This is a genomic window from Halomonas bluephagenesis, from assembly GCF_054790765.1.
Genome location: NZ_CP133631.1, coordinates 173015 through 230685 on the forward strand (window position 1 = coordinate 173015; position 57671 = coordinate 230685).

At 51.4% G+C, this 57671-nt stretch carries 53 protein-coding genes (2 of these 53 running past the window's edge); 17 read left to right on the forward strand and 36 right to left on the reverse strand.

Annotated elements, in window-relative coordinates; genetic code table 11:
• Positions 1-919 carry the 5' portion of an SLC13 family permease gene (locus REH51_RS00845; protein ID WP_498936636.1) on the reverse strand. Its footprint begins 932 nt before the window's first position, so 919 of the gene's 1851 nt are visible here — the first part of the coding sequence; its start codon is at positions 917-919; the stop codon falls past the left edge of the window.
• 232 nt (positions 920-1151) lie between these two features.
• A complete protein-coding gene (locus tag REH51_RS00850; protein WP_009724630.1) occupies positions 1152-2135 on the reverse strand; it encodes an NADPH:quinone reductase in 984 nt (327 codons plus the stop codon).
• A gap of 180 nt (positions 2136-2315) precedes the next feature.
• On the opposite strand from REH51_RS00850, the gene REH51_RS00855 reads away from it, so the two are divergent.
• A complete protein-coding gene (locus REH51_RS00855) occupies positions 2316-3083 on the forward strand; it encodes a glycerophosphodiester phosphodiesterase family protein (protein WP_009724629.1) in 768 nt (255 codons plus the stop codon).
• Between the two features lie 36 nt (positions 3084-3119).
• Positions 3120-4010, forward strand: coding sequence for a deoxyribonuclease IV (gene nfo / locus REH51_RS00860; RefSeq protein ID WP_009724628.1), 891 nt, complete (start codon positions 3120-3122; stop codon positions 4008-4010).
• Here nfo and REH51_RS00865 read toward each other — a convergent pair.
• On the reverse strand, positions 3980-4567 hold the full coding sequence (locus REH51_RS00865) for a helix-turn-helix domain-containing protein (RefSeq protein ID WP_009724627.1): 588 nt from the start codon (positions 4565-4567) through the stop codon (positions 3980-3982). The two genes, nfo and REH51_RS00865, sit on opposite strands and share 31 nt — an antisense overlap.
• A gap of 151 nt (positions 4568-4718) precedes the next feature.
• On the opposite strand from REH51_RS00865, the gene REH51_RS00870 reads away from it, so the two are divergent.
• Entirely contained in the window at positions 4719-5927 is a 1209-nt protein-coding gene (locus REH51_RS00870; protein WP_009724626.1) for a benzoate/H(+) symporter BenE family transporter, read from the forward strand.
• Between the two features lie 133 nt (positions 5928-6060).
• Here REH51_RS00870 and REH51_RS00875 read toward each other — a convergent pair whose 3' ends face one another.
• Complete coding sequence (locus REH51_RS00875) at positions 6061-6495, reverse strand: hypothetical protein (protein WP_009724625.1); 435 nt, start codon at positions 6493-6495, stop codon at positions 6061-6063.
• A 243-nt stretch (positions 6496-6738) separates the two neighbouring features.
• Between REH51_RS00875 and REH51_RS00880 the strand changes: the two genes are divergently transcribed.
• Together REH51_RS00880 and REH51_RS00885 are read left to right on the forward strand one after the other, a co-directional pair.
• Complete coding sequence (locus tag REH51_RS00880; protein ID WP_498936638.1) at positions 6739-8472, forward strand: proline--tRNA ligase; 1734 nt, start codon at positions 6739-6741, stop codon at positions 8470-8472.
• Between the two features lie 11 nt (positions 8473-8483).
• Entirely contained in the window at positions 8484-9062 is a 579-nt protein-coding gene (locus REH51_RS00885) for a transglycosylase SLT domain-containing protein (RefSeq protein WP_498936640.1), read from the forward strand.
• Here REH51_RS00885 and REH51_RS00890 read toward each other — a convergent pair.
• Together REH51_RS00890 and REH51_RS00895 are read right to left on the reverse strand one after the other, a co-directional pair.
• The gene (locus REH51_RS00890) at positions 9059-10282 is read right to left on the reverse strand and encodes a PqqD family protein (RefSeq protein ID WP_498936642.1); all 1224 of its coding nucleotides are present in this window, start codon (positions 10280-10282) and stop codon (positions 9059-9061) included. The two genes, REH51_RS00885 and REH51_RS00890, sit on opposite strands and share 4 nt — an antisense overlap.
• Before the next feature lie 8 nt (positions 10283-10290).
• On the reverse strand, positions 10291-10617 hold the full coding sequence (locus tag REH51_RS00895) for a hypothetical protein (RefSeq protein ID WP_009724621.1): 327 nt from the start codon (positions 10615-10617) through the stop codon (positions 10291-10293).
• A gap of 214 nt (positions 10618-10831) precedes the next feature.
• Between REH51_RS00895 and REH51_RS00900 the strand changes: the two genes are divergently transcribed.
• From REH51_RS00900 to REH51_RS00915, 4 genes are read left to right on the forward strand one after another with little or no spacing between them, the layout of a single operon-like run.
• Positions 10832-11509, forward strand: coding sequence for a cupredoxin domain-containing protein (locus REH51_RS00900; protein WP_009724620.1), 678 nt, complete (start codon positions 10832-10834; stop codon positions 11507-11509).
• A 42-nt stretch (positions 11510-11551) separates the two neighbouring features.
• Positions 11552-13894, forward strand: a complete 2343-nt coding sequence (locus tag REH51_RS00905; protein ID WP_009724619.1) for a bifunctional diguanylate cyclase/phosphodiesterase — start codon at positions 11552-11554, stop codon at positions 13892-13894.
• A gap of 20 nt (positions 13895-13914) precedes the next feature.
• On the forward strand, positions 13915-14772 hold the full coding sequence (locus REH51_RS00910) for a DUF3034 family protein (RefSeq protein WP_009724618.1): 858 nt from the start codon (positions 13915-13917) through the stop codon (positions 14770-14772).
• Positions 14773-14827: 55 nt separating this feature from the next.
• Entirely contained in the window at positions 14828-15280 is a 453-nt protein-coding gene (locus REH51_RS00915) for a group I truncated hemoglobin (protein ID WP_009724617.1), read from the forward strand.
• On the opposite strand, the gene REH51_RS00920 is transcribed toward REH51_RS00915, so the two are convergent.
• The 4 genes from REH51_RS00920 to REH51_RS00935 form a co-directional block, all read right to left on the reverse strand.
• On the reverse strand, positions 15264-16343 hold the full coding sequence (locus REH51_RS00920; protein ID WP_009724616.1) for a GGDEF domain-containing protein: 1080 nt from the start codon (positions 16341-16343) through the stop codon (positions 15264-15266). The genes REH51_RS00915 and REH51_RS00920 overlap by 17 nt on opposite strands.
• Positions 16344-16417: 74 nt before the next feature.
• Entirely contained in the window at positions 16418-16930 is a 513-nt protein-coding gene (locus REH51_RS00925; protein ID WP_009724615.1) for a hypothetical protein, read from the reverse strand.
• Positions 16931-17113: 183 nt separating this feature from the next.
• Positions 17114-17239, reverse strand: a complete 126-nt coding sequence (ccoM, locus tag REH51_RS00930) for a cytochrome c oxidase subunit CcoM (protein ID WP_009724614.1) — start codon at positions 17237-17239, stop codon at positions 17114-17116.
• Positions 17240-17499: 260 nt separating this feature from the next.
• On the reverse strand, positions 17500-18018 hold the full coding sequence (locus REH51_RS00935) for an FKBP-type peptidyl-prolyl cis-trans isomerase (protein WP_009724613.1): 519 nt from the start codon (positions 18016-18018) through the stop codon (positions 17500-17502).
• A 118-nt stretch (positions 18019-18136) separates the two neighbouring features.
• Between REH51_RS00935 and REH51_RS00940 the strand changes: the two genes are divergently transcribed.
• Positions 18137-19507: an AmpG family muropeptide MFS transporter gene (locus REH51_RS00940; RefSeq protein WP_234667761.1), complete on the forward strand. Its 1371-nt coding sequence runs from the start codon at positions 18137-18139 to the stop codon at positions 19505-19507.
• Between the two features lie 2 nt (positions 19508-19509).
• On the opposite strand, the gene REH51_RS00945 is transcribed toward REH51_RS00940, so the two are convergent.
• Positions 19510-21330 (reverse strand): SEC-C domain-containing protein, encoded by a 1821-nt coding sequence (locus REH51_RS00945; protein WP_009724611.1) that lies wholly within the window; start codon positions 21328-21330, stop codon positions 19510-19512.
• Positions 21331-21412: 82 nt separating this feature from the next.
• Positions 21413-22660 (reverse strand): ABC1 kinase family protein, encoded by a 1248-nt coding sequence (locus REH51_RS00950; protein ID WP_009724610.1) that lies wholly within the window; start codon positions 22658-22660, stop codon positions 21413-21415.
• A 195-nt stretch (positions 22661-22855) separates the two neighbouring features.
• On the opposite strand from REH51_RS00950, the gene REH51_RS00955 reads away from it, so the two are divergent.
• Positions 22856-24772, forward strand: coding sequence for a DNA topoisomerase III (locus tag REH51_RS00955; RefSeq protein WP_009724609.1), 1917 nt, complete (start codon positions 22856-22858; stop codon positions 24770-24772).
• Positions 24773-24873: 101 nt separating this feature from the next.
• Here REH51_RS00955 and REH51_RS00960 read toward each other — a convergent pair whose 3' ends face one another.
• From REH51_RS00960 to REH51_RS00975, 4 genes are all read right to left on the reverse strand, one after another.
• A complete protein-coding gene (locus tag REH51_RS00960; protein WP_498936644.1) occupies positions 24874-25593 on the reverse strand; it encodes a ZIP family metal transporter in 720 nt (239 codons plus the stop codon).
• A 58-nt stretch (positions 25594-25651) separates the two neighbouring features.
• Positions 25652-27604 (reverse strand): M48 family metallopeptidase, encoded by a 1953-nt coding sequence (locus REH51_RS00965; protein WP_009724607.1) that lies wholly within the window; start codon positions 27602-27604, stop codon positions 25652-25654.
• A 25-nt stretch (positions 27605-27629) separates the two neighbouring features.
• Positions 27630-28223: a LemA family protein gene (locus REH51_RS00970; protein ID WP_009724606.1), complete on the reverse strand. Its 594-nt coding sequence runs from the start codon at positions 28221-28223 to the stop codon at positions 27630-27632.
• A gap of 67 nt (positions 28224-28290) precedes the next feature.
• Positions 28291-28701, reverse strand: a complete 411-nt coding sequence (locus REH51_RS00975; RefSeq protein WP_009724605.1) for a DUF2784 domain-containing protein — start codon at positions 28699-28701, stop codon at positions 28291-28293.
• Between the two features lie 183 nt (positions 28702-28884).
• On the opposite strand from REH51_RS00975, the gene REH51_RS00980 reads away from it, so the two are divergent.
• On the forward strand, positions 28885-29484 hold the full coding sequence (locus REH51_RS00980) for a cysteine hydrolase family protein (RefSeq protein WP_009724604.1): 600 nt from the start codon (positions 28885-28887) through the stop codon (positions 29482-29484).
• A gap of 61 nt (positions 29485-29545) precedes the next feature.
• On the opposite strand, the gene REH51_RS00985 is transcribed toward REH51_RS00980, so the two are convergent.
• The 9 genes from REH51_RS00985 to REH51_RS01025 all read right to left on the reverse strand — a co-directional run bounded on the left by REH51_RS00985 (position 29546) and on the right by REH51_RS01025 (position 36132).
• Positions 29546-30238, reverse strand: a complete 693-nt coding sequence (locus REH51_RS00985) for a hypothetical protein (RefSeq protein ID WP_498936646.1) — start codon at positions 30236-30238, stop codon at positions 29546-29548.
• A gap of 205 nt (positions 30239-30443) precedes the next feature.
• On the reverse strand, positions 30444-31067 hold the full coding sequence (locus REH51_RS00990; RefSeq protein WP_039869788.1) for an O-methyltransferase: 624 nt from the start codon (positions 31065-31067) through the stop codon (positions 30444-30446).
• Positions 31068-31174: 107 nt separating this feature from the next.
• The gene (locus tag REH51_RS00995) at positions 31175-31414 is read right to left on the reverse strand and encodes a hypothetical protein (protein ID WP_009724600.1); all 240 of its coding nucleotides are present in this window, start codon (positions 31412-31414) and stop codon (positions 31175-31177) included.
• A gap of 72 nt (positions 31415-31486) precedes the next feature.
• Complete coding sequence (locus tag REH51_RS01000) at positions 31487-32800, reverse strand: S8 family serine peptidase (RefSeq protein WP_009724599.1); 1314 nt, start codon at positions 32798-32800, stop codon at positions 31487-31489.
• Positions 32801-33150: 350 nt separating this feature from the next.
• The gene (locus REH51_RS01005; RefSeq protein WP_009724598.1) at positions 33151-33696 is read right to left on the reverse strand and encodes a DUF6624 domain-containing protein; all 546 of its coding nucleotides are present in this window, start codon (positions 33694-33696) and stop codon (positions 33151-33153) included.
• 14 nt (positions 33697-33710) lie between these two features.
• The gene (locus tag REH51_RS01010; protein ID WP_498936648.1) at positions 33711-34064 is read right to left on the reverse strand and encodes an NUDIX hydrolase; all 354 of its coding nucleotides are present in this window, start codon (positions 34062-34064) and stop codon (positions 33711-33713) included.
• A gap of 79 nt (positions 34065-34143) precedes the next feature.
• Positions 34144-34734: an O-methyltransferase gene (locus tag REH51_RS01015; RefSeq protein WP_009724596.1), complete on the reverse strand. Its 591-nt coding sequence runs from the start codon at positions 34732-34734 to the stop codon at positions 34144-34146.
• A gap of 264 nt (positions 34735-34998) precedes the next feature.
• A complete protein-coding gene (locus REH51_RS01020) occupies positions 34999-35580 on the reverse strand; it encodes a hypothetical protein (RefSeq protein WP_009724595.1) in 582 nt (193 codons plus the stop codon).
• Positions 35581-35601: 21 nt separating this feature from the next.
• Positions 35602-36132, reverse strand: a complete 531-nt coding sequence (locus REH51_RS01025) for a hypothetical protein (protein ID WP_143759790.1) — start codon at positions 36130-36132, stop codon at positions 35602-35604.
• Positions 36133-37072: 940 nt separating this feature from the next.
• On the opposite strand from REH51_RS01025, the gene REH51_RS01030 reads away from it, so the two are divergent.
• Positions 37073-37597, forward strand: a complete 525-nt coding sequence (locus tag REH51_RS01030; RefSeq protein WP_234667760.1) for a tyrosine-type recombinase/integrase — start codon at positions 37073-37075, stop codon at positions 37595-37597.
• 141 nt (positions 37598-37738) lie between these two features.
• On the opposite strand, the gene REH51_RS01035 is transcribed toward REH51_RS01030, so the two are convergent.
• The 3 genes from REH51_RS01035 to proA all read right to left on the reverse strand — a co-directional run bounded on the left by REH51_RS01035 (position 37739) and on the right by proA (position 44412).
• Positions 37739-38137, reverse strand: coding sequence for a hypothetical protein (locus REH51_RS01035; RefSeq protein WP_009724591.1), 399 nt, complete (start codon positions 38135-38137; stop codon positions 37739-37741).
• A gap of 324 nt (positions 38138-38461) precedes the next feature.
• Positions 38462-39097, reverse strand: coding sequence for a LysE family translocator (locus REH51_RS01040; RefSeq protein WP_009724590.1), 636 nt, complete (start codon positions 39095-39097; stop codon positions 38462-38464).
• A 95-nt stretch (positions 39098-39192) separates the two neighbouring features.
• On the reverse strand, positions 39193-44412 hold the full coding sequence (proA, locus tag REH51_RS01045; protein ID WP_009724589.1) for an anti-phage protein ProA: 5220 nt from the start codon (positions 44410-44412) through the stop codon (positions 39193-39195).
• A 347-nt stretch (positions 44413-44759) separates the two neighbouring features.
• On the opposite strand from proA, the gene glaH reads away from it, so the two are divergent.
• Together glaH and lhgO are read left to right on the forward strand one after the other, a co-directional pair.
• Positions 44760-45722 (forward strand): glutarate dioxygenase GlaH, encoded by a 963-nt coding sequence (gene glaH, locus REH51_RS01050; RefSeq protein WP_009724588.1) that lies wholly within the window; start codon positions 44760-44762, stop codon positions 45720-45722.
• A gap of 64 nt (positions 45723-45786) precedes the next feature.
• Positions 45787-47001 carry an L-2-hydroxyglutarate dehydrogenase gene (gene lhgO, locus REH51_RS01055; protein WP_009724587.1) on the forward strand — a complete coding sequence of 405 codons (1215 nt, stop codon included), beginning with the start codon at positions 45787-45789 and terminating at the stop codon, positions 46999-47001.
• Positions 47002-47112: 111 nt separating this feature from the next.
• Here lhgO and REH51_RS01060 read toward each other — a convergent pair whose 3' ends face one another.
• From REH51_RS01060 to REH51_RS01070, 3 genes are all read right to left on the reverse strand, one after another.
• Entirely contained in the window at positions 47113-48033 is a 921-nt protein-coding gene (locus REH51_RS01060) for an extracellular catalytic domain type 1 short-chain-length polyhydroxyalkanoate depolymerase (protein WP_009724586.1), read from the reverse strand.
• 83 nt (positions 48034-48116) lie between these two features.
• Positions 48117-48359 carry a hypothetical protein gene (locus REH51_RS01065; protein ID WP_009724585.1) on the reverse strand — a complete coding sequence of 81 codons (243 nt, stop codon included), beginning with the start codon at positions 48357-48359 and terminating at the stop codon, positions 48117-48119.
• A 1282-nt stretch (positions 48360-49641) separates the two neighbouring features.
• Positions 49642-50700, reverse strand: a complete 1059-nt coding sequence (locus REH51_RS01070) for an SDR family oxidoreductase (protein ID WP_009724584.1) — start codon at positions 50698-50700, stop codon at positions 49642-49644.
• Positions 50701-50841: 141 nt separating this feature from the next.
• Here REH51_RS01070 and REH51_RS01075 point away from each other — a divergent pair, with 141 nt between their 5' ends.
• Positions 50842-51756, forward strand: coding sequence for a LysR family transcriptional regulator (locus tag REH51_RS01075; protein WP_009724583.1), 915 nt, complete (start codon positions 50842-50844; stop codon positions 51754-51756).
• On the opposite strand, the gene REH51_RS01080 is transcribed toward REH51_RS01075, so the two are convergent.
• Entirely contained in the window at positions 51753-52631 is an 879-nt protein-coding gene (locus tag REH51_RS01080; RefSeq protein WP_498936650.1) for an MBL fold metallo-hydrolase, read from the reverse strand. The genes REH51_RS01075 and REH51_RS01080 overlap by 4 nt on opposite strands.
• A 146-nt stretch (positions 52632-52777) precedes the next feature.
• Between REH51_RS01080 and REH51_RS01085 the strand changes: the two genes are divergently transcribed.
• Positions 52778-53731, forward strand: a complete 954-nt coding sequence (locus REH51_RS01085) for a GlxA family transcriptional regulator (protein WP_009724581.1) — start codon at positions 52778-52780, stop codon at positions 53729-53731.
• 275 nt (positions 53732-54006) lie between these two features.
• Here the strand turns inward: REH51_RS01085 and REH51_RS01090 are convergent, their stop codons facing one another.
• The 4 genes from REH51_RS01090 to REH51_RS01105 all read right to left on the reverse strand — a co-directional run.
• Positions 54007-54645, reverse strand: coding sequence for a HEPN domain-containing protein (locus REH51_RS01090; protein WP_009724580.1), 639 nt, complete (start codon positions 54643-54645; stop codon positions 54007-54009).
• A 93-nt stretch (positions 54646-54738) separates the two neighbouring features.
• Positions 54739-56373 (reverse strand): TIGR04141 family sporadically distributed protein, encoded by a 1635-nt coding sequence (locus tag REH51_RS01095; RefSeq protein ID WP_498936652.1) that lies wholly within the window; start codon positions 56371-56373, stop codon positions 54739-54741.
• 152 nt (positions 56374-56525) lie between these two features.
• Entirely contained in the window at positions 56526-57257 is a 732-nt protein-coding gene (locus tag REH51_RS01100) for a hypothetical protein (RefSeq protein WP_498936653.1), read from the reverse strand.
• A 174-nt stretch (positions 57258-57431) separates the two neighbouring features.
• On the reverse strand, positions 57432-57671 hold the end of the coding sequence (locus REH51_RS01105; RefSeq protein ID WP_234667734.1) for an IS30 family transposase. The gene runs 777 nt beyond the window's last position; the window shows 240 of its 1017 coding nt (coding positions 778-1017); its start codon lies beyond the right edge, outside the window — the gene reads right to left on this strand; its stop codon occupies positions 57432-57434.

Below are 57671 nucleotides of genomic sequence, written 5' to 3' on the forward strand. Positions count from 1 at the left end.
CATCTTCTTCTGGTTCCGCAATGGCGCTCAGCCCTACTTTATCTTCCAGCAGTTTGAGCTCATCAGGCCCTGCTTCCAGCAGCAAAATATCTCCTTCCTGCAGCACCCCATGAAATGAGTACCCTGCTCGGCGATTATCTTCCCGTACCACGGCAAGTACTGGGATGGTCTCTTCTAGCTCATCATGAAGCTGCTGGAGCGTCAGACCATTCGCCTTAGACTCTTCTGACACCTTCAGCTCAACCAAGTAATTAGCGGTATCAAACATTTCATCGGTCGATGCCTGTCCACTGCGCTTAGGCGTTAAACGCCAGCCCACTAGTACAATAAACACCAAACCAACTAGCGCAACAGCAACCCCCACCGGGGTAAAGCTGAACATGCCGAAGTTTTCACCGGTGATATTGCCTCGATAGGTGGAAATAATAATGTTGGGCGGTGTGCCAATCAGCGTGGTTAAGCCGCCCAACAATGAACCGAAAGCAAGTGGCATTAACAGAAGCGATGGCGACGTATTATGTTCACGGGCAAGGCGCATTGCCACTGGCAACAGCAGTGCAAGCGCACCAACATTATTCATCACCCCGGAAAGCACCACGACCGTGCCGACCAACACGAGTAACTGTAGTAGCAACCGTTCGCCCACTTTCAGTACTTGATTAGCGATGATATCGACAACACCAGAGCGCTCAACCCCTCGGCTAATGACCAATACAGCGGCCACCGTAATCACCGCAGGATGCCCGAAGCCTTTAAAAGCGTCATCTGTGGGCACAAGCCCAAGCATTACCGAGCCAAGCAACGCCGCAAGCGCGACTAAGTCATAGCGAAATCGACCCCACATAAAAGCGGCAAGCGTTAACCCCAAAACGATAAAAACCAGCGTGCTGGGCGCAAGCCCGATGCTATCCATTGTCATGCGATGTCCATCTCCTTGTGTTGGGTACGCTCGGCTGATGCGCCAAATAACTAGCAACACATTAGATGATGACTATACGGCCGTATAGTCCTTGGAGAGCAGAACAACAAAACAACTGAAGGACAATAAAAAAGCCTGGCGAGGCCAGGCATTCATACAGAAACAGTTGATTAAAGACCTACTTTATATTCGTGCCAGCAATCGCTCAGCCACTACGTTAAGCGGGTTGCTTTCAGCAGTTAGGCAGAAGAATGGTCGAGCCTGTTGTTTTGCGGCTTTGCAGGGCGTCTTGGGCCTTTCCTGCGTCCTGGAGCGGGTAGCGATTTGCTACGTCGATACGAAGTTTGCCACTTTCGATCATGCCAAAAAAGTCGTCGCACATCATTTCAAAACGTTCACGGGTGTCAGCATAGCCGTTCAAACTTGGGCGGGTTACAAAAAGCGCGCCTTTTTGATTCAGAATACCGATATTCACCCCGTCTACTGGGCCAGACGCATTACCAAAGCTGACCATCAGCGAACGAGGCTTCAAGCAATCTAGCGACATTTCCCAGGTATCTTTTCCTACTGAGTCGTAAACCACGTCGCACATTTCGCCGTTGGTTAGTTCGCGCACCCGCTCTACCACATTCTCTTCGCTGTAGTTGATTGTTGCCCATGCGCCATTGGCCATCGCCAAGTCTGCTTTCTCTTTTGAGCTAACCGTACCAATAAGCTTAACGCCTAGCGCTTTGGCCCACTGGCACGCAATCGAGCCAACGCCTCCAGCAGCGGCATGAAAAAGAATGGTCTCACCGCCCTTTAACTCATAAGTTTGACGCAGCAAATATTGCACGGTTAAGCCTTTCAGCATACTGGCCGCAGCGGTTTCAAAATCAATGAAGTCCTGCAGCTTAATAACCTTGGCCGCAGGCAATGTATGTAGCTCTGCATAGGCACCCAATGGCCCTTGTGCATACGCTACCCGGTCACCCTCTTTTAGATGGCTAACACCTTCACCCACGGCATCGACAACCCCGGCACCTTCAGTGCCTAAGCCAGAAGGCATGGACGGCGCAGGATAAAGCCCCGTCCGAAAATAGATATCAATAAAATTCAGGCCTACTGCTTTATTAGCAATTCGCACTTCACCTGCGCCGGGAGCTTTAGGTTCGGTATCGACCCACTCCAATACATCTGAATCACCCGTCTTCGAAAACTGAATGCGTTTAGACATCTGGGTAAACTCCCATTGTTAATTATTGGACACATATTAACTGGCTATCCAACCGCGTTGTGCGTCTTAAATCAAGCGATTAGCCAGTCATGCAGGACATATTGCTGTCATGCGCCCATGCTAGACTATCTTAAAAATGTTGATAACAATGTTTATCGGTTACTCTCAAACGGACAGACTATGACGCACCCAGCAATCTGTTTGCCTACACTTATAGCCCATCGCGGATACTCGGCCGCCGCACCTGAAAACACCTTAACGGCAGTGCGTGCTGCTCATCAAGCAGGGACAACCTGGGTGGAGTTGGACGTTCAGCTACTGGGCGATGGCACGCCTGTTATTTGGCACGATAGCGATATCAGCCGCTGCTCCGATCGCCGTGGCGAGCTTGCTAACCTGACGTGGCAGCATGCGCAACAGCTTGACGTCGGTAGCTGGTTTGGCGATACGTTTGCAGGTGAAAAGATGGCCAGTCTAGAGGCCATGCTGACGCTGTTGAACGAACTCAACATGGGGGTAAATTTAGAGATCAAGGTAAACAAAGGCCGTGACCCCATTGCCTTAGTTGATACCGTATTACCCATCGTATTAACTACACTGCCCGCCGAACGGGTGATTGTGTCCTCGTTTGATGCCCGGGCATTAGCTAGATGCCGCCGCATCGCACCAAAAGAAACGCTCGCACTGGGCGTACTGTTTGGCAGTACACCGCCTACCTGGCGTGACCAATGTGAAGCCATCGACGCATTTAGTATTCACCCTCATTGGCCGCGCTTAAAACACACACAGGCCGCTGCCATGCGCAGAGATGGCTATGAAATTTTATGCTATACCGCCAACGACCCCAGTGCTTTTGAAAGCCGCTGGGGATGGGGGATAGCCAGCGCGATTACTGATGAGCCCGAAGCATTTCAACGCTATTTGAATAATCGACGTCGACACGGTTAAATTCGCCAATATCCAATACTCTACCTAAGGAAAACTATGCACTATCTTGGTGCCCATGTAAGCGCAGCGGGTGGCGCAGATCAAGCAGTGTTCCGTGCGGTAGAAATCGGCGCAAACGGCTTTGCTCTGTTCACCAAAAACCAGCGGCAGTGGAAAGGCAAACCACTGACCGACGAGGCTATTGCAGCGTTTAAACAGGCCTGCCAAACCCATGGGTTTGGCCCTGAACAAATTTTACCCCACGACAGCTACCTGATTAATTTAGGCCACCCAGAGGCCGCTGGGCTTGAAAAGTCCCGTGCTGCGTTTGTAGATGAAATTCAGCGCTGTGAACAGCTCGGCCTAACGCTATTGAACTTCCACCCAGGCAGCCATCTGAACAAAATCAGCGAAGCCGACTGCCTGAAACGCATCGCAGATTCCATCAACGAAGCATTGTTACAGTCACAGGACGTCACGGCAGTGATTGAAAACACCGCAGGACAAGGGACCAACCTTGGCTGGCGCTTCGAGCATTTAGCGGAAATTATTTCCCACGTTGATGATAAAACCCGTGTCGGTGTTTGTATTGACACCTGCCACGCCTTTGCCGCTGGGTATGACTTACGTACCGCCGAGGCCACCAAGGCAACATTGGATGAGCTAGGCAAGGTGGTTGGCTTTAAATACTTGCGCGGTATGCATTTAAACGATGCCAAGAGCACCTTCGCAAGCCGTGTAGACCGCCACCACAGCTTAGGTAAAGGCAATATCGGATTGGATGCATTCACAACGATCATGCAAGACGAACGCATTCATGACATACCGATGATTTTGGAAACCGTCGAACCCAGCATTTGGGCTGACGAACTCAACTGGCTACGTGCTCAAGTACCTGGTACTCAAGTGCCCGGTGCTCAAGCGCCTGAAGCAGCGCCAGGCAAATAGTGAATCACATCATGAAAGCGTAGCCGCGTCGTAGCGCTGTTTCGCATGGCGTGTGGGCGATCGGCAAAAAAGCGCAGTCCCTCGCCTACCCGCAGCGTTTGCCAGCGCTCGTCTATGCGCAGCTCCATTTCGCCCTCGACAACAACGATGTGTTCTACCACACCGCTGGCGTGGGGAGACGACTCGCTGATCGCCCCTGGCGCGAGCTCAATCATAAACATTTCAAAGCCTAGCAGCGGGTCATAAGGGAAGAGCAGGCGTGCTTGCATCCCAGCGCTATCATCGCCCCAAACAGACTCCCAGCCATCTCGGTGAAGTTCGCCTAACGCAGGTTTATCACCATCAAACAGGGTTGAAAACGACACCCGAAAACCACTCGCGATCTTCCAAAGCGTTGAGATGGTAGGACTAGACTCACCACGCTCTATTTGTCCCAGCATGGCTTTACTCACACCTGTTTCAGCCGCAGCTCGGTCTAGGCTCCAACCGCGGTCTTTACGCAGCTTTTTGACGGTTTCCGCAATGTGTTCGGCAATGGTATGAGGGTCACTCACCATGCGGCTCTCCATAAAATTTAGTGATGTAGTTTACCTATCCGGTCAGCGATGAACACCGATGACGTCAATCTTGTGCGTTATAGCGCACAATGATAGCCTTACAGCATTGTGCGCTATAGCGCACACCACCTAGCGTAAACGAGGTAACCCCATGGAGGCGCCGCCTACTCTGCAGCCGACAGAAAAACATAAAACCCCTTTCTGGCGAGATATTAGCCTCTCGACCGTAACAGCAGGCTTCGTCGCGGTCACCATCGGCTACACGAGTTCAGCGGCGATTATTTTCCAAGCAGCAGCCGCTGCGGGCGCCAGTACTGCACAAATCAGTTCTTGGCTGTGGGCGCTAGGCATTGGCATGGGCATTACCTCGATAGGGCTATCGCTGCGCTATCGCATGCCCCTATTGACAGCGTGGTCAACACCAGGCGCAGCGTTTTTGGCGACTAACCTTCCCGGTATTCCAATTGAAGAAGCCATTGGCGCTTTCCTGTTCTCCGCGCTGCTCATTACGCTATGCGGTGTAACAGGACTGTTCGAACGCCTGATGCGCCACATCCCCAGTGCAATTGCGTCTGCACTGCTGGCGGGTATTCTGTTGCGCTTTGGCCTAGCGCTGTTTAACGTCATGGAAAGCCAATGGCTACTACCACTGGCCATGTTAGCCGCCTGGGTAGCAGGCCGACGCCTATGGCCAACGCTCGCGGTACCTGGTGTACTACTAGCCGGCATTGCTATTGCCCTTTGGCAGGGTCAACTTAACGTACAAAGTATTCCGCTAGCACCTACCGTCCCCGTTTTTACTACACCCGCCTTTTCGATGACAACGCTGATCAGCATTGGCATCCCTCTGTTTGTCATTACCATGGCCACTCAAAATTTACCTGGCGTGGCAGTGCTTCGGGCAGCAGGTTACCAGCCAAACAGTTCGCCGCTCATCAGTTGGACAGGGGGTGCAACGCTTTTGCTCGCCCCGTTTGGTGGTTATGCATTCAATATGGCGGCCATTAGCGCAGCGGTATGCATAGGTCCTGATGCCCATGCGAATCCCCTCAAGCGCTATACAGCAGGCGTTGCGGCGGGAGTGTTCTATATCGCGATGGGTATTTTTGGGGGCACGGTTACCGGTGTTTTCAATGCGCTTCCCAGCGTCCTGGTCATGTCGCTGGCAGGTATAGCGTTACTTGGCACATTAAGTGGTGGGTTAGCTAATGCATTTGAAAACAGTGGGCAACGAGACGCCGCCATTATCACCTTTTTACTCACCGGCTCTGGCATTACTTTACTGGGAATTGGTGGCGCGTTCTGGGGGCTTGTGGCGGGCTTGGTGGTTCTAAAGCTGACAAAGGCTCCACATCGTTAGAGGCATGTTATCAATGTGATAAAAGCGATACGATAAAAAAACGCCCCAAGAGAGTTTGTCTACTGGGGGCGTTTTATCAGCACAGGCGTATCTGCTTGGCTATATAAACTTGTGCTAATTTTATCATTGCACGCTACATCGTGGCGAGGCGTTCTTCATCCAGTACACCTGACATACGAACCATGGCCAACGCCTCGTCTAGGCTGGCCACTTCTTCCATCATCAGTAACTCGTTTTCCAAACTAACCGGCTTTCCCGCTTTATCTGACAGTAGCTTCTCTAGCGAAGCTACGTCCATAGCGTCGTCTAAGTGGTGAATATCTACCGATGCACTGCTCGCACTTGGTAAGTAGATAGTGCCATTAGAGAAATCCACGGCATAAGCAATAACGCCTGGCACAATAAAAAACAGTAGCCCTACACCGTTGGCGATAGCCACTACTGGGTCAACATTACCGCTTAATTGTCCTTTACGCTCAGGATGAAAAAGCGTTCCACAACCACTTAACGTTACAATGGAGACACCAACAATGGCCCCCGTTAACCAACGGCGTACTGCTTGCTGCATGAAGGTTCCCTCAAAGTCCTAACGTACCGATAGCCGGAGATGATTCTGTTGTTTGACCGTTGCTATCGAGCCACAAAACTTGGCGAGTTTAACACATTTGCTTACCAACACACGCCAAGCTGTTAACGTAGGATTTTGCCGCCTAACTCGCTTAGCCGTACAATGCCGCATTCAACGCTAGTTTAAGCGCTACGTTACTAAACGATTAAGCATCACCCCTACCAACAAGGAATGCTCACGCCCATGCGCGCCAGCCAATTATTGATTGCGACATTAAAAGAAACTCCGGCCGACGCTGAAGTCATCAGCCACCAGTTAATGCTGCGCGCCGGTATGATCCGTCGTCTTACCTCTGGCCTCTATACGTGGCTGCCTCTTGGCCTACGCACGCTGCGTAAGGTTGAAGCCATTGTCCGCGAAGAGATGAACCGTGCCGGCGCTCAGGAAGTATTAATGCCCGCCGTGCAGCCTGCTGACCTGTGGCAAGAGTCTGGCCGCTGGGAGCAGTACGGTCCGGAACTACTGCGCCTGAAAGATCGCCACGAACGTGACTACTGCGTAGGCCCGACCCATGAAGAAGTCATTACCGATTTGGTGCGAAAAGAGATTGCCAGCTACAAGCAGCTGCCGATTAATTTCTACCAAATTCAAACTAAGTTTCGTGACGAGATTCGCCCTCGCTTTGGGGTGATGCGTTCTCGCGAATTCATTATGAAAGATGCTTACTCCTTCCACCTGGATGAAGCCTCTCTCAAAGAGACCTACCAGACGATGTACGATGCATACTCACGCATCTTCACCCGCCTAGGTCTCGACTTCCGCCCTGTAATTGCTGATAACGGCTCAATTGGCGGCACTGGCTCCCATGAATTCCACGTGTTAGCCGACTCAGGTGAAGACGACATCGTGTTCTCCAACGCCTCTGATTACGCCGCTAATATGGAAAAAGCCGAGGCCCTTCCCGCGCCACTAGACAGTAACGCCGAACGCGCAGCTCCCAGCGAAGAGATGAATTTGGTTGATACGCCGAACGCTAAGACAATTGCCGCCCTGGTAGAGCAGCATGGCCTGCCCATTGAGAAAACCATCAAGACGCTGATGGTGCATGCCGCTGAAGGTGGCTTGATTGCTCTGCTAATCCGTGGTGACCATGAGCTTAATGAAGTCAAAGCTGAAAACCTGCCCCAGGTAGCCGCCCCACTAACCATGGCAAACGAAGAAGAAATCCGTGCGGTGGTTGGCGCTGGCCCTGGCTCACTTGGACCGGTTGGGCTAAAAATGCCGATCATTATTGATCGCAGTGTGGCGCTAATGAGTGACTTTGGTGCTGGCGCAAACGTCGATGGCAAGCACTATTTCGGCATCAACTGGGAGCGTGACGTGGCTTTGCCCCAAGTTGCCGATCTACGTAACGTTGTAGAAGGTGACCCTTCGCCGGACGGTAAAGGCACGCTTTCTATCAAGCGCGGCATTGAAGTGGGCCACGTCTTCCAGCTTGGACAAAAGTACTCCGAAGCAATGAACGCGACAGTATTGGGTGACAACGGCAAAACCAGCCATCCATGGATGGGCTGCTATGGTATCGGCGTTCCCCGCGTAGTGGCTGCCGCTATTGAGCAAAACCACGATGACTCAGGCATTATCTGGCCAAACGCTATCGCCCCCTTCCAAGTGGCGCTGGTGCCCATGAATGCCCACAAATCCCAACGTGTGCGCGAAGAGTCCGAACGTCTCTATCAATCGCTAACAGCAGCGGGATTAGATGTACTGCTTGACGATCGCGACACTCGCCCCGGCGTCAAGTTTGCTGATCTGGAACTCATGGGTGTGCCCCACCGCTTAGTGATTGGTGATCGCGGTTTGGATAACGGCGAACTGGAATACAAAGGCCGCCGAGATAGCGAAGCGACCATGATTGCTGCCGATCAAATTGTCGATTTCCTTTGCGATCAAGCGGGTCTGAATAACAACAAGTAAGGCAAGCTCTCATGTTGCTGGGCGCAATAGCGTGGCATTTGCGTTGGGTTAACAAGTGGGTTTTGGCAGGCAGCATTGTGATCGCTGCCTTGCCTTTAGCCAGCGCAGTGGCTTCACCACTGCGCCTAACTTTTGACGCTGCTCATCAACAAACGTCCTATTCTCAGCGGCAATTGCAACAGTGGCGTAGCCGTATGGATGCACCTCTTTCACGGTTTATCCGCGAGCCCACTGAGCGCTATGAGTTATTGACGCGGCTGTATCAGGAAGCCCGCTTAGCCGGTTTACCCCCTGAACTTGTGCTATCACTGATCCAAGTAGAGAGCGCGTTTAAATCTGATGCGGTCTCGTCAGCTGGCGCCGTAGGACTCATGCAAATTATGCCTTTTTGGATCGAAGAGCTTGGCCTGCCAATGGACAACCTTAGCGATCCAAATCGTAATTTGCGTTACGGCTGCACAATTTTAGCTCACTACCTTGCCGTCGAGCGCGGTGATTTCACTCGCGCATTGGCTCGTTATAATGGAAGCCTAGGGCAAACGTGGTATCCAGAACGGGTGCTAAAAGCATGGCGAGATGATTGGCGCTAATCGGTGACAGGCTGAACTACCCCCAAGCTGACTAATTGACCCAATAAATGGGAGATATCCCGCTCTACACTTTTCCTGCTAGCACCAATAAAAAATGTCACTAAGGTATCAATAATCTCATCTTTACTTAATGGCTCATGCTGCAGCAGCGCCCACACTGCTCTACTCGTCACATTCAAACGATGAATTTCACCGCCCTCTTTAGCAATGACGAACAGCTCTTCACCCAATGGAAACTCATGAGCCACCTGGCTGATTTGCCACCTGCGCGTGTCGTTTGGTGCCAGCACATGGCTCTGTTTGAACGCCTGCGGCTTGGTTTGACGACAACACGGCTCTGTCGCCATGGCGCTATTAAGAAACCCATCGCTATTTATCTGGGTTGTCAGCCACGTTGTCGCTGCGTAAGCATCTCGGTAACGCATTAAAAAACACGGCAGACCTTTTAAGATTGGCAAAAAGCGCTCAATCAACGTCTGATCTGACTCATGCTCCGCGAAGTTTTGCTGCAGCAACTGCCAGAGCCCATCTCCCGGCTGCAGACGAACAAGCTGCGGCTCACTAATCGTTTCATCGCGTTCAATAAGGAGTATGGCACCTAGCGGACAACGCACCCCATGAGATGCCAGCTGCTGCTCGTTTAGCGCTAAGTAGCCATAGCGATCATCATGAGGCCCTAGATGGTTAGCAACAAACTGATGAAACTCAGACGCTAGATTCTGCGGCAACGGCAAACGCAACCTAGGTGCAATGCCCAACGCAATACCTTCACCACAGCTATTGAGTGCCAGCACATCATCGCCAAACACACGATAACCAGCTGCGGCAAACGCCGCGGTGAGGGTGCTTTTACCCGCCCGGTGACTATCCGGAAATATCACTAACTGTTGATTAACCTCTACTGCCCCACAGTGAAGCCCGATATGCTCAGGGTGGTGACGCAGATAGGCACCTGCTAGATCAGCGATCACACTGCAAGCGGTTCCTGCGGGTGTATCTAATAACATACCACCCGGTAGTGCAGGCGCTTCCTGCCAATAATCATCAGGGTGCTGCCGAACACAAATAGCAGGTGCATACTGCTGAGGCTCACAGGGGGTTAGCCGCCAGCCAGGCATTGCCTGATGAATCACTGGCAGCAGATGCTCTGCATCAATTAAGCGCACGCAAGGGCCAAGATTTTCCAGCGCATAATCGACAGTAATCGATGGCGTAGCCACGGCACCCCCTACCAGCGAGGTAATAAACGACTTATGCGAATCTCAATTACACCATCTCGCTCCCAACGAGAGCGCTGTGGGCGAGAGTAGTAAGGGCGCGAATAGCGTGGGCGTGAATGCCTAGATTTTGAATAGCTCGGTCTTGAATAGCTCGGCCGTGAGTAGCTGGGTCGCGAGTAACTAGAGCGAGAATGGTGATGTTCACGCGCTTCAGCTTGCCCCATGGATATCAGCGTAGGAGCAACATATAACGCGGCGGCACCAAGCCCTAAGCTTGCTAGCACTTGGCGGCGTGAACGCCGTTTATTCAGCAGGGAATCGGCTTCATTGTTCATCACAGGACTCCTGATTAATCTCTAGGAAGGTTATCAAACGCTGTTTCAAAAACAATCCTAGCCCCGAAGCACACGTGAAACCACCGACTAAGCGTCACTTTCCCATTGTTTACTTTTTTTAACCAATGTGAGTTTATCGTTGGTATGTTGATATGATTTTTCGGTATAAAAGAATCATTATTTTCATACTTTTCTCTTACCTAGGTACCGCCTCATGCTCACAACAATTAATGGCTGCCAAAGAATCCCTACCACTTGGGCACTGGGCAGCCTGATAATGCTACTCAGCCTGTACGCTGAGGCTGCAGATATCCGTGTGACCGATGCAGCGGCCAATCCGTTAGAAAACGCAGTCGTTGAGGTTTATTTTGAGTCGTCCACAGCACCGACAGCACAAACAAAACACATTGTTCAGCGCAATGCTGCCTTTCACCCTCAAGTTCTTACTATTCCTACCGATAGTTATGTAGCGTTTCCCAATGAAGACACCACGCGCCACCACGTCTTCTCTTTTTCACCGGCGAAGATCTTTAACTTGGAGCTGTATTTAAGCGAAACACCACCGCCTATTCATTTTGATCAGGCTGGCGTAGTGGTACTGGGCTGCAATATTCATGACAGCATGCAAGCATTTATCGTGGTTAGCGATGCGCCCTACGCTGCACTTACCGACAGCAACGGTACATTAACGCTGCCAGAGCTGCCTGAAGGTGTCCATAGAATGCGAGTGTGGCATAGCCGCATGGACGATAGCCAAGAGGTATGGTGGGAAGGTGATATCAGCGATGCGGATAACCTAACCGTTAGCTTAGAACTGAATGCAATTCCACCACAGCCGAGCACAATCTCACCGCTGCAACAGCGTTTCCGTGATGCCACGCACAAGGATTGATGTCTGGCGCGATGGTAAGCGCCTTCACACTCAGAGGTCACTATGCGCTTTCGCACGCGCTTAATGCTAGTGCTACTGGCGGTCGTCATCATTTCACAGATTGCGACAGGTGCAGCGTTCCTACACGCGACACAAAATGATGCGCTGATGAAAGGCAACCAACGCTTAGAGGTCGGTGCTCGCGTGTTACATCAATTGCTAGATATTCGCGGTGAACAACTGCGCAGTAATGTAGCAATTTTGGCGGACGACTTTGGTTTCAAAAGTGCCGTAGCAACGAAAGATACCGCCACCCTTTACTCGGTGCTCGCTAATCATGGTGACCGCGCCCAGGCAGATATGGTGATGCTCAGTGATTTAGCAGGCAATGTACTTGCCAGCAGCCACCATGAACAAGGCAGCACAATGCCTTTTCCAGAACTATTTGGGCGCGCCCAGCAAAATGGTCATGGTGTCGGTGTAGTCATCGGCAATGGTGAACCCTACGAATTCGTACTGATGCCCGTTCGTGCCCCCAACTTAATTGGCTGGGTCGGTATGGGCTTTTTAATTGATGAGGAAGTCGTCCAGGAAATTAATGCGCTTACCGGCCTGGATATCAGTATCGTCACCTACGATGCCAGCGGCGATGTCGGTTATCTGGCAAGTTCCCACCAGGAACAGTTGGCTAAGCGCCTCATGAGCGGCCATGGCGATAAGCTAATGGGCGGGGCTTATACCACCCATAGTCAAATGTCTGACAATAATAACTACCTGTCCTACGCGTCTGAGCTATTAGAAAGCCCGGAGTATCAATCATATGCCTTGCTTCAGCTGTCTCGGAACGAGCTACTGGGGGCTTATCAACACCTTAAGTGGCAGCTGATTGGAATTGTCACACTAATGCTGCTACTCACGTTGGCAGTGGCCATGTGGAGCGCCCGAAGTATCAGCAAACCGCTAATCGCTCTGGCGTTGGCAGCCAAACGTATCGGTCAAGGAGAGCATGTTGGCCGTATCCCTGGGGCGGCGGCAGTCGCCGAAACGGATCTGCTCGCAACGACATTGCTTTCCATGCAGGAAGATATTGCTAAGCGTGAAGCCACGCTTCATCACCAATCGCGGCATGACATGCTTACCGATTTACCCAATCGTGTTAGCGCATTAGAAGACATATTTAAGCGAATTCAAAAAGGCCAACCATTTTCGTTGCTACGTTTCGCTATCAATGATTTTCGAGACATTAACGACACCTTCGGCTATGCCCTTGGCGACCATCTGCTTGTCACGTTAGCTCAGCGGATGCAACAGCTGCCCGCCCCAGTAAGTAAAGCCTATCGCTTAGATGGCGATGAACTCATGCTGCTTATTGAAAGACCCTACTGCGATACCTCTACCCGCACTGAACTGATGAGCAGACTCAACCAACCTATCAATCTCGATAAATCACCTATTGTGCCGTCGATTTCCGCTGGTGAAGTTAACTATCCCGCCCATGGCATCACCCCGCAACTGCTGCTTCGGCGCTCGGATATCGCACTCGACAAAGCCCGCCGACATCGCCACAGCCATGAAAGCTACGTCGAAGGTCAAGAAGAGCAGCACCTACGCCAATTAATGCTGATTCGCGACCTTCAAGAAGCAGTGAAAAACAGTGAGCTATGGATGGCTTACCAGCCTAAAGTGGACACCCACAGTGGGCAGGTATGTCAATTCGAAGCACTGATGCGCTGGCGACACCCTACGCTAGGATTTGTCCCCCCTGACGAATTTATCGGCCTCGCTGAGCGCTCAGGCAACATAGGCTTACTATCGAACTGGATGCTGGCACATGTATGTGAACAGCTTCACCGCTGGAAGTGCGCTGACAACCACCTATCGGTAGCGGTTAATCTGTCAGCGAGTGACTTAATCGACTCAACGCTGCCTAAGCGCATCAGCGGATTGTTACACCGCTTCAATTTAACCCCAGACCAGCTTGCCTTAGAAGTCACCGAAAGTGCCGTTATGCAAGACGTAGATGCCGCCACTGAAACCCTACTAGCGCTTAGCCAGCAGGGCTTGAAGATCGCTATTGACGATTACGGCACTGGCTACTCATCCCTGGCACAGATTAAACGACTCCCCGTTGATGAATTAAAGATCGACAAATCCTTTGTTCTTAAACTCGATACCCAAGAAGAAGACCTCACAATTGTGCGCTCTACTATCGAGATGGCGCATAACCTAGGCCTAAAAACTGTTGCCGAAGGCGTCGAAAACAGCGCCACCGCAGAATTACTGTGCAAACTTCAGTGTGACTATCTACAAGGCTACTGGATAGCCAAACCAATGCCGGCCGATGACGTCCTTAATTGGCTAGCGGACACTCCTTCCTTAGTGCTGCCATCCCTGGCAACACGCTAATCTACGCACAGAGTATCGCTATGTTTCGTTATTACTCATCCTCTCGATGCCTGGTACTGGTAGCAGCGGCAACAAGCGCCCTACTGGCGGCAATCCCCAGCAGCGCGGGAAGTCGCATTTTGGGTACCGGTGCCGTCAGTGCGATAGAAGGTGCTGCTGGTGGCGGGCTTTCACCATGGGCGGTGTTGACCAGCACCGCCAGCGATAACGAACTGGGAGCGACGGTTTCCACAACACGGGCGTGGGTCGATGACTATCGATTAAGCGTCACCAGCGCTAGCGTTAATGTCCAGGACAGGCTAGAGCTTTCAATTGCACGCCAAACCTTTGAACTCACCACGCTAGGAGGTGAACTGGAGCAAGATATCTACGCTGCCAAAATACGTTTATTTGGCGATGTGCTTTACCACCCCTGGGGCATCTGGAGTGCGGGAGTGATGCACAAAAGATTGATCGACGGCACAGTACCCACCGCACTAGGTGCTGACAACACCCGTGGCACTGATGCCTATTTAAGTGCTAGCAAACTGCTCTTTAATGCCTTTTTAGGTCGTAATGTGCTGCTCAATGGGACGCTACGCAATACGTCAGCTAACCAAGGAGGCTTACTGGGCTTTGGCGGTGATCAAGGCGGAAGCGCGTGGATGGCAGAAGGCAGCCTAGGCGTTTTTATCACACCTAACTGGGTTGTCGGCACCGAGTATCGTCAAAAACCTGACAACCTCAGCGTGGCCCAAGAAGAGGACTGGCAAAGCTTGTACAGCGCTTACTTCTTTAATAAGCATGTATCGTTAACAGGCGCATGGTTAGACTTGGGTGACATTGCAGGCCTTCCTTCCCAGCAGGGCGGTTATTTATCCTTGCAAGCCGCTTATTAAACTGACATTGATTAAACTTTAATTAAAAAGTCTTTTATTAACAACAGGAATCGACATGGGGTTATTAGGCACTGCTGCTCAGCGCATAGTATTTATCTTTTTAATGTCAAGCATGCTATCTCTGCTGGGCTGCGCTCAGCATAACAATACCGCTACGCTTTATGAGCGAATTGGCGGCCAATCGGCGATAAACACCATTGTTGAAAACCTACTTTATCGTATTGCCGAGGATGAAGATGTGGTTGGCTACTTCGCCAATACCAACATTGATTTGTTTGCTGAATCATTCGCCACTCAGCTTTGCGATATCAGCGACGGCCCCTGCCGCTACGATGGCCCGCCTATGGATCGCGCCCACCAAACGATGGGAATTACCGACGCTCACTTTAACCGCGTTGTAGAGTATTTAGATGACGCCATGCGGCGTGAAGGCGTTCCACTGTCAGCACGCAATGACCTGCTAGGTCGTTTGGCACCACTTTATGAAGATGTTATGCGGCTTCGCTGATATGCCAGTCATCACGTCCTGCGCTCTTTACCTGATAAAGCGCCTTATCAGCGGCTTCGTAAGCACTTGGAAAGGTTGTCTCCCCTGCTATAAATCGCACCCCCCCAATACTCAACGTTACTCTTTCATTGTCCGGATGCGAGGGATGTTTGAAATCAGCCTGCTCTAGAGCAGACGTCAATTGATCACAGTAATCAACCAATAACGCGTCATCATCGCAAGGCAGTACTGCAGCAAACTCATCACCACCTAACCGGTATAGTTTTGCACCTTCACCAAGCACATGTTTAAGAAGGCTTGCCAGGCGACGTAACAGCTGATCACCCTCGGGGTGACCCAACGAATCGTTGTACTGCTTGAAGAAGTCGATATCAACCAAGATCAAGGCAAGCGACGCCCCTTCTTTGGCGGCGACATCTTGATGAAGCGCACTGCGGTTACCTATGCCCGTCAACGGATCGCGCATCGCTTGCTGCATCCAGACCATTGTCTGCTCCGTGGCGCGCTCTGTGCGCCGCAGCTGTCGCTCATGCATTCCCCAAAACAGTAGCCCTAGTGCAAAAATCACCATACTGGAATAGGTCAGCACCTGATTATGTCGGCGTGTACTTTCAGAAAACTCATTAATTGCCATGCCACGCAGGTCGAGCTGGTTCATTTCAATGCTCGTTAAACAATCAATTGGCCCCAATAGTTCAGCCGCAGCATCAAATGGTGTCACGGCATACTCTTTCAGGCGTTCTGCGAGCAAGTTTAAGGTTTGTAAGCTAGCCTGCGTACAACTGTACTTTTGGCGGTATACCTCGACATCAATTAGCCCATAAGCAATATCGAGATTGAGCCTAACGGCTTGTCGTTGCTCGTCTTCAAAGGGCTGTTCGCTTAACAAATGTTGCTGAGCGAGCTGTAAATAGCCCCGCGACCTGGTCGCCAATTGCTGCCCTGTCAAATTGCCTGTTTGGCTGAAATACGCCTGTATTTCTGGATATACCCAGCGTGCTTCGTAAACAATCACCACCATCAACGCCATAAAGCTCATTAAGCTCAATGACAACCAGGTCACATAGCGTCTCTTCCTAGTCATAGGATCGGGAGGTAGCGATGGTATAGGAGGTGGAGAAGGTGGTGGTTCGATAATCACCACCGGGCCTCGATGCTGCGAATCATCCATATCCAGTCGTTGAATTCACGCAGGTTTTCGATATCACGCTGCTCATCATAAGCCTGTTCCACTAGTCGTAATGGGCCACGCGAACGCAGTGTAAGTGGCACTCCATCCTCTTCCGTGACCATTAACCACTTGGGGTCATTCCAGCCACTTAACGTCACTTCGTAATCATCCCATGCCGTAAAATGCAATGCGGGGGGTACTTCACCAAATTGATTAATCAGGAAACGACGAAATTCAAGCCCATGCATGTCTACTTCGCGCCCTTGAAAAGGGTCAAACACAGACAGTGTAATCGTAGATTGTTGGCGTAACTCGTTAATAGAGAGTGTTGTGGTTTTTTCGCCATTAATCACACTTAATGCCTGAGCATAGACCGGCATTGATAGCCAACTAAGTAATAGTAGGACGCAGGCGACACCAGCTTTAAGATAATGAGAAGCGCAGCAGCGTATGGCAACGATTGAAATAACAGCATTCATGGCAAACGGTTTCCTAGCGGTGTAATGCCTTATTGTGCTGCTAGGTACTTTACCAGACGGTTAACGTGAATACTCGGAAACAGTTTTTAACGAACAAAAAAAGCCGGCCCAAATGGGCCGGCAACAGGAAGCTCACTATTTAAAGCAAGCCCCCTCCCCTGACGACTATCACAACAAGCGGCGTTAATGCTTTTTACGTTCATCCTTACGAAGGTGGTCACGTACGACAAAGCCTACCCAACCAATCATAAAAACGATCATTAACGCGACAGTAACTAGACCGAAAATAACAGTATCATCCCAGTACATGGTGATCCCCTCCCGCCGTGATGTATGACACCATCCTAGTGCGTTAACACCAGCAGGAAGCTGACCTGGGTCAAGCTTTTCAGAGGGGTTATTTGCGGCCTGTCAGGAACTTGATATGGGTCAGTTTTTAACGCTTAAAGTACGCTGAAGACTTAAAATACGCGGTCAATTTTGAGCACGCTGACGATTTAAAGCCCCTGCCAATTTAAGGTCCTTGTAAATTTAAAGCATCTGAAACTCTTAACCCCTAGAAATTACAACTAAAGCACTTTTCGATCTTCTACTTTGCTGTGTTCAGTTCCTGGTGGCAGGGGGTGGCCTTTGGCCAGCTCCGCACGGGTCGCATCACGCACATCCAATACATTTACCTGGTAACGAAGCGTATGGCCAGCCAACGGATGATTAGTATCAACCGTCACCATGTCGCCATCGATACTCAGTACCGTAACGATTTGCGGGCCTGCTTCACCTTCTGTTTGGAAACGGCTACCCGGTTCGAGCACCGCGCTGCCAAACGACGCACGGCTCACCTCCTGCACCAAGTCTTCATTACGGATGCCGTAGGCATCAGCAGGCGCAAGCGTGACGCGCAGTTCAGCTCCGGCGGCTTTATCTTCCAAGGCTCTCTCTAAACCGGGCAAAATATTATCGTGTCCATGGAGGTACTCTAAGGGCTTATCACGCGCGTTGGAGTCATCTAGCACGCGGGTACTGCCATCGCTAAGCACATCGCTTAACACGTAGTGTAAAGTGACTACTTGATGGGCTGTAATCGACATTGAAAACTCCTCTCCGGTAAGCTACTGGCTTTGTCATGGATATCAGGCCTAGTCTATCACTGACCGGTTTTTAGCGGGCCTCGATGCAGACGTTTTCTTTCCTGGAGTGTTAATCAACATGCCCACCCCTATTCCCCAGCGCAGCTGGCTGGATGCGCTCGGTATTTACTGTCGCGCGCCTGTCATCACCATGCTGTTTCTAGGTTTTTCTGCAGGCCTGCCTTTTTTACTGGTGTTCTCAACCCTTTCTGCATGGCTACGCAGTGACGGTGTAGAAGTTGCCGCGATTGGCTTCTTCGCCTGGATTGGCATGCTCTACTCAATCAAGTTTTTTTGGGCGCCTATCGTTGACCGACTTGCACTACCGATCTTGACCCGCACGTTTGGCCAACGACGTGGCTGGATGCTGCTTGCCCAGGGGATGATTGCAGCAGGGCTAATTGGCTTGGCGGGAGTAAGCCCGGTAGGCAACTTAGGCTGGGTAGCGACCTTTGCGCTGCTGGTAGCCTTTGGCTCGGCCACCCAGGATATCGCCATTGACGCGTACCGCATCGAATCTGCAGATGACGACGTACAAGCAGCGATGGCCTCTACTTACATTATCGGTTACCGCGGGGGGCTGTTAGCGGCAGGCGCAGGTGCGCTCTATGTGGCATCCGCAATTTCCTGGAACGCAGCGTATCTCTGCATGGCTGCGCTTGTGGGTATTGGCGTACTTACCGTACTCATTCGACCTGAACCAAAGCGCGCATCGTTGACTGTTCAGCTCATTCACGAACCCAAGGTACGTGCCTTCATTCGTGCCAGCCGTGGCCAACCGAAAGTTTTGCGGCGTCTAGGTGCTTGGGTGATTGGTGCCATTGTGTGTCCTTTTACCGACTTCTTCCGCCGCTATGGGGTGAAGGCGTTGGGCATTTTAATCTTTATCGCGGTGTTCCGAATTAGTGATCTTGCCATGGCTTCTATGGCAAATCCGCTATATATCGATTTAGGCTTTTCGCTGGCCACTATCGCCAACGTCACCAATATTTTTGGTATTGCCATGAGTATTACGGGGGGAATTCTTGGCGGCTTGCTGGTCGCTCGCTACGGCATTGGGCCACTGCTAATCATTGGCGCAGGCTTTGTCATGGTGACCAACCTGCTGTTTGCCGCGTTAGCATTGATAGGTAATCAGCTTCCTATGCTGGTAGTGACCATTATTGGCGACAACCTTGCCAACGGCTTAGCCAGCGCTGTCTTTATTGCGTTTCTTTCCAGCTTAACCTCGCGGGCTTATACCGCCACCCAATACGCACTGTTTTCGTCGTTAATGACGCTACCAGGAAAATTTTTGAGCGGTTTTGGCGGGCTGGTCGTCACGGCTCAGGGATACGCCACCTTCTTCGTAGTGGCTACCCTGCTCGGCTTACCCGCCATTCTGCTAGCCATCTGGATCAGCCGAGATAAGCAACTGGTGCCTACCCCAGTGATCGCAGAAGCAAAATAAAACTAGCGATGATCCGCCAACCACGCCAGCGCGCCTGGCGTGGTGCGCCACTGGTCACGCATCAACGTACGATACTGCCACGCTTCCGCACGGGAACCGGGATCTACCTGACCATCCGCATGGGGCATAGAAGGCCGTGGATTCTCTGCACACAAAAGCTCAAGCGCATAGCGATTATGGGCGATCACATCCGCCAACGCTGCTTCGGCGGCATCGTGGTTTTCCAACCGATATAGCGCCAGCGTACGGCCCATCAATAACCCCAGCTCTAAAGAACCATCGTCCTTTTGTGGCTCATCAGTGAGCGCTAACGCTTCTTCATTGCGGTCATCCCGCAGCAATTGGTCAAGCACTAGCTCTCTCAACCCAAGGCTATCTTCCTGATCTATAGCTAGCAGCTCTTCAGCCAACTCGCGTGAGTGCTGGCGCGCTCCGCGCTCCATGCCCACCACCAGTGCAAGGCCAGTACGCAGCAGCATGGCGTTATCGGCATCATCCCAACACAGGCTGCCGTCACCGGCTGCACGGGCTTGTTCTAACCAGCGAGAAAGGCGCAGTGCCAGGGGTTCCAGCAGGCTCGGCGCCATCCACGGCAGGCTACCAAAGCGGCTGGTCAGCGCTAACGTTAAATCTTGCACTACCTGGGGCGCATCTAACCATTCTGGGTGGGCACATAGCTCAGACATCCACTCTATCGCGTTGCCCCAGGGGTCATCGCGAAAGCCCAAGGCGACCTCTTCATCGACCATGACTTGAAACTGTTCGTGCCAAGCCGCAAACAGGGTTTCTTCACGAGCGGTGGTGGTGTAGTGCAATCTACCGGAATCGGCATCTTGCTCAATGGTAAGCTTGGGTGCGATAGGGAGTGACGCCAACAGCGCCTGTAGCGATACTAGCGGCGTCGCCATATCTTCTTCGGCGCTCAACAGCTGGTCGGCCAAGGTGGCACCAGGATTTTCAGCTAGAGCAGCCAGGAATTCGAGCTGCTCTTCATCCAAGTCGCCCTGGCGAACCAAGCGACGGTACCAGAAGTTAGCTCGCTCTTTGGCCTCTTCCTCATGACCTTCATGCAGCAGCAACATGGCTTCAATGTAGGCTAGCGTCGGTGAGTCCGGTAGTGCCTGCTGGGCTTTCACGAACGCAGCGCGAGCGCTGTCTAAGTCATCGTTATCCAGGTGCATGAGGCACAACCGCTCAAGCGCCACGCCGCGCAAAAACAGTGGACCGCGTTCCATAACGTCATCAAGCAGGTCAGCACGTTTGCGGGTAAACCCGCGCTCTTGATAGATATCTAACAGAATTTCGAAAGCAGGCTCGGCCTGCTCCGGCAGTCGCGACCAATCACTACCGTCGAACAGTGACTCAAGAATCTGCATTGAACGACCGGTTTGACCGCTTTCAGCAGCAATTAGCCCGGCTTCTAATAACGCCTGGGCAGGTGCTTGCTGACTTTCCAGCGCCGCTTTCAGCGTAGCGCCTTTCCACTCACGCAGGGAAAGCATCCACATCATCTGCTCAGGAATATCCGTGGGGAAGTCAACGCGGTAGCAGCACTGTTTGAATTTACGCCCTGAATCACACCAGCAAGGCTCGTTACGCCCTGGGGTGGCCAATGGTTCGTTCGCAAAATTAAGCCGCTCTAGCGGCGTTTGCGACCATAAAATAGGCGCAAGCGCCTGGGCAGTTGCCACATCGCCATTAAACGAATCTGCGCCTTCGGCACGTACCCAGGTCATAAAATCGGGGTAGTGTTCCTGTTTCCTAATTGCCGAGAGTGCCCCAGAGGCAAATCCCAGCAGTTGATCGACCCATACCGCCAGCATTGCCGTCTCCACTGTCTTCAAAACGCGATTGAAAAGCGCAATAGTCTAGCATGACAGGCGGCGCTCCCGCAGCGGCAATTAGTTATGGTCTACGCGCCCAGGCTAGCAGCGGCTCGGTGCGCGTATGCATATCCAGACGCGCTTTCAGACGTACTAAGTTCCAATAGTGTCCATTCAGTGCCCGGGAGAGCAGCAACGTATCCGCAGGCGGCTGCAGCCGATCCATGGCAGCCCACACTTTTGGCGTTAGCTCGCGCAGGCGGCGGTGTACCCGCACATCGCTGAAGTCCTGCTCACCAGGGGAGAATAGGGGTGACACGCACTCAGCGGACTCTCGATAAAGAGCCAGCGGCGCGCCCTGCCCCTGGCGGCCGCCCATTTTCATTAACGCATCATCCATTGCCATCGGATCTTGCGCCAGGGTGGCATCTAATAACTGCATCATGGCTTTTAGACGCGCTTCAGGCACAGGTATGACCGCACCAAAATCGTAGATGACCAAGCGCCCTTCAGCATCCGCCGCAAAGTTACCGGCATGGGGATCGGCATGCAGCTCTCGATAGGTGAACAGCTCCTCGGTTATCCAATCAGCCAACGCCACGGCCACTTTCTGACGAGTGCCATCATCGGTGTTTTCTAAATCCCGCAGCGGTGTGCCACCCACGTAACGCATCGCCAACACATGCTGCCCGGATAACTCAAACAGTGGTTCGGGTATGACTAACTGAGGGTTATCCTGATACCGCTCGCGATAGCGAGCCAGCGCTCGTGCTTCAGCGTGATAATCCAATTCTTCACGAAGCCCTGCCGCTAACTCTTCAAACAACGCATCCAAACGCGCTTGGGGCACTTTGAACCAGCGGCCCAACCCCATGATTCGTTTTACCTGCTTTAGGTCGCTTTCCAACACATCCGCAAGCCCAGGGTACTGCACTTTCAGCACCACGGTTTCACCCTCATGGGTGACGGCTTTATGCACCTGCCCCATGGAAGCACTGGCAAACGGGCGCTCTTCTATATGGCTAAAATACTGGTTAATGTCGCCGTATTGCAGTACCAACGCGTCACGGATACGCGGCCACGGCATAGGTTCTGCCTGGCGCTGCAGGCGAGCAAGCTCATTAGCTAGGTCTGGGGGCAACAGGTCATCCCACTGAGACATAACCTGCGCCAGTTTCATGGCCGGCCCCTTTAACTCCGAAAGCCCTTCAAACAGCGCTTCACCAAGCGCCCGCCAATCAGCTTGACCACCTAGACGAGTTTTCAGCAACGCCCCGCCAGTGCGGGCACCCAGACCCAATAAACGTCGTGTTCTGCCGCGCTCGCGCATGGAAATCGCCTCATTAATTGCTTTTTGACAGCTTACTCAATTTGCTAATTTTATACAAAAACTATACACAGAAATAAATTCATCCATCTACAAAACAACCCACTAGCCATCTATCACACGGGCTAGACGCTAACCTGTTGCGGGTTCTGCTAAGATGGCAACTTGTTGTTTCCAGACGTCAGGGTCAGACACTGTATGCGCTTGATTATCGCCGAGAAACCCAGCCTTGCACGGGCCATAGCCGACGCGTTGCCCGGCAGTGCAAAACGCCAGGATGGCGCTATGATCTGCGGCGACACCACCGTCACTTGGTGCCTAGGCCATTTGCTAGAACAGGCCCCGCCCGAGGCTTACGACCCTGCTGATAAACTGTGGCGACTAGACCGGCTGCCCATTGTGCCGCAGCAGTGGAAACTAATGCCGCGCCCTAAGGCGCGAGGGCAACTGGCAGTGATTCGCAAGCTGATTAAGCAGGCTACCAGCGTTGTGCACGCTGGCGATCCAGACCGCGAAGGCCAACTACTGGTGCAGGAAGTAATTGAGTACATGAAGTATCGCGGCCCTGTTCAGAGGCTGCTGATCAGTGACCTTAACAAACCCGCCGTGAGCCGTGCACTTGCCAAGCTTCGCTCCAATATGGAATACCAGCCGCTGTTTCAAGCGGCACAGGCGCGCTCGCGTGCTGACTGGCTTTACGGCATTAACTTAACCCGCGCCTGGACGCTAACCGGCCGCCAAGCAGGGCATGACGGCGTGCTTTCCGTTGGCCGTGTGCAAACCCCTGTACTGGGGCTGATCGTGCGCCGCGACAATGCCATTCGTGATTTCAAGCCTCACCCGTTCTACCCGCTATGGGTGGATTTACAGGTGGCACAAGGTCAGCTGCGCGCCTGGTGGGCACCCAAAGAGCACCAGCCCTTAGATGAGCAAGGGCGGCTGATCGATCGCACCCCCGCCGATGCCTTAGCAGCACAGCTTCCTGGCGCACGGGGCACCCTAACCACCCTCGATCAACAGGAAAAGCGACAAGCGCCGCCACTACCCTATTCGCTCTCCGCGTTACAAGTAGATGCCGCGCGCCGCCATGGGCTTTCCGCACAGATGGTGCTGGATATTTGCCAGCGGCTTTATGAACAGCACAAGTTAATCACCTACCCTCGCTCCGACTGCCGCTACCTGCCCGAAGAGCATCTAGCGCTGGCCCAGCGTAGCTTGAGCAGCGCCTGCCAAAACGATGACACGCTGCGTCAGTGGCTGGGTGGTGCTGACTTTACCCTGCGCTCAAAAGCCTGGAACGACAAACAGGTAGGCGCGCACCATGCCCTAGCGCCCACCGGCAAGCCCGCAGACTTTAGCCAACTTGCCGCCACTGAAGGCCATGTATTTCGGTTAATTGTGCGCAATGTGATGGCGCAGTTTTATCGGCCGCTGCGCACCTTTGAGGTGAAAGCAGAGTTCACCCTGCTAGATGAAGCTTTCCGTGCCCGCGGCCAGAGCATTCTTGATCACGGTTGGAAGCCACTCTTCACCACTCGCGACGAAACTCCCCCGCTACCGCCGCTCACTCAGGGGGAAGCCTGCCAAGCGCTTGGCGCAGGCGTTGAGGAGAAAGAAACTCGCCCGCCAGAGCCGTTCACTGATGCCAGTTTAATTAAAGCGATGATGAACATTGGCCGCTACGTGGATGACCCTAACGTGCGCCGTACGCTACGTGACACCGACGGCCTTGGCACCGAAGCAACCCGTGCAGGTATTATTGAAACGCTGGTGCAGCGTGGCTACTTGGTACGTCAGCAAAAAGCCCTGCGTGCCACTAAACTCGGCTGTGCGCTGATTGCCGCCTTGCCAAGCGCCGTAAGCACGCCAGAACGCACTGCGCTTTGGGAACAGCGGCTTAGGGCGATCTCAGAACAGCAGGATGACCCCGGCGCATTTCAGCAAGCACTCTTGGATGATCTACGTGGCCTGCTCACCCACAGCGATGCGGCCAAGCTCAGGCAGAGCCTGCAGACCGCCCAAGGTGAGGCCGGTGGGCAGGTAAAACGTACTGGTAAGTCGAGAAAAAGCTATGCGAAGAGGAAAAGTACCGGAGCCAGGAAAAAGCCGGGCTGAAGGGAAGTCTATGAGTGCGCTGTTCTTACTCAGCGCTGACAAATAAGTTGCTGGAGACGGTTGAGCTCCTCCTAATTGATCACGGTTTATAGCTGACTTTATTAGCCACCTGCAATCATCATATTGCCGACCAAACCAAGCAAGAAGCCAGTAACTGCACCTACTGCGGGCATACTATGATGTGCAAGCTTAGATTCTGGTGCAATATCCTGGAAAACTAAGTAAAGAATTCCCGCACTGGCGAACAGCATTAAAGCGCCCATCAACTCATCATACTGAGACAGCAAGTAATACCCTGTGGCAGCCGATGCAGGCCCCACTAACGCTAAACCACTAAAAGCTAGCACGATTTTATTTGATGAGAGTTGAGAGTTACTGCTTAACTCCTCAAAAGCATTAAACCCTTCAGGTAGGTTTTGTAGAATCATTAGCAGCGCCAGCAATAAGCCAGCGCTTCCTCCAGCGGCGAAGGCTGCGCCTAAAGCAATGGCTTCTGGAACAAAATCAGAAAGCATCGCAACCAGTTGACCAACAGAGCTGTTCAGCCTACTTAAGAAAGTATCCAAAAGATAAAAGCACACCCCTCCAGCGGCAAAGCACACCGCGGCCAATAAAGGAGACAGCTTGCTCGCCCCCTCAGGAACTAGCACCAAAGCGACTGCCGATATAAGCGCACCCCCGCCAAAAGCAACGATGAAATGCCGCCACGAAGTACCCAAGAAGTAAGGATGCACAAGATCAAGTCTAGCGAGCAACGCCCCCGGGGGCATCGCCGCCCCAGCCAGCAATGATAATAATAAGATATACGTAATTTCAGTCATCGATATTGGTTATCACTTTTCTTATAGACCTTAACCTTCAAGCACTACTCTCACTACTTTACAGCTCATCCGACAACAGTGGCGGCATCGGGCAATCGAGAATATCTGCCATTACCCGGAACAACTCAGCTTCGGCTGGTCGAATATGTCCGCTATGCTCAATGCAACGCGCCATGGCTTGCAGAAGAACGGGCTTATGCAGCGGCTTCAAGCGCCGTAAACGTTCCACGGCCAAGCTTAATGCCTGCATATCACTTACTTCGTCAATGGCAGACAATGCGAACGGCAGCTCACTTTCCGCTGCGTTAAGCGCTGCACTAATCTCGTCAGAATTATCTTGCCCCGCCGCCGCTAACACATTGAGTAGACGCTGGCATTCTGGCTGCAAATCGCTGAGTTTAAGATGAGAGAGCCCGCTGTTCTTTTCGCCCAGATTGTTCAGCAGCAGTTGATACAGCGTCCATTCAAACAAGCTGACGTGGCCATCCGCGTTGATCAACCGCTCCATACAGAGACGAAAGTGCTGAGCTTGTTTTACGGAAAGCGACTTTAATGCTGGTAGTGCCAATTCAACCAATGGTAGACGTAACTCGATATTCAGCCTCAATACCTCGGGGCCAATATCCATCAGCGCTCGATAAACATCTGGCAAGGCAATTTGTTGCAATGCCTCTAACTGCTGCTCACGAACTGAGTGTTCATCGCTTAGCAGCAGCGCATAGATTAATGCACGGGCGGTATAGGGTTCATGGGCAGCGGTTCTAATCCGTTCTGGCAATGCCTCTATTGTTGCTCTGGCCTGTGCAAAATGACGCTGACTGGGCTGACCAATAGCGTTAATGGCCGTTTGAGCAGAAGCTGCGGTTAATACAGCAGTCAACGTCCCTCTGCTTAGCTTCGCATCAGAACGGTCGTCACTGCCACCTTCACTATCTACTGAACCATGGGCGTCATGATCATTGTGCTGCGGGGGCCAGCGAACCTCAAAGCGGCCATCCCAGTCTGGCATTACCCGCTGAATACGATTTTTAAGTGGCGGGTGGGTTGCCATCATACGAGTAAACCCCAGCTTTATGCCCTGGCCGAAAAACAGATGGCTGAATTCCGCTGCCTGCGGCGCTTTCAAGTAAGAGCCCTGGGTATGCGAGCCAATCTTGACCAGCGCATTACCTATGCCATGAGGGTTACGGGTGAATTGTACCGCTGAAGCATCCGCCAAATATTCGCGCTGACGACTGACCGCTGACTTAATGAGATTGCCAAAGAAAGTGCCCGCATAGCCGACCACCATTAGCGCCGCCCCCAAGCCCAAAATAACCGCAGCTGAGTTATCGCGCTTATTGCCGCCCACCCGTCGAAAACGCATACTGCGTAGCAACATACCGCCTAATAGACCAATCAACAGAATGCCGTGCAGCACACTGACTAGGCGTATGTTCAGCCGCATATCGCCGTGCAGAATATGACTAAACTCATGGGCCACAACTCCTTGAAGCTCTTCCCGTGTCAAATTACGGATGGTGCCACGGGTAATGCCAATCACCGCATTATTCGGTTGATGGCCAGCCGCGAAGGCATTAATACTCTCCTCTTCAACGACATAAACGGAAGGCACCGACGTGCCCGATGCAATCGCCATCTCTTCAACCACATTGAGAATGCGCCGCTCATCAGCATCGTGGGTATTTAGATTAATCTCACGTCCACCAAGCGCTTCAGCGACTGCTCGACCACCACCACTTAACTGACGTTGTTTGAATAAACCGCCTAGCACCACAACAGCCAGCACCGCAATAGCAACGCCAGCGATAAGCTCAACCGATAATGCAGACCACATCCCTTGAGTTGAAAGACTGGTTTGTGCGCCCGATTGCCCCCCGTTCATCAAATGAAGCGCAATAGAGATCGCCAGCGAAGTCACAACAATCAGCGCTAACACTGCCAGCACTAACAAGACAACCAGATGCCAGGTTTTGCGCCGGGCATGTTCCTGAGCAGTAAAAAAATCCATGTACTTCTCGCTCCTGCGCAATAACTTAGAACGATACCTTCGGTGCCACCTGGATCTGAGCGCTGTCTTCAAACTCTAGCAGCGAAGCATCTTGACCATGCCCAAACATGCCAGCCACCGCCACTGGGGGGAAGCTCTGCCGATAAGTGTTGTAGTGCATCACCGCATCGTTAAATGACTGACGCGCAAAAGCCACCTTGTTTTCCGTGCTGGTGAGCTCTTCTGACAGCTGCATCATATTTTGCGAGGCTTTCAGGTCTGGGTAAGCTTCCATGACCACATTGAGCCGTCCCATCGCCTGAGTTAGCGCACCTTCAGCACCACCAAGGTCAGCAATTGCTTTGGCGCTACCAGGGTTTGCTGCTGCCGCCTTTAGCCCCGCAGCGGCTGTATTGCGGGCCTCGATAACGGATTGCAGCGTTTCCCGTTCATGGCTGAGGTAGCCCTTGGCAGTCTCTACCAAGTTAGGAATTAGGTCGTGTCGCCGCTTTAGTTGTACTTCAATTTGAGCAAAGGCGTTCTCAAAGCGATTTTTCAACGAAACAAGCCGGTTATAGATACCGACGACGTAAAAAACGATAACGGCGACGATTACCAAAACAATAATTAGTGTAAGCATTTTGATCCATCCTTAGAGTTAGCTTTAGTTAGTGGAAAAATAATAGCATTTGAGCTTCATAGGCGTATTAACGGAAGCGCGCATTTGGCCGCACGACAAACCAACTGGCCAGCACCAAGCTACCAAACAGGGTGTAAGCTACGATAAACACCCACTCTGGCAAAGTGAAATAGAGCAGGCTCTGCAGCCAGTATTGAATAAAAGAGCCCGCATAAGTACCCGCCCCAGCCTTGGCCCGTAGCGCCATTTCCCACGTGGTTAGTGGACAAACGATACCAAGCCACGCCTGCACGACCACATAGCCAATGGCACACAAATGAATGACACGGAATGTCCGATGGCGTACCCACTTCCATTGCAGAAAATACCCTACATAGATAGCCACCAAGCTAAAGACGACAAACGCCACAAACAGCACATGGAGAACCAGTACCGAATCCGCCAGAAGCAATAGTAACGTTTGTTGAGTCATAGTCATCTACGTCATCCTCAAAAAGTGATCAACCTCCCTATCGACAAATGGCTAATTAAATTAGCCGATATTGAATAACGAACCCATGTACGCTGTGACCTGTATCATCGACTGTGGCCATAAGCCTGTCGTTATTACCCTGACGCCGCTCTCTTTTAAACAACAATCAATAGCATCAAGGAGTTATTAATGACCACACTTGTCACATTACGTGAACTTTCAGGGCTTGAACTCACCCCTAGCAAGCTTTCTGAGTCTGCATTAATCCTTATCGACTGCCAAAACACCTACCGGGAAGGCGTCATGCAGTTAGAAGGCGTAGAAGAAGCCCTGCTAGAAGCCAAAAAGCTCCTCGAAAAAGCGCGCGGAGCAGGCATTCCGATCATTCATATTCAGCATGATAGTGGTGAAGGATCGCCTTACGATATCAAAGCACCCATAGGGCAGATCGCGGATATAGTAAAGCCGATAGACGGCGAGCCAGTTATCATTAAATCGTTTCCCAACTCCTTCGTTCAGACCGATCTTGAAGCACAGTTGAAAAAGGCCGGCTGCAACAAACTGGTGCTGGCTGGTTTCATGACCCATATGTGTGTCAACTCCACTGCCCACGGTGCATTCAACCTTGGGTTTGAAGTGACAGTAGTTGCCAGTGCGACCGCTACCCGCTCGCTTCAGGCTGACCAAGGCAAGACGTTGTCAGCTAAAGCGGTTCATGAGGGGGCGTTAGCGTCAACGCGAGATCTGTATGCCGCAGTGGTAGATACCGTCGACGATCTCCCCGTTTAATAAGTGGGGAGATCGTTTCACTGATGCGCGGCGAGGAAGAGTTGTTATAGCGTCTAAATTGTTAGGGCGTTTGCGCTTCGTCGCGCATCACTCTGAGCGAAGTGATTTCAATGGTAAGCGCATCACGCGTTTTTTCTAAGTCACTTACCTGCTCACCGACCGCGGCAAGCTGGGTATTGGCCTCTTCAAGTTCAGTGTTGAGCGCCTCAAGGTCTTCTTCAGCCTGCCTCGGAGCCTCTTCTGCATCTTCTTGCGACTGTTGAGCGGCATCGCGGGCTGCTTCAGCCTCTTTTTTATCCGCATCTACCTCGGCGTATGTTTCATTCAATTCTTCTAAGCGGCCCTGCTTTTCGTCTACTTGCTCATCTAGGGTGGCAACCTCTTCTTCGCGAGATTCACGCTCACCCCGTAAAGCGCTCAAATCTTCTTCAGCATTGGCGATGTCTGCTCGCGTTGAAGCACGTTCGGCCTCAGCCTCGGCCTGCTCAGCCTCAAGGGCGTTCATTCTCTGCTGTAAGGTTGCTAGGTCAAGCTCCGCGGCTTCAACATCAGACATCTGCGCCTGAATCTGCTGATGCTCTCGCTCAGTTTCGGCCAAGCGCGCTTCGAGCGCTTCCTTACTGTCTTGTCGCGACCCTGCGATAGTGTGCGCGACGATAGCCCAGACCACCGCAATAATGGCGATGACTAAGATCACCTTTACCCGGTTGTCGCTCAACAGTTCAATCGTTGATGGTTTAGTAGTCCCTGTCATTGGTGCATTCCTCTCGCTTAAGGGCTATCGCTACTATGATGGCTAACATATGAACGCTAGCGGTTCTTTAACTGATCCATTGTTAATATGAAGGAAAGTTCATGGTTCGGCTAGGAGCGACCATTCAACACATACCAATTTAGCGCTTGAATTAACTGCCCCAATTATCTCAATACGCCCACCGGGCACTTCCCACTCATTGCGGTCATTGAGCGCCAGCACCACCTCGACAGGCGGAAAAACCAAAACAGCGCGTTGCCAGAAACTCCCCCTTACCAACAGGGACGGTACAAGTGGTGAAATCTGGGTCTGCCGACACCAGCGCCATAAAACTAGCCATTTCATCGGCATGAGAAGTGGCGTTATCCACCACAAGAAGCCCACCTTCTCTCAAGACCCGCTTAATATTCGACCACCACTGCACATACTCAGAACGGTTAGAATCGAGAAAGAGCAGATCGAATGAAGAATCGTCCACGCTTTCCAGCAACTTGCCAGCATTACATTGCAGCGGGGTAATATAGTCAGAAAGCCCCGAGCGCTCAAAATTCGTGGCTGCCAGATCGAACTTGTATTCGGAAAGCTCTACTGTCGTGACGTGCCCGGAAATCTTCTGAGCTGCCTGGGCAAACCACAACGTGGAATAGCCATTAGAGGTACCAATTTCCAGTACTCGTTTTGCGTTCGTGGCTTGGGTGAGTACTGAAAGAAACTCCCCCGTATCACGGGTAATATTGAGCATACGATGCGGGCGATCAGAAACGGCGGCATCGTTTTGTTGGCCAAACTGCTCTAACTCAGTTAGTAACTCGCTTAATGATTCGCTCACACGCCCCCCTTGGCGCTCCAAACAACTTTCACATAGCCACCCGTTACAATCCTGTGCCACCCCTTTTTTGATCACCTGCCCATGCCCGAACATCGTAGTGAATTGGCTTACCAAGTCTCTTCGGAGCCTGGCGGCCCCACTTCGACCTGTATATCCGGCGCAATATCCACCACGCCTTCAATGCCCTTCAGCCGATCAGCTGTGGCAGTATCTGCTGATCCTGTAATGCAGCCAATTTCCTCAAGCACATCCCTAATGGTTAAGCCTTCTTCACTCAAGCGCGTGGCTATTTCCTTAATCGATTGATCGCTTGAAATCGTCACTATCCAGAGCTCTATTTTCTCCATCGATTTTACCTTCGAAATCTGTTCCCTGAGCAGGACCGCGTGGGTTATCTGCCCAGCGAGAATCTGCCGACATTAGGGCGCCTGAACCAACCCCGCCCCTACGCGGGCGTCGGGAAATGGCAGTTTCCGTGCTGAAGACAGCAGTCGCCGCCAGAGATTCATTCCGCGCAGCGAGGAGTCGGACTGAGCCCAAAGCGCCGCGCAGCCAGCAACGTGTGGTGTTGCCATACTGGTTCCGCTAATCGTTTTAAAGTTAACCGGCCGAGGCCATGACGAGAACACATCCCGCCCCGGTGCCGCAATGTCGACCTTACCAAAATTTGAAAAACTGGATGGCCTTAAGTTTGGGTCAAGCGATGCGACAGACATAATGGTTGGCGAATTGGCAGGCGCCCCCGTTTTCATCGAAGCATTACCAGCGGCGGCGATAATAAGACATTCATTGCGAAGTGCCGCCGCGCCGGCATGGGTGTAGGCTGCCTGCGCTGGGCTCTGACTACCAAGGGACATCGAGATAACCTCGCATCGATTGGCAATCGCCCAATTCATTCCTGCTAGCACCCCTGCGCCAGTGCTGCTGCCTGAGTTGGTCAGCACCTTGCCAACGAAAACCCGCGCATCGAAAGCGACACCATAACCTGGAGTGCTTCCTGAGGAGGCCCTGGGCCCACAAGCGGTGCCAATACAATGGGTTCCGTGCCCATTGATATCTTGAACCGGCTGCCCTACGAATGAGCGGCTGTCGAAGGGTCTGTCGGCAAAGTCTGGGTGCCCACAATCCATTCCCGTATCTAGCACGGCGACCTTAATACCGGCGCCACTCCAACTATTTTGTGGAACCCTGCATTTAGCTAATCCCCAGGTCGCCCCGATGACTTCATCGTCAAGATTTTCTTCGGTTTCCCCCGCACCACGATCAACGCCAAGATCCTGAGCAATGGTGCTCGCTGCCCGCAAAAAGCCGCGCAGATACTCCGAGTTTTCCGAGAAGGCAAAATATTCAGGCTCGATAATTTCTATCGGGCCTTCCGTTAAAACAGCATCATTCACGCTCATCCCATGCTGTTGTAGGGCATCGCCACCCACGAGCGCGACGCCGATCTCAGGAAACACCATTACTTCAGCGTCACCGGCATCTTCCAAGCTAACTGCTTGATCTGCAAAGTCACGGGCGTCGGCGACTCGAAATTTTCGGTCTTTGAGTGTTTTGATGCCCTCCTCTAACATCCCGTCTCGGTAACTGATGAGAAAACGACCTGTTTCAAGGCAGTGGTTACCCCGTTCCAGTGCCGCTAATAGCAGCTGTTCGGCTCCGCACGACACAGAGTTGAGCGACTCACTCCCCGTAGACTTACCGCCGCCATTACCCTTAGGTTTTGTCGCCATCGTAGGTTCCTTTTCGCTTGGCTCTATGAAGATGTTGGTCGAATTCGGCGGCAAGGCGTTGTAAGAAAACTGCCTGCGCCAGACGACCAATCCGAGCCGGTGGGTCGGCCTCGAAAGATGGTAACGCGTAAAATGTCGGTTCCATCTAAATTAGAAACTTAACGATTTCAGCTTAACCCACATAACGAACTTCGCCAGTTGGATGATACCGTCGACGACCTCACCGTTTAATAAGTGAAGAGCTCGTTTAGCTCGATGTGCGGCGGGGTGTGCTTTATTAAGGCGTTTGCGCTTCGTCGCGCGTCGCTCTGAGCGAAGTGAATACAAGAGCGTCCGAGTGCTACGTTTGGCTAATTGGTTTGCTCAATATTGGCACGGCGCTTCCGCGCTTGCTCTGTCATTTGCTCCTGGCGTTCCTCCAGGGAGTTCAATCCGAGACGCGCACGGCGTTCATTAACCGTAGCGGAATCTTCAATGGGAAAGGGTATTGGCCATCCATTTTCATCAACATCGAACTGGGTGCCGTAGTACTGAAGTTTGCCAGTTAAAGTACGCACTCGATCCTGAAGGAATGCCAACTGCCAACCCATCACATCTTTCTTAGCAACTGCATCTTCTAGTAAGCCGACGCATTTCGCCATAAACTCAGGATCTGAAACAGAATGCTGAGCGACTAGCCAAGCAGCTTTGGCAGCTTCCTCCCCCACTTGCGACATACCAGGCCAGCCGTCACTACTAATGATCTCCTTCAGACGGCCAGCGTGCTGCTCATGCAGTGATTTCATTCGTGGATGGTATGACTCAGAGGGCAGCTCACCTGAATCGAAGAGCTGCCGCAGCACCCGCTGGTCTTCCTGCATCATTCCGACCAATTCATCTGCCAGGTGTTGATCCATGCAAGCCTCTCCAGTTAACGCCCGCAGCACGCGCGGTGAATAGACTTCGCATAGCCTATGGGCAAATTATTAGGTAAATCATCGATTGGGAACGTTTCAATCTTGTGATGCTCGTGACTCACTACAGGGGTAAATTGCCCAATCAAACGACAGCTATAAGTGACGATGAACACATATTTATCCGGTACCACTTCAAATAGGTAAGTATCGACAAGGTTAACTGCCTCAACATCGATACCAAGCTCTTCCTTAAATTCCCGTGCCAAGCAATCGGTAGAGTTCTCTCCAATCTCAATACGCCCACCGGGTAATTCCCACTCCTTGCGATCATTGAGCGCCAGCACCACCTCGTCAGAGGGTAAGATCAAAACACCTTTTATTGATACAGGAAACATAGTGTTCTCTCATCTTCATCTAGGCTTAGCCAAGCCGTGATAAGGGCTGCCTTTAACCACCACAGCGTGTTGCCAGGAATTCACCCTTGCCAACGGGTACGGTGCACGTGGTGAAATCGAGGTCTGCCGATACCAGTTCGATAAAAGCTGCCATTTCGTCTGCATGAGAAATGGCGTTATCTACCACAAGAAGCCCACCCTCTCGCAGAACTCGCTTGATAGTTGGCCACCACTGCAAATAATCCGAACGGTTAGAGTCGAGAAAAAGCAGATCGAACGAAGAATCATCCATGCTTTTCAGCAGCTCGCCAGCGTCACATCGCAGCAGGGTAATGTAGTCAGAAAGCCCCGAGCGCTCAAAATTCGTGGCTGCCTGATCGAACTTGTATTCGGAAAGTTCTACTGTCGTAACGTGCCCGGAAATCTTCTGAGCTGCCTGGGCAAACCACAACGTGGAATAGCCATTAGAGGTGCCAATCTCCAGTACTCGTTTTGCGTTCGTGGCTTGGGTGAGTACTGAAAGAAACTCCCCCGTATCACGGGTAATATTGAGCATACGATGCGGGCGATCAGCAATGGCAGCATCGTTTTCCTGGCCAAATTGCTCTAACTCAGTTAGTAACTCGCGTAATGATTCGACCACACTTGCCCCCTAGCAATCTAAACAGCTTTAAAACGAGAGCCGACTAGTCAGCCTCAGAAGGTGCCAAAATGTTATGTATACCTAATTTAGAAACTTAACGTTTTAAGATTAACGCATTTAATGAACTTCGCCAGATTAATCGAAGGTCTGAAATCGGCCAAAAGCGGTCTTTTAGGTGTCACTGATGTAGCGCTTTAACGCCCGCCATCACCGGTGACAAAACCGGCGCGAACCACAGGTTTTGGCGTCCGGTGCATGGCGTGGTTAGGAATCACTTTCGATCACTCCCAAAAGCTTCTTAAACTCACTTCCCAGTTCGTTTAACACTGGCGGCACCTCCTCGCGCAAACGTTTGTAGGATTGCATCCAGAGACCGGTCTCGTCCGACTTATACTCCTCGTTCCCCATCTGCGCAGTATCAAACTCGATTAAAACGTCTCGCAAGGTACCTATCAGCGTTTCAGCTTTGTCAGCGGCATCATTGGGAAGGAATATCCGGTTTTGGTAAAAATAAGCACTCATGTCATTATAAATTTCGGCTGTTCGCTTCTTTTTTTCAGTGAGCGGCTGGCTACCCTGCTGAAAGATGCCTACAAGATCGGCAGCTGAAGATTTGCTCTTGGCGATTTTTCCATACAAGTTCGCTATCACCTCTGCTTGCCGTTGATGGATCGTCGAAAATCGCTGCTGGTGCTCGAAATTTGCACGATCTAGCTCGCTTTTATAGTGCTGAATATCTCGGGCAAAACCTTGCGAAATAACTGTTTTGAGTATCCAGGCGACAGCCGCCACTACCAATGTTGGGGCGACGATAAGGCCTGCAAGTTGTTGCCAGTATTCTTCCATGTGTATTCCTAACGCGTGCGCTCAGCCGCGGACAGGCCGCGTAGCGGGCTGGCCGTCGGATGCAGCGCCTTGTTGGGGCAGGCTTCGGGGATGGCTATCGAGAATCGATGACACGGCTGCCGGACGCGCTGGAGGGGGCTCGGCGACCAGCGCCGCAGGGTTGTAGAAGAAGACAATGACGAAAGCAGCAAGTGCCCCGCCAGCCTTTAGCCATCCAGAGATCTGCACTTCAAGGAATCCGCTAAACGTGCCAGTAAAGCCCCCCACGGCTACCGCTAAGACTATACGGAATACCTGATACTGAAATGGCGTCGGATTCGGAACGATCAGCGCAATCACGAGGATCGTTATGAGAAAAGCCACACCGAAAATTGCGGCGAACATCTTCTCCGCACCCTTGCTCATGGCAGCCACCGTGTTGAATGTGAAGGTGTGACTAGCTTGTTCTTTTCCGGGCTTCGCGATCTGCGTTCTATGCAGGCGGTACGAGGCGCTTATCTCTAGTGTGTCATCAGGGTGTAGATCACGGATGCTCCCATGCCCTTCTGCCATAGGAACTTCCCCCACTTCTTCGCCATTTACCTTAAACGTGATTCGAGGTCCGAGAAGCGGCCTCCCATCTGCGTCTCGAACGCTTACGTCAAAGTCACGGTTTCCGCGAGCCATTGCCATCTATGCACAAATTCGCACAGTAGAGTTGCCGACCGCGCAGACAACGCAAGGCTGACCAGAGGTACCGTCGGCGCAGCGGGCTTCGCGCTTTCCCCCCGTAACGCGCTGACGCGACGTGGGCAACGAGAACGTGTGGGATGATCGATCTGCGCCAATTGTCGTCTGGGCTTCGTAGCCATCAGCTTCGATTAGAACTGTCACAGGTCCCAACGAAGCCGGATATCGGATTGTGGCTTCTCCGTCGGACTCTTCGATCCCGCCGAGATATGCGTCGCGAGCATATAAGTTGATGGTTACTCCATAGAACACCTGGCCAGCGCCGTCCAATACTTGAATGCGAAACTGATGCATTGGGGACGCCTTTGGCATGGGCGCGCCCGCTGATCCTGACGACATAGTAGGTCTCCATTTTGTAGTACTTCATCATCGCAACTTAAGTCTTGCCCATTCATTCTAAGTCCCAACAGCGTATTAGACGGCGCGTTCTATTATTGAATCAACGTGCTGGCACTTTTTTCCGGAAAATGCAGCCTGCCAGATTCTTCCAAGCCTATGATTCTTTCAGATATTAATTTCCATTAGGCTATATATCCAAAACTCGCGCGCCTGCTGCATTTCCCAGAATTTCCGCTCAGGGTCGAGCCCCGACCTTAAATTAACCTTAGCACATGATGTGCACGAATTGATCCATTCTTTGACCTCCACCCGATGGAGGAAAATTCCATGAACGTCTCGACAGAAATCTCCTTTACACCTTGGAATAAAGGCAAGTTGGTTGGGCAGAAGACACCTCTACGTCTTAGAGATATCTGGGCCATCCGTGTTCAGCTACAACTTGCAAAAAAAGACACGAGATCTTGCCCTCTTCAATTTAGCCATCGATAGCAAGTTACGGGGCTGCGATCTCGTCAATTTACGGGTACGGGATATAGCTCATGGTGCGTGCATATCTCCACGAGCCATTGTGATGCAGCAAAAGGCACATCGGCCTGTCCAGTTCGAAATTACCGAGCAAACTCGAATCGCTATTATCGACTGGATACTGCTTGCTCAGCTCCGAAGCGAAGACTTCCTGTTTCCCAGCCGAATCAATAGCGCAAAGCATCTTTCAACGCGCCAATATGCCCGTATTGTAAAAGCCTGGGTCACCGAAATAGGTCTAGATCCGTCAATGTATGGCACGCACACGATGCGTCGTACAAAAGCTTCGCTGATATACCGCCGCACGAAAAACTTTAGGGCAGTGCAACTGCTCCTGGGTCACACGAAGCTGGAAAGCACCGTCAGGTATCTAGGGATAGAGGTTGATTACGCGTTGGAAATGGCAGAACAGACAGAAGTTTGATGAGGATAAACGAAGGCCTATTTTGGGCCGTCGTTGTCCGGCCAAGAGAGGACATTCAGCGTTGGTTGATATAACGCCCGCCATAATTAGCCGCTTGGAGCACAGCGTAAAGCGGTCAAATTGATGGCTTTGTTATGCTTTTTATTTTTGGTAGCCAGTATATTGGATTACATCAAGGCACTGCCGTGCAGTTCTTGGCATATCAGCACGAGCAGCAACATCGAACCTGTTAGACCGTGTTTCAAACATGACAACTGCCTTCTTAAATTTACTATTTATTAGCCTTAAAATACTTAACCCCAATTGAGCCTGTTCTTCAGTTAAACCACTTTCGTCAATGAGTTTGTCGAAATGACGGCATGCAGCGAAAAAAGCATTGAGTCGCTGCTTAACAGAAAGAAAACCTATACCCGGCATTGCTGCACTTACAGATAGAGCCGCTTCATTTGCTGCTCTCCAATTAACATCGATCTCTTCCAGGTCTTTTTCATGAAAGCTGCCATTCCTGTTAAGAATCGCAATAAATTGATCTTTGTTCATTCGTTACCTCCATGAAGCATTACAGTGCTGAACCAGCATCCCGCGTTGGCCGAATGTCCGCTCAGGGTCGAAAACGGACTTCTAGCAAGGTGTCTAATCGCAGTAACCGACTCCGCTTACTTTTATTCAACAACCTGCAAATATCAAAATCCACTTAGCCTCAAAGCTAGCAGATAATGATTGCTGCCGTCATTAGAAATTAGTCGTCTAGCTCTGGTCTCACCATGGGCAGGAGCGGGATGCCGCCACTTATTGTGAATGCCGGCATCCCTGATCACGGTTAATTCGTCGGTTTCCTGACAGCCTAAAATCACCAAACGCCTATTACGCAGGCCGCTTAGCCAGCAGTGCCCAGACACCCGCCGAAGAGAGCAGTGTTCCCCCCACGACATTGAAACGGCGCTGGGCGCGGCGCGAGGTAAGCATCTTGCGCACGGATGTGGCGAACACCGCGTAAAGCGTGGCATTGAGTGTCGCTAACGCCACGAACGTGACTGCCAAAATCCACAACTGCTGCCCCGCATTAGCACCAGGGTTAACAAATTGCGGCAAAAAGGCGACGAAAAAGATGATGCCCTTTGGGTTCAGTGCCGTGACCAAATAGGTATTGGTGAACAGCTTCCAGCGCGCCCCTGATACGGCGGGTGTTACCGGCTGAACCGATGAAATACCAGCACGTAACAGCTTTATTCCCATATAGAGCAGGTACAAACCGCCGATCCACTTAATAACGGTGAACCAAAACGCCGAAGCAGCCAAAACAGCCAAAACAGCACCCAAGCCTAGTAGCGAAAAAATCAGCGCCGTGGAATCGCCTAGAGCAACCGCTGCGACAAGTGGGATATTAGCCCGCCGGCCTTGGGCGATGGAGTAGCTGACAACCGTCAAAATCGTCGGCCCAGGAATAGCGAGCAAGGCCACGGATGCAAGCGCAAAGGCAAACCAAATTTCGATAGACATAGGGCAGCACCTTAGAAGTCGTCATGACTAAGTTAGCATAAGCTTCTCAATGATAGAGTGCTCTGTGAGAAGCTTATTCTGCTATCTTAAAAGCCTCAGCTATTTGATCGAGCTTTTTCCAACTGCTGCGACAAGGCTGCATCCAATGCATCTATCGCCTTGGCTCGATTCGTCCACCAGTCCGTTGACCATACTCTAAATAGTGTCCAGCCTAGCCCTTCCAGCATCCCCTGGCGCACCTTGTCGCGTTCACGAGCATACGCAGAGCTGTGGTACATAGCGCCATCACACTCGATGCCCGCTAAGTAGATGCCTGGTTTATCCGGGTGAACAATGCCCATATCAATACGGTAGGCCGAAACGCCGATTTGCGGATGTACGACCCAGCCTTTTTCTTGCAGGCTTCTGGCAACCGCAATCTCAAACGGCGACTCAAAGTCACCCACTGAGCCATGAGTGGCGGCGCCCAGTGCCGAGGCACCGCGTTCGGCATATTCCAGGAAGTGCTTCAGGTCTGCCACCGCGCGAGCTGCGGTGCGGGATAGGTCGATACGCTCTGGCGACAAAGTGGAAAACACCATCATCTCAGAGCGGGCGCGGGTCATGGCCACGTTTAATCGCCGCTCGCCGCCGTTGCGGTTTAGCGGGCCGAAGTTCATGGTGACATGCCCCGCCTCGTCTGGGCCGTAGGTGATGCTAAAGAGGATCACGTCTCGCTCGTCCCCCTGCACCGTCTCTAAGTTTTTCACGAACACTGGCTCCAGCTCGTCGTCGGAGAATGCCCACTCGATACCAGGGTCTTCTCCGCGCGCTTTATCGAGCAGGTCTTCAATCAAGCTCTGCTGTTCGGTATTGAAGGTCACCACACCGATAGACTGGCGACGCACCGCTTCATCGTCGGAGGTTAGTCGCCGAACGATTTCAGCCACAATTGCTTTGGCCTCGCCCTGGTTATGGCGTGCTTTACCACGGGCATAAAAACCTTCTGGACGCACGAGCGAAACGCCTTTATCCGGGTGCACGGGAGCAGGGAACGTCACCAAAGAGTTGTCGTAGTAACGGCTGTTAGAGAATGCGATTAAGCTCTCGCGGCGTGAACGGTAATGCAGGTTCAATACCCGCTGAGGAATACTGGCCCCCATTAGCTCGTCCAGAATGCTCTCCAGGTCGCCCTCCCCATCCACATCGCCATCAGGGTCATCATCAGAGCGGCCAAAGAAATTGGTCGGCGGCATCTGTTTTGGGTCCCCCGCGACAATGACCTGCTTACCGCGAGCGAGTGATCCAACCGCATCCCACACGGTAATCTGAGAGGCCTCATCGAAAATCACCACATCAAACAATGCCTGCCCTGGCGAAAGAAACTGCGCAATAGAGAGCGGTGACATCATGAGACAGGGAGCCAAGGAGGTGATCGCATCCGGGATGGTTTCCATCATTTCCCGAACCGGCTTGTGGCGCATTTTCTTCTGCAGTTCGTGGCGCAGTACGCCCCAGGAAGAGCTTTTCTGGATACCCTCCTGATCCGGAATACCGCCCGCCAAATTTGCCGCGATATAGTGGGCCGTTAGCTCGCTGAACCGAGTGTCCAACTCGCGGAAATTGTGGATGGCGGCTTCATGCTCTGGGGATGAGAACGTACGTAGCACATCATCTTCACCAATCAGTGCTGACGACCACCACGTACAATAAGCTGCCTCGAAGACCTCTTCGATCTCAGCGGCCGCTACGCTGCCACTTTCTATCGCTTCTACCAGTGGCCCAAGCTGGTAATCCAACGCTTCGGAACGGCGACGTACCCAGGCACACCAGTCTTTTAAAGAAATATGATGATCGACAATTTCCTGGCACTGAGCGCTCAATGCTTCCAAAGCGGGCTTTTCGGCAGATAAATGCTCATCCAGCGTTGAGCCAATCAGCACTTCAAACTGACTTTTGAGCGCCGTGAAGGCCTCAAACGTTGCTTTAACATCATTAATCACCCGCCCTACCGGCGCTTCCGGCGCCAGCAAATCGTTGGCATCGTAGAGCAGTGTGCGAATCTTGCCCCGTAGCATCGCTAGCGACTCTGCATCATCGGCCAGCTTACCCACAGCTACTCGGGCACGGTTACCCAGTAGCTTCAAAGCGTCCATGGCCTCGGGGTCAGAATTGTAAGCGTCCCAGCCTCTCAAACCTTTCAGTACACCGTCTAAGCGATCAATATTGTCGCCCGTTTCGCGTAACTGCTTCAGCACTGGAATGTCATTGTCGGGATTTGGAGCACCCTGGGCTCCCCCTTCACGCATTTGCTTCACCACACTACGCTTGGCAAACCAGCGTTTGGGCCACCACGTCTCGTTGGCGGCTTTCCAGGCAGTGCCTAGCGCCGCTGCATCCAGGTTTTTCCAAGCCAGTGGTGCATAGGTGCAGCTGAGTTTTTCCTGGGTAGCGATATAAGCTTTAAGCTGTATAACCGCTTCTTCCAGCGCATCAAGACGATCCGGCGCATCGGGTTCCAGGGCGAAAGAGGCTTGCTGGCGATAGGCATCTAGCAGCACTTGGCCGCATTCCGCCACAGCCGAAAGCTTGGCCAGATTTAGCGTGCCTAAGCTAACGCCCAGCGCCTTTTCCAGTGCCGACACATCCTGCTTCATTTTTCCTGCACTGACCTGCAACTGCCTCGCGACGCTCACCACATCTTCCTGCCATTGGGGACGCCAATCGTGGTTGCTGACAGCACGCAGTGGATGATCGACCAAATTCCCCACGGCGCTCGCCTGCACGCGCAACAGTTCAGCCATTTCGTGCAGCTGTTCCAGCTGTTTTTCGTCGTGAGCGTCAGCGCTGGGCCAGCTCAGTTTCACCTTCACGGCTAAATCGGCATCGCGTATTTTAATGCCCATGGCATAGTGCGCCGTTAGGCCGTTACCACGGCGCTGATGTAGGGCATTGACGACATGATTCAAACGATCACGCAGCGTTTTAAGGCGCTCTCCCTCTGCCTTCCAGTCACTCACTGATAATTGAGAAGCGCTATTCCAGGAAGTACGCAACTGATCCAATACATCCGTTTTCTTCGCTTTATTGGAGTGCAGCTCCAAACAGAACTGCCCCAGGCCAATATCTTTCAGGCGACGGTGCACCACTTCCAGCGCGGCAGTTTTCTCGGAAACAAACAGTACTTTTTTACCTTTGCCCAACATATGGGCAATCAGATTGCCGATGGTCTGGCTCTTACCAGTACCTGGCGGCCCGATAATGACAAAATCTTTGCCCCTATCCGCCGTGGCAATCGCCGACATTTGGGACGAATCCACCGGTAAAGGCGTCAATAAATCGGCGGGGGTGTACTCGCGGTCGATATCCTTGGCATCGACAAAACGAATATCGCTTTCGTAGGGTTCACGTGGCGTATCTAGTAGGTGTTTCACTACGGGGCTTTCCTTCAGCGCCTCCGAGCGATCCATCAGATCTTTCCACATCAGGTACTTGGCGAAGGAGAAATGTCCCAGCACAACGTCTTCGACCACCTCAAAACCAGGCACATCCTTAATGGCATGACGTACGCGGTTCCAGATGCTGACCACATCGACGCCACTCTCATCTTCGGGCAATGCGCCAGTAAGGCCTTTGATCTCGATAGCAAAATCTTTCTTCAATAGTTCCAGCAGCGTGGTGTTGAACCTAGGCTCATCATCGCTAGCAACCATCTTCACGCCACTACGCACCGACTTACGCTCAAGCGAGACCGGTAGCAGAATTAACGGGGCACGATAACGACGGTTACCTTTATCGTTCGGCTTCCATAGCAAAAAACCTACCGCCAGAAACAGCGTATTAGAGCCTCCTTCTTTTAAGGAGGTTTGCGCCCTGCGGTAAATGTCCACCGAGCGCTTCTCTAGCTCTTCTTTAGTGAGATCCACCAACACCTGTTTCTTAGCCAGTGCATCACGTGAGTATTCGTCCTTAAGATCTTCACCCGTGCGTTGGCGATGAATATCCTCATCCTGATCTTGAGCCTGAAGCCTCGGAAACGGCGCAATAGAAATACGCGCACCGGTGGCCAATACATCTTCAAGTGCAGCGGGGTCTCCACAAACCAGTGGCAAGCTGGTTTTATTTGGCTTTTGGTTAAGCAATGGGTTGCGTGCCGAGAGGTCGAGAAGTTTGCGCTGCCAACGCTCTAACCGACCACCAGGCGAATCCTCAAATACGTCCTCTTCTATATGCACCGTTGATGAAGGCAGGCTGGGTGCCTCTTCTAAAAACGGCTCGAACGTGGCGGTTTCATCACTCGCATTGACAGCGTTTTCCAGCTGAGACGTCAGGCTAATCGGATTGATACGGTGAGCACGCGCTCGGCGGATATCCACCGCCGCAATAAACTCGCTGTCCTTGTCTAATGCCACTTGTTTATTCCCTGACTCCACCGCCTTGGAAAAAGGCGGGGCGGGATGCTGCGTGGTCAAGGTCGTTTCAATCAAGATGAGTTCTTGCAGGGGGATCCGCTGGCGTAAGGTTTCCGCCTCATCAACCACCACGCTGGCAAGATCCTCCTTTTCTAACCATAGCCCCACAAGCGCGTGCCCCTTGGTAAGCACCACCAACGGGTTCAACTGGGCCTGCTCAAGAGCGGCTGCAAACAGTAAGGTGGTGTCCAGGCAAGTGGCTACCTTGGCGCTTTCAATCTGGTTGGGCAGGCGAACTTTCTGGCCATTATTTTCGAAACTGGCGGGCGGCATCGCATAGCCCAACTGCATACCAATCATGGCGGTATAAATCGCCGAGGCCATGAGCCATACCTGCTCGCGGCTGCCCGACTCGTAGCCATTGATTTGATCCGGCTTGCCAGCCTTACGCAAAATCTGGCTGGCTTGACCCAGCAACCGATCTACCGCAGGGTCGTTGGGGGTACAAAACGCTGCCAGCAGTTCAGGCATGTAGCCAGCGCCACCCCACTCGTTGCAGGCCAGTAGCTCCACCGGCATTGCCCGCTCCGTCAAGACCTCCTCACCCTGACGAACGCTAAGCGTCACCATTCCGCGCATGGATTCCGTCAGCCCCAACAGGAAACCTCCATCCAACTCAAGATCCCGATCCTTTAGCGCCAGCCTCCCGCCCGCTGCCAGCCGATCCACCGTCCAGGTCTTCTGCTTCAAAAAAGCGGGCGATGCTTCTAGCACAATGGAAAGATCAGAGAGAGTCTGCTCTTCATTCAGGTTCTCAATCTGTAATTCCCGTAACACCGCAAACGCACTTTGGTGGCAGGCAAAATTGATCTTTTCCACCAGCGTCGCGTGGATCTCGAGTACAGAAGTTTCCTGGTTCGGCATGGGCTTTCCTTAAAATCAAAATTAGTCGCTGGTGATCTTTTATCTAAATACTACACCTCATTGAGCTTGCTGCACCTCAGAGTAAGCGCCCCAAATCACGTCATGCATCAAGCCTTTGGTAGCAAAGATCTGTCCACCAAGGTGCCGCCAACAGGCAAAACCTCATCTTTTCATTAGAAATCAAAATTTTAATTAAAGAACCATCAAGAGCAAAAAAGCCATCGCCGGATATTTTTAATGAAATAATCACAAAACGTTGACGAAATATAAAAATGTAGATATTTTTTAAGCGTAGGTTGTTTTTGAATTCGGTTCTTTTTCATTCTTTTGCTAAAGAGAGGCGTCCAATGAACGCTCCAGCCACTATCCCCGCACAGCAGCATTATGGTTTCACCCTTGGCCGCTCACCGCAGTCGGACCGCTTACTGCAACTGAGCTTCCCAAAAGAGACAGTGCAAGCGTTTCTTGACGCCGTGTCGGAATGGCCGGTTCAGGCACTGGAATATAAGTCTTTCCTACGCTTCCGGGTGGCCAAGATTCTTGATGACCTATGCAAGAACACCTTACAACCGGTGTTGATCGATACCATGGTGGATCGGGATACGGGTGCATTTCTGGTCACGCCAGAGGGGCTGGATCAGGTCGAGCAGGCAGACAACATGGTGATATTCGCCACGGCAGTGTCTCACCTAATGGGACGCTCCAATTACGACGCCATGAGCGGCCAGTACTATGCGCGTTTTGTGGTGAAGAACGTTGACAACTCAGACAGTTACCTACGTCAACCGCACCGTGTTATGGAGCTGCATAACGACGGTACGTTCGTGGAACAGGACACCGACTACGTGTTGATGATGAAAGTCGACGAACAGAACATGCAAGGTGGCAACTCACTACTGCTGCACCTCGATGACTGGGAAGGGTTAGACACGTTCTACCCTCACCCACTGGCGCGTCGTAACATGCGCTGGACCGCGCCGCCCAGTAAGAATGTTGATCGCGACATCTACCACCCCGTGTTCGATGTGGATACCGAGGGTCGCCCGATCATGTCTTACATCGACCAGTTCGTTCAGCCGAAGAACTTTGAGGAAGGTAACTGGCTAGCCAATCTTTCTGATTCGCTGGAAGGTAGTCAACATAAGCTATCGATTCCGGTATCTACCGGCAGCTTCCTACTTATTAACAATCACTTCTGGCTACATGGGCGTGATCGCTTCACCCCGCACCCTGACCTACGTCGTGAGCTGATGCGTCAGCGCGGTTATTTCACTCATGCCAAAACGCTGCGCCAGCCGCGTCAGGTATAATCACCAAAAACAAGTCGGCCACCGCCATGACGGTGGCCTTTTCCCCTTGACTACCGAGACGCCTATGTACGACTACATTATTATCGGGGGCGGCATTCTTGGGCTGTCGACGGCCATGCAGCTTATCCGCGCCTACCCTGACAAGAAGATGCTGCTGGTTGAGAAAGAGGATGGCCCTGCCCGTCATCAAACAGGCCACAACAGTGGCGTGATTCATGCAGGGGTTTACTACACGCCCGGCAGCCTAAAGGCGCGCTTCTGTCTAGAGGGAAACCTCGCCACCAAGGCGTTTTGTGACGAACACAGCATTGCCTACGATGAATGCGGCAAGTTGCTAGTCGCCACCAATGACCTCGAGCTTCAGCGCATGAAGGCCCTGTGGGAGCGCACGGAGGCTAATGGCTTGGAGCGGTATTGGCTGAAAGCAGAGGAACTGCACGAACGTGAACCTAACATCACGGGCGTCGGTGGTATCTTTGTCCCCTCCAGCGGCATCGTCAACTATGCTGAAGTGGCTGCTGCCATGGGCCGTGAGTTCGAAGCCGCTGGCGGTGAGATTCGCTACGCCACGTCGGTGACCGGCTTAAGTGAACGAACCAACGAGGTGGTGGTTTCCACCAGCCAGGGCGATTTTTCTACCCGCTACATGGTGTCCTGCTCAGGCCTGATGGCAGACCGAGTGGTGCGTATGCTAGGTATCGAACCGGACTTCACTATCTGCCCGTTCCGCGGCGAGTACTTCCGTCTTCCCACGCAGCACAATCAAATCGTCAACCATCTGATCTACCCAATTCCTGACCCTTCGATGCCGTTTCTTGGCGTTCACCTAACGCGCATGATTGACGGCAGCGTGACGGTCGGCCCCAACGCGGTACTGGCCTGGAAACGTGAAGGCTATCGAAAGACCGACATCTCGCTTTCCGATACGCTAGCCATGCTGCGCCATAGCGGCATTCGTCAGGTGCTGAAAGACAACCTACGCCCAGGGCTTTCCGAGTTTAAGAACTCGCTCTATAAAAAAGGCTACCTTCAGCAAGTACGTAAGTACTGCCCGAGCTTAACGCTGGCAGATCTTGAGCCTTACCCAGCTGGCGTGCGTGCCCAGGCGGTGTCCAACGATGGCAAGCTGGTCGATGACTTCCTGTTCGTCAACACGCCGCGTACTGTCAACGTGTGTAACGCACCCTCGCCTGCGGCGACGTCTGCCATTCCCATTGGGGCGTATATCGTAGAGAAAGTTAAGCAGCAGGTTGGCGATAGCGCCGCCGTAGTGAGCTAACACATCACCGTGTCGCCAGAGCCTTTAACCGCTCATGGGGGGCTCGTTCTCAACAAGGGTGTCTAAACGGTGGCAGCGGTATATGCCCAGCCACCGTTTGACGATATTTTATTAGGAACTTTTCACGGACTCAGTAAGGCCCCAGAAATATGCGATGTGACGGGTCGAAGAAATGCCAACCTCCAGCATGTACTTGTCTTCTTCACCAAGCCCCTCTTCCCCATCAGTCATAATCGGCGTGCCGTGTCCCATTCCTTCGATGATGTACTCTTCGATCACTTCCCGCTTGTCAGGGTTGCTCCAAACCTGTCGAGGAAAGCCGTCAACCTCCTCCACCCTTGTCGGCGGCCCTTCAACCTTGTGAACTTTCTGCCACTGCCGAACGATAGAGTCGGCGTTGGAATGATCGACGGTTGCATCGCTGCCGCCATGCCAGACCGAGATCGTTGGCCAAGGGCCGTCGAATGTCGAGGCTCCACGTACCAGCTCATCGAGCTTACTATCTGACGGGCCGCCAAATCCTTTCATGCGAACGACCGCTTCCATCAAATTGTCAGCGCTGCGGTAAGGTAACCCGGCGATAATCGCGCCTCCCGCAAACACTTCTGGATAAGTCGCCAGCATCACAGAGGTCATGGCGCCGCCCGAAGACATCCCTGTAATAAAAACCCGCCCAGGGTCGATCTCATGATCATCAACGACCTGTTCGATCATATGACGAATAGACAGTGGCTCGCCTTCGCCTCGGCGGCTATCGCCAGACTTAAACCAATTGAAGCTGCTGATCGGATTATTGCTTTGCCTTTGCTCTGGATACAGAAGTGCTATCCCGCATTCGTCGGCAAGCGCCGACCAACCTGACCCTAGATCATAGCCCTCTGCCGACTGGGTGCTGCCATGAAGTACAACGACAAGGGGCCCATTTTTAGAGAAGTTCTTTGGAATATAGGTGTCTGCATGCAACGACCCGGGATCCGCTCCGAACTCTTTCAAATCGGTCAGACGATCTTGGCTACCTGAAGTTCTCGGCATATAGCCTCCTTTGCCAGCGTAGTGTGGCGCATGCTGCTTGTAGAAAAGTCCGTAGAGAAAGCCCGTAGAATAAGTCCGCGTTTTCAGAAGAGTTCCTTCTGGAGTTTTAGCGGCTTCTTTTGGGATCGATCGCTGAATTCACCGATGGTTGGCCCGTCCGGCTGACGAGACCCAGATGCCTTGCGAGCAGCCCCTGGGATCAGCACCACCGCGTATATTGCAAGGCCCACCGCAGCAAGGAAGATTCGAGCAATAAGCGAATCTTGAGCGGTAACCGCCAAGAGTAAGGCTATCGTTCCAAGCGTTAGGGCAAAGATGATTTTCATAATATTTTCCTTACAGTGGATCGACTTAATGCAGACTCGTACGATCCTTTACTTATAAATATCCTTTTAGGCACTAAAGGTATAGTGACTCATCATTTGTAATGAACGTTGATAAGTCATGATATCGGCATCTGCGCGGCCGAGTGTCAAGATTGCTCTTCGAGAGCAACGCCAAGCGCAACCCGCAAGACGAAAACTGAAGCACTACCGAAGACTTGTCGTACAATAAGAAAGGCGCGCTTCATCCCTTGCAGCGCATAGCGCAACGTCCTTTTTTAGGCACTTCCGTTGCCACGCTCACCGTTAGGATGGACCTTAAAACACGTACTCTCTGTGCGTTGGCGAACGTAGTATTATGAATTTTTTAAGTACATGCTGGGGCTATGTAGCCTGGGAAATATTTATTGCTTATCAAAGAAGCAATAATAATTATTTTAATACAACAATCTAACACTGAGCTTTAATCAGTGAAATCACTAAAGATAGTGCCGCACTCCTTGCGACACCGAATTAAAAGAATCATAGTGGCGCTGCCTTCCTGGCAGCGCATAGCGCAACGTCCTTGTTTAGACACTTCCCTTGTCTCGCTTAACCTCAGGATGGACCTTAAAACACATACTCACTGTGCGCTGGCGAACGTAGTTTTGTTAAATTTAAAAAATGTGAACTAAAGGCTCACGCAATCTGCGCCAACATAGTGCTTAAAAGAGGTAAACAGAACGATATCGCCTAGTTAACCAAAACGTCGGAGGGCTTGTTTCGAGCGCACTTTTGCGTTTAAAAAGTTTTTATAGGGGGCTTTATGCAGAACCGTGTAACATCATTTTCTTGGGCTGCATCATAAGAAATGAATCACGTCTAAGTTGCATCGCCTGGCCCGTACCTATAAAGCCAGACGACCAATACAAACGAACTGCCAATCAGAATCTGACAATGCCGCTTCCTGATCGCACGAGCCAGGGGAATCCTTGAGCGATTCCAACCTGACTGACTTGTATAGCGCCCAATCTTCAGGGGTTAGTACTTTGATGTTGGAATTTTTCAGATGGGAAATTCGCTGCATGGTGCACAGGTTTAGGATGGTTGGGGTACGGTGGAAAAGCAGTCCCTCGACATGTGTTTTCTACAAATCACTTTGGTCTATTAATCAGTATGCGGCCAAAGGCTGTCAATTTGATAAATTTTATAGTTTCAGAAAATCCAGTTCCATAAATAACAAGACCCAGCGCCTAGCGACGCCGAGTCTTGTTTTACAAGCTTTCGTCTTGCTGATATTTTGCTATTAGGGAATGATCTTCTCAGCACGTAGGCGATCAAATAGGTCGAAGAAGGCGCTGCGGGTCTCGCGGAAATGGTCGAAACCGAAATCGCGTGACTTGGTAGTATCGTTGACACACTCCTGGTCACGGCCCAGATCGGCATCCGTATGCCACCATGAGGCAAGTTTAGTGACATCAGCCTCGACCAGATTGTGCTTCTCGGCAATTTCACGCCAAGTGTCGTCGATCCCGGCCATCTGTGTGTCTAACGGCTGCGTCGTTTCAGAGCATTCGACCACTTCAAGGCCGAAGTACTCGCCAATCTCACGCCACATACGGCGCCAGCGAAAAACGTCACCGTTAACCGTGTTGAATGCCTGATTCGCCGCTCCCGGTGTCGTCGCGGCCCACTCCATTTGGCGCGCCAAAACCAGCGCGTCAGTCATGTCAGTTAGTGCGTTCCATTGAATCTGCGAACCGGGGAATATGAATGGCTTGCCGGTTGCCTTACAAATTGAGGCATAGACGGCAAGCGTGGTGCCCATGTTCATGGCATTACCACGGGCGTAGCCAATGACCGTGTGCGGACGATGAACGTTCCAGGCAAAGCCTTGACGCTCGGCGTTTTCGAACAAGACGTCTTCCAACGCATAGTAAAAGTTATCGCCAGGAACCCGCGGCTCGGATTCGCGGAACGGCGTTTCAATGCGACCACTGCCGTAGGCTTCAAACGAACCGAGATACTGCTTGGTTCCCGTAACCAGCGATGCGTGCTCTAGATTAACGTCATCAAGCGACGCGAAAAGATTGCGCATCATGGCACTATTGGCCTCGACATTGGCCTTCTCGTTCTCGCGACCGACCCAAGTGCAGTAAAACACATGGGTAATTGGCAGGCCGGCCAACGCCTCTTGGGTAGCGGACGCATCGAGCAGGTCCGCGGTCACTGGAATCACGCCGTTCTGTTCGCTGGCGTGGCGTGATAGCCCGTAAACCGTCCAACCGCTAGCCACTAGGTAGGAAGCTAAATTGCCACCAGTGATTCCGGTGGCACCGACGACTAGTGCAATCCCTTTACGCATGGGCTTTATCCTTTCGTGAATGATGTCTGGCCGCCAAGCGGGCAGCCGATGCCCACATTCTGGTAGCGGTCGTTCATTGCTACAATCAAAAGCACTGCAAATCTTTATTGCACAAGACGCAACTTAAGGAGTTTCAACACGATGGATCTCAATGCCCTGCGCGTATTCGAGCGTGTCGCTGCGACGGGAAGCTTCACCGCTACCGCTCGCCACTTCCATCGAGCGGTTTCTTCCATTTCTAGGCAGATCCAAGGCTTGGAAGAGGACGTAGGTCAGCCGTTGTTTTACCGGCATACCCGAGCCGTGGCACTTACCGAGGCGGGGTGGCGTTACTACGAAGAAGTACGCGATATTCTAGAGCAGCTCGACTTCGCCACAGAGGCCTTGGCGCACCCCAATGCTGAGCCCAGCGGCATGCTACGCATTAATGCCCCGGTAGCGTTTGGTCAGCGTCAGATTGTGCCCCTGCTTCATCGCTTTCAAGACCGGTACCCTTCCATCAAGGCCGAACTGCAACTCAACGACCACGTGGTCGATCCGGTTCGCGAAGGGCACGACATCACCTTTCGCGTGGGCAATCTCGCAGACTCATCGCTAGTCGCGCGCCGTCTAGCACCGATGAATTACGTGATCGTGGCGTCGCCGAGCTATCTTCAAGCACACGGTGAGCCCGAATCGCCGGAGGCACTCGCTAATCACAATTGCCTGATCTATCAGGGCGAGATGGGCCGCCAGCGATGGTACTTTCAGGCACCGGATCAAACGAGCGCCAAGCCTTTCGAAGTCACCGGCAACCTTTACAGCAACGATGCTATCAGCTTGGTCCATGCGGCCCTTTTGGGGCAGGGGCTGGTGATGTTTCCAACCTGGCTAATTGCTGACGAGCTCAAAGCCGGGACATTGGTCGCACTGCTTGAATACTGGCGCTGCGAGGTCATGCCCGGGCGACGCGACATCCACGTGCTTACCACCGAACGCCGTCTTCGTTCACGCAAGGTTCGCGTTTTTCTCGACTACTTGTTCGAGTCGCTGGCTCCCCTTCCTCCTTGGGATTAAAAGGAGATGACTTCGCCGTCGGCGGGAATCAATACGTGTTCCTGGAGACCCTCTTCCTGCACGTATTCGGCCAGCTCGTCACGGCTTAGCGTCATATGGTTCACGGCGTCCATATGCACCGCGATGATCGACGCATTGGGGGCTGCCTGATGGGTGCGCAGCGTGTCTTCTTTACCCATAATAATGGGATCACCTTCAAAACTGGTTAACTCGGCGGCGCCAGTATTCAGCACGATCACGTCGGGGTTATAGCGCTCCAGTGCCTGCTCTACCTCGTCACGCCACACGGTATCGCCGACTAAATAGGTTGTCTTCTGTCCCGGCGCCTCGAAGACCACGCCCATCACTTCACCGAGGGTTTCCGCCAATTCAGGCACAGCGTAGAGAGTGTCAGAGCCATGCTGACCGCCCGTTTTATGCAGTGTCACTCCACCAAATTCCGCCTCACCGTCCAAAATACGCACATCGCTGAAACCCTGAGCGCGAATAAGCTCAGCATCGGCAGCATTCTGTGCAAACAGGGGCATGTCCTTCGGCAGTAGCTCCTGGGCAGCATCGTCCCAGTGGTCGAGGTGTGTGTGAGTAACGATGATGGCGTCGACGCCGTCGGTTATCTCCTCAACGGGCATGGGCAGCCCCACCAGCGGGTTACGCAACTCGCTACGGTAGGGATTTTCGAAGCCAGGATAAGCGCCCTGCTCGGCCAGCATCGGGTCCACCAAAAAGGTGGTGTCCCCATAGGTGATTTTCACCGTTGCATTGCGAATCTGCTGCACCTGCTGCGTTGTCTCCTGAGAGCCTGACTCTGCAAATGCGCTACCGGCGATGAAAGCCGTGGCAACGAAAAGGGAACTGGATAAGGTTTTGATGAGCATCTAACGACTTCCTTCAATACGCTGTTGGGTTGATGGAAGGCAGTGTAGAGAGAAACGACCGACAAAAAAATTGGCCTGAAAGCCAGTGTTCGAAAGTTTTGGGCCATCATGGTACGGTTAAGTTGAGAACACCATAGGAGTTAGCCATGTCCTTACCCCGTGTAGGTTTAATTCTCCATCCCCGTATCACTCCTTTTCATTTCTCGGTGCCCTATACGGTGTTCGGCATGGCTCTCCCCGATCACCCACTCTTCGATCTGACCATCGTCGCACCTTGGGAAGATTCGCTAGAGAGTGAGGAGGTGATGACAATAAGGCCCAATGGCGGCTTAACGCTCTTGGATAACGTGGATATAGCCGTGGTACCTGGCTGGCATGACCTAGATGAACCACCACCGCCTGAGCTGGCCGAGGCGCTCGTCCGCTGCCATGAACGGGGCGCTCATGTGGTGGGGCTTTGTTACGGCACTTATGCACTGGCGTACGCTGGACTGCTCGACGGCAGGCGGGCGTCAACTCACTGGGTCGCCGAGCAGGACTTTAGTGGCCGCTTCCCAAAGGTCAAGCTGGACACCAATGCGCTTTATGTAGAGGAGGATCGTCTAGTGACGTCCGCAGGCACGGCGGCAGGCCTGGATTGCTGCTTGTTCTTGGTGCGCAAATATTACGGCGCGAAGATTGCCAACAAGATTGCCCGTATTATGGTGGTTCCCCCGCACCGCGAAGGTGGGCAGGCGCAATTCATTGAGCAACCCGTTGCCATCTCCACTCAAGACGCCCATATCAATCGCTTATTGGACTATTTGAGAGAAAACCTAGTCGGTTCGCATCGCATCGATGAGCTAGCCGCTCGAACCTCCATGAGCAGACGCACCTTCACGCGCCACTTTCAAAAAGCGACCGGAATGACGGTGGTGGAGTGGCTTGTCAACGAGCGGTTACGGCGTGGGCGTGAGCTACTGGAAACTACTTCCTTGTCGGTGGAAGCGATTGCGGAACGAGTTGGCTTTCATACAGCGACATCTTTCCGTCAACACTTTAGGCAGCATCATCAAGTCAGCCCACGCGACTGGCGTAAGACCTTCGGCGGCAACGCCTGAGTTTTGTCGGGCCAGCATTGCCCCGCTCTACCCTGAACCGCGTTCATAGATTTTTGGGTGGACTGATTGGAGCTACCTCCGAGTCTCGTCGCGTTTTTGGAGCTATCCTATGGCCTATTCAAAGAAGTGTGATGCAGTCAAACAACGGTCTAGGACAAACCGTCGTTATACGGCCAGAAGCGGTCTTTTAGGCGACACTGATGTAGCGGTTTAACGCCGAAAACAGCGCGCGGCGGAGCAGTCCGGCTGCTTTTTCTTGTTAGCTTTGACTTTTATCATAACTCTGCCGCCACAGTCTGCGCATGACCCATAACCTTTGTTGTTAATTTAAACAGGTCATGGGCTGAAACTTTATATTTTTCTGATATATTGAAAATTTCTTCTGCTTCACCTTCTTTTCCGGATCCTGGATCTGGATATCTACCTGCCCAATAAACAAAATGAGTTAGCCCCCTAAGTATTGCGATTTCTTTTTTACTTAGATCAGGTATAAAGTTTGCTAAATCGTGTAACCGATGATGTTTTGTTTTCTTCTCAATTTTTCGATAACCATCAACTCCTTCTCTAATAATTATCATAGACTTCAGACATATCTCTAAGCTGTAACCGACAAGCATTAGCCCAACTGCGCAGTACTGACTGTCACATGCGCTACGCACTGGTGGAGGCATAACTTCGAATTTTTGATCTTTACTTAGGACAGCCGCTGCAGCTTCTGAAAGCGCATGAGCCTGCGACATCCAGAGTATAGGGTTTTTGAGCTCTTCATCTGTTGCTGGTTTTGTAATATCGATTGGAAAGCCTGCGATGGTGCTAGCCATCCCCCATTTATGTCGAGCCAATGCACTGTAACCAAAAGGATCTTTATCAAAATCCTCTCTGTTTGGTGTTAAGTATTTCTGAATGTCATTCATGGAGCTTTCCGTTCTCCTGTGAAGTGAAGCTAAAGCTGCGCTCACCGGTAAATTAGGAACAAAGCGAATAATTTATCCAAGTTCAGCGCCTCTTTATGCATTAGGTTTGGACTCTGTTCCTACACCAGCAACACTTACTTCAAAACCTCTTTGCGATAAGTTTTCGAATGCCTTTGATAGGTTAACTTTACTAAAAAACGGTAAATTGCTCTTTAAGCTTGCTGAATCCTCACCTAAGATCAAAAAAACAATTTCAACGCCATCGCTTTTAAATTTATCAAGTGGAACACTATCCTGTAAACCACTACTTACTCGTCTTAAAACAGTTCTCGTTTTTTTCCTAAATTCTCTGTCACCAAGCAAAATCTCAGCAGAGACACTACCTTGTGCAAAAAGGTGACTTAAACCAGCTGATCCGCCTTTTCTATGTTTAACATGAACAAACTGCTTGTTATCTGTCATCAAGTCACATAGCTCTATAGACGTAGTGGTTCTATTGCTTTTTATCAACTCCTTATCGAGCAGATGATAGCTATAGTTTGTCGAAGCTCGTTTATTGTAATCACCTTCTGATTCAATCTTTGATTTTGTCTTTCCGTCTTCTATTTCATCCCAAATATAAACTTTTGGAAAAGCAAGAGATGATACATTTATCCTCCCCAACGTAGCGTCAACTCTAGCCATAAAGCTATTGTCGATTTCGTACCATAACCCTGCGAATAGTATGTAAGTTTTATCTATTTCTTTATGTTCAAAATAGATGCACTTATATATTTGATGCTCGGACTCATTTTCATTAACGTCGTAAACAAATAGCCTGTCTCGCTTGATTGAGTCAATCGACACCTTAGCGAAATCTATGTTATCAATGTATTCCTTAGGCTCGATGGTTGGTTTTATAGAGTTTTTAGTTCGAGTGTAGCTGAACCCATAGATGCTATCCCATTGAACAATCTCAGGAATAGTTATGGTTATTTTGGTGCTCTTTGTTTTTATTTTATCGATCAACTTAGAATCCAAACGATCAATTTCGGACTTTGCTTTGACCTTCCTAATATTATCGACCCAGGAAAAGTTTCTTTTGTATGAATCATTTGCATAGTAAGCAAAGAGCAAATCAACCAATTGGGATATTTCATCCACATCCATTTCTACGCCAAATGAATAAACAGCATCCCCGCCAGAAATGTTTTTCAAGCTCACACCATCTTTAGGTGACCCAGTGACAGCTCTAAGAACATCTCTCGAGATATCAATACCAAACACACCGACAGAGGACTCTCTAGAAGCTTGCGACTTTTTCTGGACTGCCTGATCTTCTAGCGTGAAAAGGTCAACGCTCCGCAAACTGTCATGGTTAAGTGTATTAAGCGCAGTTTTAATTCCAAAATCATGCACAAAATATTTCGTATCTATCAGGAATCGACCATAGCCAAAGGTAAAAGCCATTGTAGCTGTGGCTGGTTTGATAATAAGAACTGCTGAACTGGAACGATTAGAGAGTTCATCTAATGAAACGCCTGTAACATTCTCCGCAAAACCACTCCATTTGGGTTTTTTCTCTTTATTAATTTTTAAGAACAATTTTCCTTCAAGGTCATGTTTACTATCAAGCTCATGAGCATTAACTTGAGATGGAACTTTTAGGTAGTCCGCAGTTTGCAGAGAAGCATGCTCATCTTTGGCCAAAAATGCGTTAAAATGTAAGTATGGTTTTTTATCTCCCACGGATATCAACTCCTTGCTGATGCATAAAGCCCTGTTAAGAGGTGAGAAACGCTATATCGAAGCTGCAGCATACCACCGTAATCACTTAAACCAATGCATAGTAAAAATGCCACTCGTTGCGAATACCTTTTGAATAGTTTGTTATGTGATTTTCACTCCCAACCAATAATTTCGTCCATAAAAAACATTGTGAAAATATACCCCGTTTCTGCGTCTGTCTCATCGAAAAGCAACTCACTATGTGCTGCTTCATTACCTAGCAGTCTTATTTGCTCAATTCGATTTAAAATTTTATGGTTTTTATTATCTATGTTTAGACAGCCATCGCTTTTTTCAACATCTTTATCAGGAACTAGCAATTTCTCGACCCTATTGTAGAGATTTGGACAACGAATACCTGGAAACTTTTTATGCCACATTTTTTGTGATTCTATGTCAATAATTTTTCGGCATAACATACCTACAGCATCCCATGACTTAATATTGTAGCATTGTACCATCTGTTCGAATAAATGAAGTATATCAACGATCGTTGGACTACTTATTGGCTGCATTGGTATAACTGGAGGGGAATTGAAATGAATAAGCAATTTTTCATTGCTTATTAACTCACCATCGATGCTAGAAAACTCTTTTAGTGATTCACATTTTGAGTTTTTTTCGAAGTTGTGTATTACTGCAACATCTGCCGATACAATTCGATTGCATTCGTTGCATTTTGATGAGAGTGAAAAAAGAAAGTAATCATACTCCCTCCAGTCGTCATATACATAAGCCTCAGCATAGATAGAGTCATCACTTATGCTTTCCGACATCACCTCAAATCTAACATTTTTTGCTCTGCATTTCGGGCATTTTTCTCTAAAGAATAAACTATCACTCATTGATTTCTCCGCTAATCACATAACGCCGCGCTTTGCGGCAAGTTTGTCCGGCAATAGCGCCTTGTTATACCTTTTACCAACGCCGTAGCTGTGAGATTGCATCTTTCAAGCTTCTCTCATCATGGGCTGGCTCACCATTAGAGAGGGCGGATGCAGACTCTGAGTGCAACACACTCATTGGATGGTTGATGGGCTTTCATGGTACTTGGCCATCAGCTCGCTCATCACTTCTATCGGACATTTAAATCCAAAGCGTTTTCGAGGTCGCATATTCAGCTCAAAGGCAATGGCGTCCAGCTCTTCCTGGCTATGTACTGAAAGGTCCGTTCCTTTCGGTAAATATTGACGGATAAGGCCATTGATATTCTCATTGGCCCCACGTTGCCAGGGGCTATGGGGATCGCAAAAGTAAAT

What these genes read in the sequence shown, in the direction of transcription:
- REH51_RS00850 (WP_009724630.1), bottom strand. Translation starts at nt 2,135, where the DNA reads ATGTCTAAACGCATTCAGTTTTCGAAGACGGGTGATTCAGATGTATTG.
- REH51_RS00855 (WP_009724629.1), top strand. Translation starts at nt 2,316, where the DNA reads ATGACGCACCCAGCAATCTGTTTGCCTACACTTATAGCCCATCGCGGA.
- nfo (WP_009724628.1), top strand. Translation starts at nt 3,120, where the DNA reads ATGCACTATCTTGGTGCCCATGTAAGCGCAGCGGGTGGCGCAGATCAA.
- REH51_RS00865 (WP_009724627.1), bottom strand. Translation starts at nt 4,567, where the DNA reads ATGGTGAGTGACCCTCATACCATTGCCGAACACATTGCGGAAACCGTC.
- REH51_RS00870 (WP_009724626.1), top strand. Translation starts at nt 4,719, where the DNA reads ATGGAGGCGCCGCCTACTCTGCAGCCGACAGAAAAACATAAAACCCCT.
- REH51_RS00875 (WP_009724625.1), bottom strand. Translation starts at nt 6,495, where the DNA reads ATGCAGCAAGCAGTACGCCGTTGGTTAACGGGGGCCATTGTTGGTGTC.
- REH51_RS00880 (WP_498936638.1), top strand. Translation starts at nt 6,739, where the DNA reads ATGCGCGCCAGCCAATTATTGATTGCGACATTAAAAGAAACTCCGGCC.
- REH51_RS00885 (WP_498936640.1), top strand. Translation starts at nt 8,484, where the DNA reads ATGTTGCTGGGCGCAATAGCGTGGCATTTGCGTTGGGTTAACAAGTGG.
- REH51_RS00895 (WP_009724621.1), bottom strand. Translation starts at nt 10,617, where the DNA reads ATGAACAATGAAGCCGATTCCCTGCTGAATAAACGGCGTTCACGCCGC.
- REH51_RS00900 (WP_009724620.1), top strand. Translation starts at nt 10,832, where the DNA reads ATGCTCACAACAATTAATGGCTGCCAAAGAATCCCTACCACTTGGGCA.
- REH51_RS00905 (WP_009724619.1), top strand. Translation starts at nt 11,552, where the DNA reads ATGCGCTTTCGCACGCGCTTAATGCTAGTGCTACTGGCGGTCGTCATC.
- REH51_RS00910 (WP_009724618.1), top strand. Translation starts at nt 13,915, where the DNA reads ATGTTTCGTTATTACTCATCCTCTCGATGCCTGGTACTGGTAGCAGCG.
- REH51_RS00915 (WP_009724617.1), top strand. Translation starts at nt 14,828, where the DNA reads ATGGGGTTATTAGGCACTGCTGCTCAGCGCATAGTATTTATCTTTTTA.
- REH51_RS00925 (WP_009724615.1), bottom strand. Translation starts at nt 16,930, where the DNA reads ATGAATGCTGTTATTTCAATCGTTGCCATACGCTGCTGCGCTTCTCAT.
- ccoM (WP_009724614.1), bottom strand. Translation starts at nt 17,239, where the DNA reads ATGTACTGGGATGATACTGTTATTTTCGGTCTAGTTACTGTCGCGTTA.
- REH51_RS00935 (WP_009724613.1), bottom strand. Translation starts at nt 18,018, where the DNA reads ATGTCGATTACAGCCCATCAAGTAGTCACTTTACACTACGTGTTAAGC.
- REH51_RS00940 (WP_234667761.1), top strand. Translation starts at nt 18,137, where the DNA reads ATGCCCACCCCTATTCCCCAGCGCAGCTGGCTGGATGCGCTCGGTATT.
- REH51_RS00945 (WP_009724611.1), bottom strand. Translation starts at nt 21,330, where the DNA reads ATGCTGGCGGTATGGGTCGATCAACTGCTGGGATTTGCCTCTGGGGCA.
- REH51_RS00950 (WP_009724610.1), bottom strand. Translation starts at nt 22,660, where the DNA reads ATGCGCGAGCGCGGCAGAACACGACGTTTATTGGGTCTGGGTGCCCGC.
- REH51_RS00955 (WP_009724609.1), top strand. Translation starts at nt 22,856, where the DNA reads ATGCGCTTGATTATCGCCGAGAAACCCAGCCTTGCACGGGCCATAGCC.
- REH51_RS00960 (WP_498936644.1), bottom strand. Translation starts at nt 25,593, where the DNA reads ATGACTGAAATTACGTATATCTTATTATTATCATTGCTGGCTGGGGCG.
- REH51_RS00965 (WP_009724607.1), bottom strand. Translation starts at nt 27,604, where the DNA reads ATGGATTTTTTTACTGCTCAGGAACATGCCCGGCGCAAAACCTGGCAT.
- REH51_RS00970 (WP_009724606.1), bottom strand. Translation starts at nt 28,223, where the DNA reads ATGCTTACACTAATTATTGTTTTGGTAATCGTCGCCGTTATCGTTTTT.
- REH51_RS00975 (WP_009724605.1), bottom strand. Translation starts at nt 28,701, where the DNA reads ATGACTATGACTCAACAAACGTTACTATTGCTTCTGGCGGATTCGGTA.
- REH51_RS00980 (WP_009724604.1), top strand. Translation starts at nt 28,885, where the DNA reads ATGACCACACTTGTCACATTACGTGAACTTTCAGGGCTTGAACTCACC.
- REH51_RS00985 (WP_498936646.1), bottom strand. Translation starts at nt 30,238, where the DNA reads ATGACAGGGACTACTAAACCATCAACGATTGAACTGTTGAGCGACAAC.
- REH51_RS00995 (WP_009724600.1), bottom strand. Translation starts at nt 31,414, where the DNA reads ATGGAGAAAATAGAGCTCTGGATAGTGACGATTTCAAGCGATCAATCG.
- REH51_RS01000 (WP_009724599.1), bottom strand. Translation starts at nt 32,800, where the DNA reads ATGGCGACAAAACCTAAGGGTAATGGCGGCGGTAAGTCTACGGGGAGT.
- REH51_RS01005 (WP_009724598.1), bottom strand. Translation starts at nt 33,696, where the DNA reads ATGGATCAACACCTGGCAGATGAATTGGTCGGAATGATGCAGGAAGAC.
- REH51_RS01020 (WP_009724595.1), bottom strand. Translation starts at nt 35,580, where the DNA reads ATGGAAGAATACTGGCAACAACTTGCAGGCCTTATCGTCGCCCCAACA.
- REH51_RS01025 (WP_143759790.1), bottom strand. Translation starts at nt 36,132, where the DNA reads ATGGCAGAAGGGCATGGGAGCATCCGTGATCTACACCCTGATGACACA.
- REH51_RS01035 (WP_009724591.1), bottom strand. Translation starts at nt 38,137, where the DNA reads ATGAACAAAGATCAATTTATTGCGATTCTTAACAGGAATGGCAGCTTT.
- REH51_RS01040 (WP_009724590.1), bottom strand. Translation starts at nt 39,097, where the DNA reads ATGTCTATCGAAATTTGGTTTGCCTTTGCGCTTGCATCCGTGGCCTTG.
- proA (WP_009724589.1), bottom strand. Translation starts at nt 44,412, where the DNA reads ATGCCGAACCAGGAAACTTCTGTACTCGAGATCCACGCGACGCTGGTG.
- glaH (WP_009724588.1), top strand. Translation starts at nt 44,760, where the DNA reads ATGAACGCTCCAGCCACTATCCCCGCACAGCAGCATTATGGTTTCACC.
- lhgO (WP_009724587.1), top strand. Translation starts at nt 45,787, where the DNA reads ATGTACGACTACATTATTATCGGGGGCGGCATTCTTGGGCTGTCGACG.
- REH51_RS01060 (WP_009724586.1), bottom strand. Translation starts at nt 48,033, where the DNA reads ATGCCGAGAACTTCAGGTAGCCAAGATCGTCTGACCGATTTGAAAGAG.
- REH51_RS01065 (WP_009724585.1), bottom strand. Translation starts at nt 48,359, where the DNA reads ATGAAAATCATCTTTGCCCTAACGCTTGGAACGATAGCCTTACTCTTG.
- REH51_RS01070 (WP_009724584.1), bottom strand. Translation starts at nt 50,700, where the DNA reads ATGCGTAAAGGGATTGCACTAGTCGTCGGTGCCACCGGAATCACTGGT.
- REH51_RS01075 (WP_009724583.1), top strand. Translation starts at nt 50,842, where the DNA reads ATGGATCTCAATGCCCTGCGCGTATTCGAGCGTGTCGCTGCGACGGGA.
- REH51_RS01080 (WP_498936650.1), bottom strand. Translation starts at nt 52,631, where the DNA reads ATGCTCATCAAAACCTTATCCAGTTCCCTTTTCGTTGCCACGGCTTTC.
- REH51_RS01085 (WP_009724581.1), top strand. Translation starts at nt 52,778, where the DNA reads ATGTCCTTACCCCGTGTAGGTTTAATTCTCCATCCCCGTATCACTCCT.
- REH51_RS01090 (WP_009724580.1), bottom strand. Translation starts at nt 54,645, where the DNA reads ATGAATGACATTCAGAAATACTTAACACCAAACAGAGAGGATTTTGAT.
- REH51_RS01100 (WP_498936653.1), bottom strand. Translation starts at nt 57,257, where the DNA reads ATGAGTGATAGTTTATTCTTTAGAGAAAAATGCCCGAAATGCAGAGCA.